This is a genomic window from Corallococcus sp. CA049B, from assembly GCF_003611685.1.
In the GTDB taxonomy this organism is placed as follows: domain Bacteria; phylum Myxococcota; class Myxococcia; order Myxococcales; family Myxococcaceae; genus Corallococcus; species Corallococcus coralloides.
In genome coordinates this window covers 1-54483 of the sequence record NZ_RAWC01000039.1, presented here as the reverse complement: position 1 = coordinate 54483, position 54483 = coordinate 1, and the positions used below count along the sequence as shown (strand labels likewise).

Below are 54483 nucleotides of genomic sequence, written 5' to 3'. Positions count from 1 at the left end.
GGAACGGGGCGCTGGACATGTACGGCCACAGCAGCCGCTGGGCGAGAAACGCCACCAGGACGCCCGCCGCCGCCAGCCCGTAGCTCAGCAGCGCGGAGCCCCCGTTCTTCTGGGACGGCTCCGGCGCGCGCGGAGACGGGGAGGAGGGGGGCACCGGCGGATGCGGCGGGCGGGACGGAGCGGGCGCGGTCATGGATGCGCGGGGCGGACGGGCCTGGGGCCCGCCGTCAGCGTGTCTCCTTCCGGGTGTCGGTCTGGAGGAACCCCTGCATGGTGGTGGGGTAGCGCTCGCCCGCGGCCACGCCCGGCGGCGCGATGGACTCGATGGCCGCCAGGTCCTCCTTCGTGAGCTTCACGTCCACGGCACCCAGGTTGTCGTCCAGGTACTTGCGGCGCTTGGTGCCGGGGATGGGGACCACGTCCTGCCCACGCGACAGCACCCAGGCGAGCGCCAGCTGCGCGGGCGTGCACTGCTTCTGGCTCGCGAGCCGGTCGATGTGCTCCACCAGCTTGAGGTTGCGCTGGAAGTTCTCCCCCTGGAAGCGGGGCGAGTGGCGGCGGTAGTCGTCCTCCGGCAGGTCCTCGAAGCGCTTGAACTGGCCGGTGAGGAAGCCGCGGCCCAGCGGGCTGTAGGGGACGAAGCCCACGCCCAACTCGCGGCACGTCTGGAGGACACCGTCCTCCGGGTCCCGGCTCCACAGCGAGTACTCCGACTGGAGCGCGGTGATGGGGTGCACGGCGCACGCGCGGCGCAGCGTCTCCGAGTTCACCTCCGACAGCCCCAGGAAGCGCACCTTGCCGGCCTTCACCAGCTCCGCCATCGCGCCCACGGTGTCCTCGATGGGCGTCTTCGGGTCCACGCGGTGCAGGTAGTAGAGGTCGATGACGTCCATTCCCAGGCGCTTCAGGCTCGCGTCGCACGCCTGCTTCACGTAGTCCGGCCGGCCGTTGACGCCGCGCGACTGGGGATTCGCCGGGTCACGCACCAGGCCGAACTTCGTGGCCAGGATGACTCTCTGGCGGTGGGGGCCCAGCACGCGGCCCACCAGCTCCTCGTTGCGGCCAGGGCCGTAGGCGTCCGCCGTGTCGAAGAAGGTGATGCCCCGGTCCAGCGCGTGGAGCAGCGTGGCCTCCGACTCCGCGTCGTCACGGCCCGCGTAGAAGTCCGACATGCCCATGCAGCCCAGGCCCAGCGCCGAAACCGTGAGGCCCTGCCTGCCCAGCTTCCGAGTCTCCATGTGTCCTCCGTGCGGGTGTACCCTCCCTGGGAGGATCTTCACGCGAGGCGCGGGAATCCAGGGCAAACGACCGGGCGAAGGCCTGGCTCATCCAGGGAGCGGCAGCTCGCAACGGAAGGGGAGCGGCTTGGCGGCCGGCGTCAACCCCTCTGCCCCGCGCGCCTCCACGACCGGAGACGTCCAGCCCAGGTTGCGCAGCGCCGCGGTGAGCCGCTCGCACAGCGCCGCCACGCTGTCCGCGGGCGCGCCCGAGAGCTCCAGCGTGAAGCGCTCCAGCGCCACCTGCGTCAGCCGGAACGCGCGCAGCGGGTGGTGCTTGAACACCCACGCCAGCGACCACGCGTCCACCGCGCGACCCGAAGGCGTGTGGAACGCGCAGGCCCCGCGTCCGCCGAAGCCCGTCAGCGTCCAGCCGTGGAAGCCGCAGGCGCAGGCGTCGCGCCGCGCGGTGCCGGTGTCTCCGGGCCGGTAGCGCAACAGCGGCAGCACGCTGGGGCGCAGCCGCGTCACCACCACCTCGTCCCCGTCCGGCTCCAGCCAGACATCCGGCGTGAGCACGTGGAAGCGGCCCCGGTTCGCGTCCTCCAGGCACTCCCACGCGAGCGGCCCCGTCTCCGTGGCGGCGTAGTAGTTGAGGACCGGCACGCCGCGCTCCTCTGTCCAGGCGTCGCGCAGCGCGTGCGGCAGGTGCTGCGCGGAGGTGAGCACCAGGCGGGGGGACGGCACCTCCGGATGGGCCAGCAGCCAGCGCAGCCCCTCCGGGTCGGAGAAGACGACGGAGGCCTTCACCCGTCGCAGCCGCGCCACCGCGTCGTCGCGCAGCACGGAGACGCGGTGCAGGGCGCCGTCGTGGAACAGCGGCAGGCGCACCGAGTACTCCAGTCCGCCCGGCAGCGCATCCAGCAGCACCACGCGCGGACGCGGCGGGGGCACGGTGCGGGTGCGCTCGGTGAAGAAGCGCAGCACGGCCCACATGAGCAGGCAGTCGCGCCGGTCGCGCAGCACGTTCACCGGGTCGCCCGTGGTGCCGGAGCTCTTCACCACCACGCACTCGTCGGACGCGGCGGGCAGCGTGGGCACGTCCTCCCAGTGCCGCGCGAGCGTGGCGCGGTCCAGGGCGGGGAAGTGCCGCAGGTCCTCCAGACGGCGCAGGTCGCCCGGGTGCAGGCCCGACTCGCGCAGCACGCGCACGTAGTAGGGCGAGCCCAGGAGCGCGTCACGCAAGGCCGGCAGGCGCGCTTCCAGCTCCGCGCGGGCGGCGGCTTCGTCCACGGTGGCCGTGCTTCGTGCGAGGCCCGCGGCCACGTCCAGCGCCCACGGCAGGTGCGGGCGCTGCGTGTGGCTGTCGCGGCGGATGCGGGCCCTGGGCGCGACCCCGAGCGTCACTCGCGCCAGCCCCGGGCCTCGGCTTCCTTGCGCTGGGCCTCCTGGAGCATCTCCTGGCGCCGGTCCGCCTCCTTCCTGCGCGCCTCCTCCACCTTGCGCAGGTCCGTCACCGCCTGCCGGTAGTCCAGGTCCTTGAGGCGCCGCTTGGACTCGGCCTCCGTTTCACCCTCCACGTCCGCTCCCACGGCCGCCAGCCACTTGCGCAGGAACTCCTCCTGGCGGAAGGCGTTGGAGCGGATCATCTCCGCGGTGAGGGGGTGCACCTCCTCGAAGAACTGCTGGAGCCGCGCCTGCGGGGTGCGGTCCGCGGTGAGGTAGAGCACCGTCTTCTTGCGCAGGTCGGACGACACCAGCACGTGCGCGAGCATGCCCACCTGCTCCTGGAACAGCGGGTTCTTCAGGCGCTGCTCCAGCTTCGCCCACTCTGCCTGGGACGGGGGCCGCTGGCTGGCCAGACGGAAGGTGTCGCAGACGATGGCCACCGCCAGGTCGTGCGGATACGGAGACACGATGGGCGTGGCCGCCAGCTGCTCACGGAGGTGGGGAATCGAGACCGCCATCATTTCTCCAACAGGGCATCGGCCAGTGCCGCGGCGGCACGGCCAAAGTCAGACATCCATTGCACGGTCGCCAGCCGGAAGCGCGGGCTGCCCAGCACCGGCGCCAGCACCTGCCGCGCGGACGCGTCGTCCGGCAGCGCGAGGAAGGCCACCACCCGGCGCGACCGGTTCATCCCGCGCGCGAACCGCGGCAGCGCGCCCTCCTGCCGCATGTTGTAGAGGAAGTCGCTGTCGGAGATGACGACGCGCAGCGCGTCCGGCCGCTCCTCGGACAGCTGCTCCATGACTTCCACCGGGAACCACGTCCCCCCGCCGATGTAGTGCAGGAAGAAGTCGCGCGCCGCCTCCTCGTCGTACATCCACGGGGACACGACGGGGTTGTCCGCGGAGTAGATGATGCCGCGCACCGTGGCGCCCTTGCGCAGCGCGGAGGCGGACAGCACCTGCGCGGCCAGCGTCATCGCGTTGAGGTCCTGCTGCGGGTTGGGCATGGAGCCGCTGGTGTCCAGGTAGATTTCCAGCGCGGGCACGCCCAGGTCCGAAGGCGGCGGCAGGTCCGCCTCCAGCTCGCGGCGCAGCGGGCTCACGGCGGCCAGGTGCCCCTGTGAAATCACCGTGAGCGTCCAGTCGATGGTGGTCGGGTCGTCGCCGTACTCCCACGCCTCCGGAGTCGTGCGCAGGTAGGGCTCTGGCTTCGAGGGCGAGGTGGGCAGCTTGAGGATGTGCTGATCCACGAGCCGCCGGTAGTAGCGGCCCACCAGCGCCCGCCGCAGCCTGCCGCCGTCGTCGCCGGGACGGTGCGCGGTCGCGCGGCGGATGGTCTCCAGCGGATCCGACTCCTTCGTGTCGTGCGAGTCGTCCAGCCAGCCGTTGGCGCGGGCCTCGTCCAGCGCGTCCTGCCACCGGCCGCCCGCCTGCACCGCCGCGTCCAGGTCGCCTTCGTCCGGAGCGCCGACGTCGCCAGCGAGCGGGATGCAGAAGCCCACTTCGGAGGGCATGTCGATGAAGCGGATGAACGCGGCGCAGAAGTAGAGGAACTGCAGGCGCGGGTCGGGCAGCGCGTAGAACGTCTGCACGAACATGCGCGCCTGCGCGCGGAAGCCCGGGTAGGCCTCCTCCAGCTTCGGCAGCAGGGCCTCGGGCACCAGGTGTCCGGGCTCGCGGCGCCAGAGCTCCTCGTAGATGGCCAGGTAGAAGCAGAACAGCGGGGACGGCCCGCTCGCGCCCGCGTCGCCGTCCTTCTTCTTCTTGTTCTTCTTGCGCCCGTCCGGCGTGCGCAGGAAGCCCCGGTACACCTGGCACAGCGCTTCCGCGTGGGTGCGCCCCACGAACTCGTTCACCTGGAGGTCGAAGAACAGGTTGGTGAGCGACTGGCCCAGGCCCGGGATGAGGCGCTGCTCCAGCACGCGCAGCTCCGCGTCCCACCCCAGCGTGTGCGGGAAGCGCACGTGGTGGCCGATTTCATGGGCCAGCACGGCGGTGAGGCTGCCCTTCGCGCCCATGCGGACCAGCAGGTCGAAGTGGACGAACACCTGCCGGCGCCCCAGGTCGATGTACGCGAGCGGTTCATCCGGCGCGGCCTCGCCGGGCCGGAAGGGCTGGTGCGGTTCGGGAGGGCTCAGCTGCACGTGCACGTCCCACAGCGCCAGCGCGTCGCGCCAGCACCGCTCCACCTCCTCCGGGGTGAAGGCCGCGCCCGCGCTCATGCCGGCAGGATGACCGCCAGCCACTGGGACGTGTGCATCGTGGCCACCGCGCGCCATTCGTTGTGCTGGGTGCTGTACCAGTCCCCCGCGCGCGGGTCGCGCTGCGCCAGCGAGGTGAGCGCCTTGGAGGGCTTGCCCGTCGCGGGCTCCAGCCGCTCGTTGCAGCCCATGGGCCCCAGCAGCACGGGCTTCTTCACCAGCCACACGCCCTGCGTGGCGGCGTCGCGTCCACCGGCGGCGGTGGCGCGGTGCCGGTCGTGCACGCAGACGACGGCGGGCGCCAGGAAGTGCATCTCCCCGGGCATGAAGCGCGCGTCCTCCTGGGACAGGTCCACCCACTGCGCGGTGGATGTGTCGCCCAGCGCCTTGTCCGGCGGCTCCATCGCCTCGTTGGCGATGGTGTGCAGGTGGCCCTCCAGGTCCTCCAGCGAGGACAGGTTCGCGCCCAGGCGGCAGAACAGCCGCTGCACCCACGGCGGCGCGGACTCCAGGTTCTCGCTGAGGTTCCACACGCGCGCGAGCGCCGCGGCCCGCTCCTCCTGGCGCAGGTCCGGCAACAGGCCGGGCAGCAGGTCCCGCCACGCGAGCGTGAAGAAGTTCTCCCGCCCGGCGGACGCCGGATACATGTAGCCCAGCCCGATACCCTCCGCGCCCAGGCGCAGGTAGTCGCGCAGGAGCTCCTCTCCCGCTGCTGCGTCGCCGCTCGCGAGCCCCCGGCCCATGCGGACCACCGGGCCGTTGAGGAACGCGCTCCACAGCGCGCGGTCCCAGCGCACGAACCGGCCGCGGGCTTCCTTCTCCAGGTCGTCGACGAACTCGCTCATGGCTGCTTCCCCTGACCGCCCGGGTTCTCCTTCAGCCACGTCGCGTAGTTGCGGTAGCGGCTGTAGAGGGACTTCAAGTGGATGAGGTCCTCGTACACCGGGCCGGACAATTCTTGACGGGTCATCAGGTCATTCATCAGCACGGTGACGGCGGACAGGCGCTTCTCCGTGGTGCGCAGGTCCACGCCGGACAGGCCCAGGTCCAGCTCCGCGCGCAGGGCGGCGACCTTCTGGCGCACGGGCGCGTGCGTGCCGTAGCGGGCCATGGCCATGTCGAACATGTTGCGGATCCACGCCACGCGGTCCTGGAGCAGCAGCTTGTTGCCCTTCGCCTCGAAGAAGGGGCTGCGCGCGTTGGGGGTGAGCTTCTCGTGCAGCACCCAGGGGATGATCTGCCGGAAGTCCTCCAGCTCCGTCACGCGGTGGCCGCGGAAGAACGCGAGCGCCTTCGCGAAGTGGAGGATGGTCTGGTACGCGCGCACGCTGGTGCCGTTCTCCGTCTGCGTGCAGAGGTGCACCTTCTTGTCCAGAGGGCACTGCTCGTTGCACACGGCGGACACGGTCTGGCCCGCGAGCTTCAGCGTGTCCTTGTGCTTGAACTCGAAGCGCGGGGACGCCATGCGGCAGAAGTCCAGCTGGCCCAGGAAGAAGGCCACGCGCTCCAGCACGCCCTTGGGCACCTCCACGGCGAGGATGGAGGTGTAGGCCTTCTCCAGCTCGCCGGGCGTGAAGACGATGTCCTTGGGGAGCAGCTCCTCCGGGGACTTGTCGGACTCGATGCGCTGGAGGAGCGTGTCCACGAAGCCGGAGTTGAAGGGCACGGCGCGCACGACGACGTCCAGGCGGTCCTTGAGCGCCTCGATGACCTGGAACGTGCCGCCGCCCTGGTCGTCGTTGGCGGTGAGGAACCAGGACGAGCGGCCGGTGTAGACGTACTGGTCCATCATCTCCGCGTAGCCCTCGCCCAGCAGCGACAGCAAGGCGGACTGGGTCTTCGTGGGGATGCGGTTGTACTCGTCGATGATCTTCACGCGCTGGCCAATCCACTTGCGCCAGCTGACCTTCACGGCGGACAGGTCCTCCGCCTTGAGCATGTCGGACGGCAGGGGCGCGCCGAGCAGGTCCGCGATGGACAGCTGCGGGTGGCCGCGCTGGATGCCCCGGTGGACGTCCTCGCGGCCCATGCCGGAGAGCAGGGCCATGAGGATGGCGGAGGTGGTTTTTCCTCGGCCCGGTCCGCCCACGAGCAGGGCGCGGCGGCAGGTGAAGAGGGTGAGCAGCGGGATGAGGACGAAGGAGCTGTAGCTCATGTCCTCCGGGAGGTGGACCTCGTCCCCGGCGGTGTTCTTGAGGGCGGCGGTGCCGCCGAACTCGATGTCGTAGTAGGGGCAGATGACGGCGTTGTTGGTGATCCACCAATACGCCTGCCGCATCTTGTCGTGGAGGCTGCCGCCGTCGCGCTCGGAGAGGTGGACGCTGAGGCCCTTGTCCGCCGACGCACGCCCGGTGAGCAGGCGCGAGACCCAATCCTGGTTGGCCATGGAGGCTGAAGAGTGTAGCAGCGTGGAGGGTGGGGCAGGTGTGCGCTGGATGGATGTTCCCCCTCCATCCAGGCTTCTGGAAGTGGGCGGTGCGGACGGGATGCGCTAAGTGTCGGCGCATGCTCCGAGAACTTCACCTTCAGGGGGTCGGCCCCGCGCCTCGCCTGGACGTCGAGTTCGCACCCCGGTTGAACGTCCTGACGGGCGACAACGGGTTGGGAAAGAGCTTCCTGCTCGACGTGGCGTGGTGGAGCCTGACCGGGACCTGGCCGGGTCTCCCCGCGTGGCCTCATCGCGGCGCGCGGCGGCGCCGGATTGACTGGACGCTGACGGGCAAGGCGCGGCGGGCATCGAACAAGACGAGCGACTTCGACCCGGAACGGCAGCTGTGGCCCTGGCCAGAAGGGCGCCCGAGCATGCCGGGCCTGACAGTCTATGCGCGCGTCGATGGAAGCTTCTCCGTCTGGGACCCCGCACGGAACTACTGGCACAAGACGTCGCGCGCGGATCCGGATGCGCCTCGCAGGCCGGACGCCTTCCACTTCTCGCCCCAGGACCTCTGGGATGGCCTGAAGTACGAGGGGACGACGGTCTGTAACGGGCTCGTCCGGGACTGGTTGACCTGGCAGCTGCAGGACGATGGTTCCGCGCAGTCACCCTTCCAGATGTTGAAGCGGGCACTGGAGCAGCTGTCCCCTCGCGACGAGCCCATCCGCCCAGGGCGGCCCATGCGGTTGGCCATCGAGGACGTCCAGAACTATCCGACCCTCGACATGCCGTACGGCACCATTCCGGTGGTGCATGCCTCCGCGGGAATGCGCCGCATCCTGGGCCTGGCCTACCTCGTCGTCTGGGCGTGGCATGAGCACCTCCAGGCCTCGGAGTTCCTCGGGCAGGCGCCGGATCCCCGATTCATCCTGCTGGTGGATGAGGTGGAGACCCACCTCCATCCGCTGTGGCAGCGCCGCATCGTCGGTTCGCTCATCCAGGTCATCGACGGCCTCGCGAGCGAGACGTCCGTCCAGACGTTCCTGACGACCCACTCCCCGTTGGTGCTGGCCTCCCTGGAGCCGTTCTTCGACGAGGCGCAGGACGCGCTCTTCCTCTTCCAGCTCGAAAAGGAGCAGGTGCGCCTGCGGCATCTCCCCTGGGCGAAACAGGGGGATGCGAATGACTGGCTGACGTCGCCTGTCATGGGGCTGGCCCAGGCGCGTGCCTGGGAGGCTGAACGCGCGGTGGAAGCCGCCGAGGCCTACATGCGAGGCGAGCGCGAGGGTTTGGGCACGCTGAAGGAAATCGACGCCGAACTGCGACGCCTGCTCCCGGAGCAGGATCCGTTCTGGCCCCGGTGGGTCGTCGCTCGCGATGGAGGAGGCGGCCGTGATCCGGTGCGTTCCAGGAAGCGAGCCTGAGGACTTCGACTCGAGGGTGAGAACGCCCGGGCGCGGGTGGCTGCGCCGCAATCCGGAGTCCCCCAGCCGGCCGCCTGCGTACTGGCGGCGTTGCAATGCTCAACTCGCGGAGGCCTTCTTCGAGCGCTGTGCCTACACCGCGATGTATCTGGGCGCGCCAGGGACCGTCGATCACTTCGTCTCCATCGATGAAGATCGGCGGCTCGCCTACGAATGGACCAATTTCCGGTACTCCGCCGGATGGCTCAACAGCCGCAAGCAGGCGCTTGTCTCCGCGCGCCTGATGGATCCATTCGAAATCGAGGATGGTTGGTTCGCGCTCCTACTCCCATCGCTTCAACTCCAGGTCACGGAACGCTGCCCGCCGCAACTGCGAGAGCGGGCGGTTGAGACGTTGCGCCTCCTGGGGCTGGACCACGATGAGCGGGTGGTCCGGTATCGGAGGCAGTGGCTGGAGCAGTACGAGCGGCGGCGTGTGACGCTGGACTATCTGGAGGACAAGGCTCCGCTCGTGGCCCGCGCGGTGCGTGAGTGGGAGTCGCGCGAAGGCCGGCAGTGGTCCGCGGGCAGCAGCCAGATGGACCTGGCTCGTGCGGAAGCGTCGCCTGCCCCGAGAAAGCGGGCGTCTCGGTCCGGGGTCAGAAAGAAGAAGTCATGATGCTGCCTCACCTGGAAGTGATTCACGGCACTGTCGAGGGGATTGACCCTGGCGTGTCGAACACGCCGACGATCCAGCTTGCCCCGCGGGAGGGCGCGACTCTCGCGGTGACCGCCACGGCGGAGCAGGTGGAGCAGGCCGCTCACCTGCGAGAGGTCTCCGCGATGGTCGTCATGGGACCCACCCCTCGGCTCGTCTGGATTCGCGAGCAGGGCGCCGACGTGCCGGTTCCAAGCGCGGAGGAGCGTGACGCGCACGCCCTGCGGAAGTGGAGTGAACTGCTGCGGAGGCTGGCCCAATGAGCGACGCGCAGCCGTATGACCGGTTCTGCGGCCTGACCCGGCTCCAGGAACTGCAAGCCAAGGGCATCGCCGCGCATGGCGGCAGGGTAGGGGTCCGTGATGCCCTGGGCCCTGGCGCGACCCTGGGGGCGGCCTGGACCGCGGAGGAGTACGGCGCTCCGCCGGAGGCGGTCCCGGGGCTGATGTTCGCCGTCTACCTGCTCTTCTACATCGCGACGAAGCAGGTCTTCGTGGACGGGAACAAGCGCATCTCCTGGCTCGCCATGTGCGAGGCCCTGGCGTGCATGGGCCTGGAGGTGGACGCCACGATGGATGAGGCGGAGGCGCTGGTGATGGCCATCTCCGACAACCGCATCAAGGACGTCGAGCCGGTGTTCCTCTGGGTCGTCGAACATCTGCGCGAGCTTCGCGTCGGCGCTTGAGGTCGGCATAGGCTGTGGGGCATGGCATCCCTTCGTGGCTGTTGCTCCCTGCTGGTCCTGGGCCTGCTCCTCACCAGCACGGCCTGCCGGCGTTCCGCGGAGGAACAGGAGGCCATCCAGAAGCGAATCGACGCGCGGGTCCATGTGGCAGCGAACCAGGTCTGGGAGGGACAGCGGGCCCAGGCCCAGACGGAGCTCGCCGCCATCCTGAAGGAGGCGCCCCAGCATCCCGGAGCGCTGATGGTCCAGACCTGTCTGCAGTTGGAGCAGGGCGCCGAGGATGAAGCGGCCCGGACCGCGATCCGCCTCCGTGAGATGGCCCCCGACAAAGCGGACGCCATCATGCTCATGGCGCTCGTCGAGCAGCGGCGCCGGACGCCCAAGCCCGGGTGGACCGAGGCGTTGATCGAAGCGTGGAAGAGCGCGGGCCGCCCCTCTCTCCGGGACACCAGCCGGTATCCGGAGGTCGCCATCGATGCGAAGAATGCCGTCTCCGACGTGTGGAAGCGGACTGAGTCCGTGGAGTCGCGCCTCGTCGCCGTCCTGGCGGACCACAAGGCCTCGGAGGTCCAGCAGCGGTGGCTCGTGGAGCACCTCTCCGAGCTGGAGGACCCGCACCTGCTGCTCTCCGCCCACGAGTACTTCAGTTACGCTGACGGCCTGTCCGCGGACCTGCGGCGGCAAGCGCGCGAGACAGTGCGGCTCAAGCTCGAGGCGCACGGCGCTGGGGCGAACGAGTCCCGCATCCCGCTGCTCTTGTTGATGGGGGAGGCCTCTGAGGAGACGCCGCTCACCCACGAAGACATCGTGGCGCTGGATCGCATCGCCAGCTTGAAGCACTACCGGAACGCCCCGCTGTCCCAGCGGTATGTGGATGCGGAGCGGCGCCTGGAGGCCGCGGGCGCTTCTTCGCGATTCGACAAGGCCTTCATGGTGGCGGTCGCGAACCTGGTCCTGGGCCCCGCGTCGGTGCTCACGAAACGGGCCGCGGCGACGAAGGACCGGCTCGCCCCGGAGGACCAGGACCGGCTGGGGAAGGCGTTGCTCACGTTGGGAGCGCGCATCCAGCCGGGGAACACGTTGGTGGAGCGCAGCGTGGGATTGCGCATGATGGAGCAGGGCGCGGTCCTGGTGGGGAACGAGGTGATGCGCGCCCAGGTGGCCGAGGGCTATGAGTCGATTCGTCAGGTCATTCAATCCTCCCGGCAGGTGCAGATTGAGAACTGGCCCCTGCCCACGCTCCAGCGCGAGTGGGCAAGGGCCCTGGTCCAGGACGAATGGGCCTTCTTGAGCAACCTCGTCGCACCCTGAGCGATTAGAGCGTCACCAGCCCCATCCGCGCCGCGCGCACCACGGCCTCCGTGCGGCGCTGCACGCCCAGCTTGGCCAGCACCGCGTTCACGTGGAACTTGGCGGTGTGCTCGCTGATGGCGAGCCGGTCCGCGATGGCCTTGTTCGACAGGCCCTCCGCCAGGAGCCCCAGCACCTCGCGCTCGCGCGGCGTCAGCGTGTCCGGGCCCGGGGCTCCCGTGGGCGACGTGCTCCTGGGCGCGGCGCGCACGTGGGACAGGCCCGGCTCGAACACCGTGAGGCCTCGGGCGACCGCGTGCAGCCCAGCCCCCAGCATCCCCGGCGCCACGTCGCGGAACAGCAGGCCCTTTGCCCCTGCGCCCAGCGCCAGCTCCCCCGCTGCCTCGTCCGCCACCAGCGCCAGCACCGGCGCGCCCAGGTCCGGCGCCGCGCCTTCCTCCAGCCGCAGGCCCGTGTCCCAGAGCACCACGTCGGGCGGCTCGCCCCGCGCAGCCTCCAGCTCCTCCTGTGTGCCCGCCGCCACCACCGTCCAGGTCTCCGCCTGGTCGCTCAGCGCCCGTGCGAGCGCACCCCGGGCCAGGGGGTCCTCCGACACGAGCGCGAGCCTGGGCGATGACGAGGGCGCATCCAACATGAGCCCCTCATCCCTAACCGCGCCCGCCGCGTTCGCCACACCGCACGGCGCCAGGACGCCTTTGCTTCCCTCTGGGCCGCGCCCCTGTGAAGAATCGTGAAGTCCTCCCGCCTCCCAGGTGAAGGGCTGAAGCCTTCAGCGCAGCGTGACGCCGTGCCCCAGCGCGTCCGGGTCCAGGGTCAGCCGCCCGCCCGCGTACTGACCGCCGCCCTGGAACGGGTGGTTCGCGATGAACAGCGGCGTGTCCAGGTCCGCGTAGGTGAAGCCGCCCAGGCCCGCCGCCAGGTGCGCGGACGCGGTCATCGCGAGCACGCTCTCCACCATCCCGCCCACCATCAGCTCCAGCCCCGCCGCGCGGGCCAGGCTCCACATCGTCACCGCGTCCACCATCCCGCACTTCATCGTCTTGATGTTGATGCCGTGGCACGCGTTCTCACGGATGAGCCGCAGCACGTCCTTCACCGAGCGCGCCGACTCGTCCGCGCACACCGAGACCCGCGAGCGGTGCGTCACCTCCGCGAGCCCCGCGACGTCGGCCACCGGCTGCTCGAACAGCGACAGCGGCACCCCCGCGCGCTCCAGCTCCTTGAGGAACGCCAGCGCCTCCGCCACGTCATAGCCCCCGTTCGCGTCCGCGATGAGCCGCGCCTTCGGGGCCTCCTGGTGGATGGCCACGAGCCGCGCCGCGTCCGCGTCCGGGTCCAGCGCGCCAACCTTCACCTTCACCGTGTCGATGCCCCGCCCCAGGATGGCCCGCGTCGACGCCACCGCGTGCGTCACGTCTCCGGCGGTGACCGTCATGTCGATGTCCAGCGACGTCCCCGCCCCGCCGAAGAAGGCGTACATCGGGATGCGGTGGTGCCGCGTGAGCGCGTCCAGGAGCGCGATCTCCACGCCGCACCGCGCGGCCGGCGCCAGCGTCAGCGCATCCCCCAGCGCCTCCGACGCCGGCCGCCACTCCTGGGCGTCCCGGCCCACGAGCAGCTCGCGCACCGGCTCCAGCGAAGCCAGCGTGCTGACCTGCGTCTCTCCGCTCACCGCCGTGAAGGGCGCCGCCTCGCCCAACCCCACGGTGCCGTCCGCGAGCGTCACGCGCACGAGCACGTTCTCCGCCGCCAGCTGCGCGCCGGTGGCGATGGCGAAGGGCTCCGTCAGGGACAGGTGCAGCGGTTCGAACGCGACGTGCGTGATGAGGGTAGGGCGCATGGGCAGGCACGAGTGTGGCCGACGTTCCGGTCCGGAGGGGAGTCTTTCCTCTCCTTCCGGCTTTCACTCTCATGCGTCTGTAATTCGAGAAGGTTAAGAAAGATACGAAGACTGGGGCTGGCTTGAGCCGCCGTGCGATTCGTGGCGACATGCGGGCTTCCCGGGGGTTGGGCGGTGCCTGGGCCGCGAGGAGCCGGATGTCCGCGACCGACATGACCGTGGCCCTGCCGCTCCCGGATGCGTTCCTGGCCGCGTTGGAGGAGGCCGAGCGCGAACACCCCGAGGCGTGCATGGTGCTGCGCGCCGTGCGCTCGCCGGGCGGGGCCATCCTGGACTTCGAGTGGCTGTGGGCGAACCCCGCCGCGGCGCGCGCGCTGGGCCGGGGGCCGGAGTACCTGCGGGGCCGGCGCCTGGGAGAGATGGCCTCGAAGGGGGGCATCGCCGGCCGCCTGGACCTCCTGCGCCAGGTGGTGGAGTCCGGCCGGCCGCACGCGGACCACTTCACCGAAGGGGAGGTTCTGCTGCAGGGCACGGCGGTGCCGCTGCGGGACGGGGTGCTGTTGCGCCTCCGTGACATCACCAGCGCCCAGCGGGTGGAGGAGGGGCTGCGCGAGACGCTGGACTGGGTGCGCGACGTGCTGGAGAGCATGCCGGACGCCTTCTTCACCGTGGACACGGACTGGCGCCTCACCTACGTGAACCGCAACGCCGCCGCGCTCACCGGCCGCCCTCAAGAGGAGCTCTTCCGCCGCGTGCTGTGGGAGGCGTGCCCGGAGCTGTGCGGCACCCCGTTCGAGCGCACGATGCGCGAGGTGGCCGCCGAGGAGAGCTACCGCCTCTTCGAGCTGCGCACCGGCAGGGACCGCTGGCACGAGGTGCACGCCTGGTCCAGCGGCCGCAACATCTCCACCTACGCGCGCGACATCACGGACAAGAAGCGCGTGCAGGCGGAGCGCGACGCGCTGCTCGCCCGCGAGCACTCCGGCCGCCTGGAGGCGGAGGCCCTGGCCCAGCGCCGCACGCACGAGCTGATGGCCGCGCGCGAGCGGCTGGTGCAGTCGGAGAAGCTGGCCATGGCGGGCCAGCTGGCCGCGGGCGTGGGCCACGAAATCAACAACCCCCTGTCCTACGTCGCCGGCAACCTCCAGTTCGCGGTGGAGCAGCTCACGCCGCTCGTCCGCCGCCCGGGGCTCCAGGACGCGGTGGGCGAGGCGCTGGAGGCGCTGCGCGAGGCGAAGGAGGGCGCGGAGCGCATCCGCGTCATCGTGCGCGACCTGCAGACCTTCGCCCGCGCGGACGAGCTGCGCCTGGGGCCCGTGGACGTGCACGCGGCGCTGGAGTTCGGCATCTCCATGGCGATGACCCACCTGCGCAGCCGCGCCCAGGTGGAGCGCCACTTCGGCCAGGTGCCGCCCGCGCTGGCGCACGAGGCGCGCCTGGGGCAGGTGTTCCTCCACCTGCTCATCAACGCCGCGCACGCCATCCCCTCCGGCGCCTTCGACCGGCACCGCGTGACGCTCACCACCCGCCGCGAGGGCGCGTGGGTGCTGGCGGAGGTGTCCGACACCGGCCTGGGCATGACGCCGGAGGTGCTCCAGCGCGCCTTCGAGCCGTTCTTCACCACGCGCCCCGTGGGGGAGGGCAGCGGCCTGGGGCTGTCCATCTGCCTGGGGCTCGTGCGCAGCATGCACGGCGAGCTGACGGCCACCAGCATCCCCGGCCTGGGCAGCACCTTCCAGGTGCGGCTGCCCGTCTCGGAGCCCGTCGTGTACCCGGGCCTCCCCGCGGGGCGCGCGGACGAGGGGCCTTGCCGCAAGCGCGTGCTGGTGGTGGACGACGAGCCGCAGCTCACCTCGGTGCTCCGGCGCATCCTCGGCCGGCAGCATGACGTGGTGGTGGCGCACAGCGGCCGGGAGGCGCTGGCGCTCCTGGAGCAGGACGACGCCTTCGACCGCGTCTTCTGCGACCTGATGATGGCGGACCTCACCGGCATGGACGTGCACGCGGAGCTGTCGCGGCGCCGGCCGGAGCTCCTGTCGCGCTTCGTGTTCATGACGGGCGGCAGCTTCACGGAGCGCGCCCGCGCCTTCCTCCAGGCCGTGCCGCTGCCGCGCATCGAGAAGCCCTTCGAGCCGGGCCTCCTGCACTCGCTGGTGGAGTCCTCGCCGCCGCGCACCTTCTAGCGCGGCGGCGGGAGTGGGGGCGCTACAGCTTCACCTCGTCGCGCTCCGGGCGCGTGATGTACGCGGTGGCGGGGTTCGCGGGGTCGGCCAGCCGCTTCAGCAGGCTGTCCATGCCGTTGGAGCGCGCGAAGGCCATCTCGTTCTTCGTCACGCCCACCAGCGTGAGCAGCTCCACCTGGCCGCTGGGCAGGGTGAAGTGGCTGGGGCGGTTGGCGTCCTTCACGAACACGAAGCCCGCGAGCTTCGTCTCACCGCCGGTGAGCGTGCCGTCCACCGGGTAGCGGTGCCCCATGGCGAACAGCCGCGCGCACACGAGGTTGTAGGCCATCATGTCCAGGAGGCGCAGCACCGGCCAGCGCTCCTCCTCGGGCGTGTGGATGACCATCTCGTAGCCCAGGCCGCTCCTGGCGTCGTCCGCCAGGTCCTCGCCGGGGGCCACCGTGAAGGGGTTGGACAGGCCGCTCGTGACGTAGGTCCAGTACGGGTGCTCCGGGCTGGGAGGCGCCACGCGCACGCCCATGGGCAGCCAGTTCGGATCCATCTCCGTTCCCTGGGCCAGCTCGCTCTCCAGCCACCCCTCCAGCACGCCGGTGCCCTCCAGGAGGTCTACCTCCTCACGGATGGCGCCGAACAGCTTGGGGTACTCCACCTCGTCGCGGTCCGCCCAGCAGTCTTCGTACCACTGGATGAAGTCTTCCTCTGTCTCCGGGACTTTCATGGGGGCGGACTCTAGAGGTTCACCCCGATTTCACAACTTGAACCGAGCGCGGATGCCCACCGGCCGGTGGGCTGGCGGACAGACGTTCAGGTTTTCAGGTGCCGGTGGACCCGCTGGCTCCGGTTGACCCAGGGGGGCCCCACGGCTTGAGGCCGCAGATGCGCTCCGCCTCCTCCACGGCGGGTGCCAGCCGCGCGTGCTCCATGCGCAGGAAGCTCCGCACGGCCTTGTCCAGGCGCTTGTCGAAAATCAGGTGGGCGCTGTGCACGGCGGTGGGCTCGAAGCCGCGAGACACCTTGTGCTCGCCGCCCGCGCCGGGCTCGAAGACCTTGCGCCCTGAGCGGATGCAGTCGTCCACGGAGTGATACAGGCAGACGTTGAAGTGCAGGAAGGGGTGCTCCTCCGTGCAGCCCCAGTAGCGGCCGTAGAGCCGCTCCGGCGTGGCCAGGTTGAAGGCCCCGGCGATGACCTGCCCGTCCTTCACCGCCTCCACCATCTCCACCGCGTCGGGCAGGTCGCGGAAGACGCGCTCGAAGAAGCCCGGGGTGAGCTGCACCTGGCCCCAGGCGTGGCGCTCGCAGGTGGACGTGTAGAAGGTGTACGCGCGCTGGGCGTGCTCCGGCGTCAGGTCCGCGCCGCGCACGGTGCGCAGCTGGATGCCCTGCGTGGCCGCGGCGGCGCGCTCGCGCTTGAGCTGGTTGCGGCGCTTGGAGTCGAAGCGGGCCAGGTAGTCGTCGTAGCGCTGGTAGCCCGGGTTCTTCCAATGGAACTGGAGGGTAATCCGGCGCGCGAGCCCGGCCTCCTCCAGGAAGTCCGCCTCTTCATCCGTGGGGTAGAGCACGTGCACGCCGGAGCAGTCCTGGGCCTGGGCGGTCTCCACGGCGGCCTGGAGGAGCGCGCGGCGCAAGAGCGCGGCGTCTTCTCCGGGGGCGGTGAGGAAGCGCGGCACGGTGGCGGGGGACAGGGGGCCGCCCACGAGCAGCTTCGGGTAGTACTCCACGCCCAGCTGGGCGGCGGCGTTGGCCCAGCCGAAGTCGTAGATGTACTCGCCCATGCTGTGGAACTTGAGATAGGCGGGCGCGGCGGCGACCAGCTTCTTGCCCCGCCACAGCGTCAGGTGGTGCGGGGCCCAGCCGGTGTCCTCGGTGGCGCTGCCGCTCTCCTCCATGGCGGACAACCACGCGTGGCGCACGAAGGGGGGCGCGCCGTCGGCGACCAGGGCATCCCATTGGGTGGCCGGGACATCGCGGATGGCATCGAGAATGCGGACCTTGAGCGGGGTGTCGGCGGGCACGGGAGCAGTCTTAACGCGGGCCTGTCCCCTTCGCTCCCGTTCGTCCCGCTGGAGGGCACCCGGGCGAGCGGGCCCGGGGCCGCTCAGGAGGCCTTCTTGCGGACCGGGGCCCTGGTGCGGGCGGACATCACGCGGGCCACGTTGTCCTCGATCCAGGTGGTCAGCGCCTCCACGTGGACGGCCACCTCCTCGCCCAGGGGCGTGAGGCTGTAGTCCACATGGGGGGGAATCACGGGGTGGGCCTCCCGGTGCACGAAGCCGTCCTGCTCCAGGGCCTGGAGTGTCTGGGCGAGCATCTTCTCGCTGACCCCGCCCACCTTGCGGCGCAGCTCGCTGAAGCGGTGGGTGCCCTCCTCCTTGAGCGCGACGAGCACCAGCACGCCCCACTGGCTGGTGACGTGCTCCAGGACGCCGCGCGAGGGACACGCCGCCGCGTACAGGTCCCCGCGCTGCTTCACCTTCTCCAGCAATGGACTGCCCTTGCCTGCCTTCATGATGGGACACTTACCACGAGGTGCGTACTTACGAAAAGTGAGTACCCCCGTTACGGTAAGCCCCAGTTCGATTTCGCGCCTGGAGCGCGGGAAGGAAAGGGCGAAGCCATGTTCGTGGTCACGGGAGCCTCGGGGAAGCTGGGCCAGTTCGTCGTGGAGGGGTTGCTGAAGAAGGTGCCGGCGGACCAGGTGGCGGTGGCGGTGCGCAACCCGGACAAGGCGAAGGCCTGGGCCGCGCGCGGCGTGCAGGTGCGCCAGGTGGACTACGACCGCCCGGAGACGCTGAGCGGGGCGTTCGGGAAGGGAGACACGGTGCTGCTCATCTCCGCGAACGAGGTGGGGAAGCGCTTCCCGCAGCACTCGGCGGTGATTGAGGCGGCGAAGAGGGCGGGCGTGAAGCTGCTGGCCTACACGAGCATCCTGTTCGCGGACAGGAGCGGCCTGTCGCTGGCGGGGGAGCACAAGGCGACGGAGGAGGCCATCCGCGCGTCAGGCCTCCCGTACGTGTTCCTGCGCAACGGCTGGTACGTGGAGAACTACACGGAGCACGTGGGGCCGGCGCTCCAGTACGGCGTGGTGCAGGGCAGCGCGAAGGAGGGCCGGGTGGCCACGGCGACGCGTCAGGAGTACGCGGACGCGGCGGTGGCGGTGCTGACGGGCACGGGCCACGAGAACCAGGTGTACGAGCTGGCGGGGGACGCGAGCTTCACGCTGCCGGAGTACGTGGCGGAGCTGTCGCGCCAGTCTGGCAAGCCGGTGAAGTACGTGGACCTGCCGGTGGCGGAGTTCTCCGCGGCGCTCCAGCAGGTGGGCGTGCCCAAGCCCTTCGCGGACACGCTGGCGGACGCGGACGCGGGCCTGTCGCGCGGGGAGCTGAATGACACGAGCCGCACGCTGAGCCGGCTGATTGGCCGGCCCACGGCGCCGTTTGGGAGCGCGATTGGCGCGGCGCTGAAGCAGGGCTGAGTTCCGGGTGGCGCCTCCTGGCCCACGAGGTCACCTCGCGGGTCAGGCTTCTTCGTCAGGGAGGAGCGTGCGGAGAAGTTCGTCGTCAGGTCCGAGCGGTTGCCAGCCGGGCGGTGGCGGATTGGCACGGAGTGAAGCTCTCGCCTGCCTTACACGCGCCTCATGCGTTTCGGGGGTGTAGCTACTCCAACGGGCGAGCACTTGGGCAACACCGAATCGGTTTGTGTCGTCCAGCACGGATGGCCATCCATTTGGAAGATGCTGGAACAATTCGCGCACGAACTGCCCTCGAACCAGGCGTGTCACCTGCTTGCGCTGCTCCGCCTCCGCCACCAACCCGCTGAACACCTGCACCCCGGCGACATCGTCCGCACCAAGCTCCTCGGCCAAAGCCACCAGTGAGGCGGTAGGACGTGCTTCGGCAAAGGCTGTCAGCGAGTCGTAGCCGCGTTCGCGGACGCGCTCGTATAGGCGAACCTTCCAGTTCCCCTGCCACGAACGTCCGTCGGTCATCGCCTCCTCCCGGAGATGAAGTTCATCGGGATGTCGTACTCCTTCAGATATCCCGCGACGAGTTTCAAGATCTCGCTCCGTGTCAGCCTCTGGCCATTTTCGGCCTCCGTGTCGCGTAGTACCTTCATGAGCATCCGGTTCCATTCTCCGGGCCATGTTCGCCCCAGTCGCCAGTTGCCACCTCCGTGGATGGCCTCGTGGTGGGCCTGCTCCAGTCGGACGCAGAAGTGGTCGATGTCCATGTCGCCCTTGAAGCCGCGCTGCTCGAACCACTCGCGGTGCTCTTGCGGAAGCACGTGGTGCTTGGGCGCATCCGACATGCCCGCCCCTGCCCTGCCCGTCACCTGCATGCCGCGAACCTCGGGACTGTTTCCCAATGCCTCACGCACGCCCTTGGGCAGGCCCTGGTGCGCCTGGGCCATCGTGACCTGTCCGCCTTGAATCAGGACAGCCGCGCCGACGGCGGGAACGGAGATGACGCCCGCCTGCACGAGCCTTCGCATCATCTCCACCCACTCGGCGGAGACCACCATCCGCGAGCCCGTCATGACTCCACCCGAACTCATCACGAGTCCCACGCCCAGCGTCACAGGGGCCGAGGGCGGCACGCGTGGCATGGCCATCTTCATCGTGGAGATCATCGTGACCATCTCCACCGCCTGCATCGCCGCCATGACCTGCCCGCCAAACTTCAGGGTCTCGCGGGTTTCTCGCTGGAGCGTGTCGAACTCGCGCGTCAGCTTTCCCATCAACTCGGGCATCGCGGTCGTCGCCGCCTCCACCCGCTCCGGGTCCAGTGAGGAGAGGTCCTTGAGCGTGGGCTCCATCAACCCCTGCACGCGATGCAGGTCCACGAAGAGCTTCTCGGCGCTGCACATGGGGCAGTTTCGAAGTACGGCGTCTCCGAGGTGCAGGAAGTCCACCCAGGCGGCCAGCAGGAGCGTTCCGAACTGCGCCGCCTGGAGCTTCGGCCCCGTCATGCGCAAGAGTCCCAACTCCATGTCCGTGTCGCCGACTTCCGAGGCCGCGGTCGTCAACGCAGTGGCGCTCCCCAGCGCACCATGAAGCCACTTCACCTGCTTGGAGCCCTGGTCGAGGAAACGCGTGAAGATGTCGCCAGTCAGGCCCCATCCCCCGAGGTCAGGAGGACGGGCCGCCAGTTTGGAGAACGCGGCTTCGATACCCTTCAGAGTTCCCTTCACCTCGTCCGTGGCGCCGCGAACTGCCTGACGCGTCGATGCTGCGCTCCGGGCCTCGCCCCCTGCGACTGCCTCCCTGCTGCTGTCTCCCACGGCTGTCACGTCGTCACGCGGCTGCTGGCGGCGCAGGAGCCGTTGCTCGGATCCGGAGAAGGCGCGCGGGAGAAAGTCCCGAGCGTGCGGGGGCTCATCGCTTGGAGTTTCCACCCGTGCGGGTGAAGAAGCCTCACGCGGCGCGTAGCTCAAGCTTCGACCGCGCCCAGGCGCTTGCGACACGGAGACGCATCCCGTGGTCAGCAGCACCAGCGACAGCAGCAGGGTGTCAGCGCGCATGGTCCACTCCCAGGCCCACCGAGGCGAACGCACCCGGGCGCAGCGTTCCTTCCGGCGTGGGGAACAGCAGCGTGCGGCCATCGTTACCTGTGAGTACGGATGTATAGACAGCAAGGGGGCGACTTTGAGCGGTCGTCGTTCGCATTCCGTGACGATGATCGTGAGTCTGGGTTCCCGTTGAAGGAGCGCAGCTTTATGCGCGGCACTACTCATTCTAATGATAAAGCGATATCCACAATCCGCAGCAATGTCTCGCTCTTGCCGAATCTTCGGGCGTTGGACGATCTGGGATGCGGCTGTCCAGCCCGTGTTCTCGAGCCATGCAGGTCTCGATACAAGTAAGTTTGCTCGGACTCTTGCGACTCTTGTTAGTGGCGCATTCTCCGTGGCATTCTATTCGTTGCGAGCTGACTTCTGGCTTATGTATCCTCTTTCGTACTTGTCGAGTCGTTCGTTTAGGATCTTTTGCACGGCGTCCTCGCGCTTCTCCTCACCTGCTCTCATTTTCCGGATCGCGCGCTGCAGTAGGATCGCCGGAATGAGCAGAATCATCTTCTGATGAAGATCCCAGCCTTCTTTGATTAGTGCGCGCTCTTTATTTGAAATCTGCTTGTCCTGGCTGGAGCGCGTCACCATTATGAGAAGACGCCCATACGGTCCGCTGAGATAGCCCCAAGCTTGACGGAACTCTGTGCCACTCATTTCTTCGAAATTTTTGCATTCGAAGATAATCTGACTCACGCCGTAGAAGCGAGCGACCCGTCCCCAGAAGCCTTTTTCAGTCGTGATAGAGCCGACTACGTCACGTCGCTGAACGGTCTCTTTGTTTGGGTGGAGTTCAATGTTTCCGAGATCCTTCGCGAATAAATACTGAGCAGTCTTGTGGACCCATTTCTCAAACGAGTGGGCACCCTCGTTGCCGAGAGGAATTCGCACAAGCTCATCTGCAATCTGCCCGAGCCGTCGAAGCCGATCTTCCTGCATCGCCACGATTGCTGGTTTGCCTTTTGCGACATCGTCCTCGTCGTCGAGGCGGATGAGGACTTCTTCCTGTGGTAGGTCGGCTGTCAGATTCAAAGCTCGCCAGAAGCAGGGGTGAATAACCGCCACTTGTGTATCGGAAACCCCTTGTACGTCCATGTTTGAGCCGTCATGGCAAAACGTGACTGTGTCTCCGGGTTCGTCTTGAATGCCAAGAAAACCGACGCTGTAGAGTGCATTTAGTGCATCTGCGCCTGTTGCCAGGAGCGCAAAATCTCTGGCGATGACTCCTGTGCTTACTCCGGTGTCGACGACATCTTGGAGTGTCTTTTTGACGGCGGAGAAGGTCTGCTTTGCGAGCCCGCCTCTGAAGCTTTCGGCAAACATGCGCATGCCGGGAAGAACGTCTTGGTATTCTTTGTACAGGTCGTGAAGGCGTTGCTCGGAAATTGCCGTCGCGGCTTTCTGGATGTCGTCGTCGATGATGGAGTCTCGCTCGGCCAAGACCGCTGCTTGGTGAGCTGAGTTTAGGAGGCTGATGAGGTCACGCGGGCGGTAGAGTGTTAGTTTTAGGCAGCGACGAAAGCCATCCATGCCTTCTAATTCGCCCTTTGCGAACTGGCTCCAGATGCGAGTGTCGTTTTCTTGGCTCCATTTGAATGCAGTCCGCAGACGCAATGTTACACAGCTCAGGAGTGAACGCTCTTCCCAGTGAAGGCGCAGGGTGCTTCCTTCGATATTTCGACTGAAATCCGGATCTAGCTGGACCAAAGCCCTTAACATGTTGTCCCGGATAAATAGCAGACAGTGTAGTCCGTGAGCATCCTCTCGAAATTCGGCTGCTGCTCGGGCGAGTCCGCCGAGTATGCCCGTTGCCAATGGATTGGGCAGCCAGCCTTCATCTAGGCCGTCATATAGAAAAACAAGCCGTTTGCTGAGTGCGTTTTGGATGCCATCGATGATTGCGTCGGTGAGCCGCTTGAGTTTGAAGTGGTCGGAAATCTTCTCAAGTAGGGCGCGAGCGCTGACTCCCGGATTGGCGCGTTTGACGAGCCGGAGTGCTTCGAGGCTTCTTGCTAGGCCTTCGTGTTCGAATAGGGTTGGGTGTTTGTTTTTAAAGTCTACCAGTATGGTTCGGGTGTCGCCAAGTTTGTCGGCTTTGTAGTGCTTGAGGATGTGCTCAAGTGCGCTACTGAAAATTTGTACTTTCCAGGTGAGTCGCGTGATTGATCTGGCATCTTCATATTTGTCGGAAAGTTCTTTTAGTTCTTCTTGGAGGGCGGCGGTTTTCTCTTCGCTTGGTTTTTCTGTGATAAGAATGGCTTCGCCTGTTGCCTTCAGCGCTTCGGTGACCTTGTGAAAGAGAGCACTTTTTCCAGAGCCACGTCGGCCAACGACAAAGCGAAAGTCGGAGCCATGGATTAGCTCGAGGTAGTTTCGGGACTGGTAGAAGGCATTCTCAAGCATGTATTTGTCTGCTTCAGCGGTTGCTTCTCCGAGAACATTGCCTTTAGACGTCTTCGACACCTGAGCCACCTCCATAGTGAGGGAGGCGATATTAGCTCGCGTCTGGGGCTTTGTAGTCGTACCCCTCGCATGGGGTTTATGGAGAGTTGTCAAGTTCGGAAACCTTGGAAGATGAGGCATTATGGGTTGGTGTCGGTGGTGACCCGGGTGATAGAGACTTATTGCTCGTGGGAGCTGGCCAACCTGGTTCTCGGAGAAACCGGCTTTAGTGGGCTCTATGGAGCGCTCTATGAGCTGCCGCCGGTTAATGAAGGGCCAGTGCTCTTGGGGTCACAGGGAAAACAAGTTCCTGAGTCTTTGCTCCGCGACGGTAGTTGGGGATCGTTTCGAAGTGCGTGCTCTGCCTCTCGATGCTCGACTCACTACCGCTAGGAGCGTCCGTGCTTTGAGACTTCAGTCCAATGCCCGCCGCTTCTTCGAGGCCTTTGGCTCTGCTTGTCCCTGGCACAGTGCAGCTGTGACCCTTGCCTTCCTTGTTCATGCTCGTGTGTGAAGGCATGAAGTATGCCGCCAGCTCGTTGCGGTGCCTCTGCTGCCCTTACATGGAACTCTCTGTTGCAGTGACGGCTATCTAAGGTCCACGAAGTTGATCGAGGGAGGCTAGGCCTCATTGCGAGCTGTGGTGATTCGGTCGCTGCCAACTGGAGGAATGAGAGGAACTCCAATGATCGTCGTCACGGGAGCCACGGGCCGGTTGGGCCGTTTCGTCATCGAGGGCCTGTTGAAGAAGGTCCCCGCGAACCGGGTCGCGGTCGCGGTTCGCAATCCAGACAAGGCCGCAGAGTGGGCCTCGCGCGGCGTGCAGGTTCGCAAGGCGGACTACAGCCACCCGGAGACGTGGGACGGCGTGTTCTCCAGCGGAGACACGGTGCTGTTCATCTCCTCCAGCGAGGTGGGCCAGCGGCGCAAGCAACACCAGACCGTGGTGGACGCGGCGAAGAAGGCCGGCGTGAAGCTGCTGGCCTACACGAGCATCCTGCACGCGGACACGTCGCGGATGATTCTGGCCGGCGAGCACCTGTACACGGAGGAAGCGATCCGTGCGTCAGGGCTTCCGTTCGTGTTCCTGCGCCACAGCTGGTACCTGGAGAACTACACGGAGGCCGCGAAGCGGACGCTGGAGCAGGGCGTGCTTCGGGGCTGCGCGAAGGACGGCCGCGTCGCCCCCGCCACCCGCCAGGACTACGCGGACGCCGCCGTCGCGGTGCTCACCGGCACGGGCCACGAGAACCAGGTGTACGAACTCGCGGGAGACACCGGCTTCACGCTGGCGGAGTACGCGGCGGAGCTGTCACGCCAGTCCGGCAGGACGGTGACGTACCAGGACCTGCCACCGGCCGACTTCGCCGCCGCGCTCCAGCAGGCGGGCCTGCCCAAGGGCTACGCCGACGTGCTGGCGAACTCGGACGAGGGCATCTCCCGGGGTGACCTGAACGACACGAGCCGCACGCTGAGCCGCCTCATCGGCCACCCCACCACGGCCTTGGCCGAAGCACTCAAGCAGGGCTGAGAAACACCACGGGGGAGCAGTCCCTGACGGACGGCTCCCCCGCGTGACTTCAAGTCTGGGCCAAAACTCAGGCCGCCTGCGCTCCGGCGCCGCCCTGGCGGGCCACTTCACGCGGCTCCGGGTACACGGCGCGCTGGGGCGTGGTGATGCGGATGACGCCCAGCTTCGACAGCGCGCGCATCACCTGCCACGTGGGGTCGATTTCGAAGGCGCGCGCCGCGAAGTTCGGGCTGCTGCCGTACTTGTGGTGGTTGTTCTGGAACAGCTCACCCATGCACAGCACGTCCACCGGCAGCGTGTTGCGCGACTTGTCCGCGCCCTTGAAGTTCCGGTAGCCGTACTTGTGCCCGCACCAGTTCACGATGGCGCCGTGCACCGGCCCCATCACGAAGTGCACCGGCAACAGCAGGAACATCCAGGGCGACGTCGCGAACGTCGCGTAGAACGCCGTGTACAGCGCCACCCAGCCCAGCACCGCGAACCAGGACTGGCCCAGCGTCTCGTCCACGAGCTTCCACTCCGGATAGCCACCCTCGAAGCGCGGCTCTGGCTGGATCTTCCGCGTCAGGATGCCCGTGTAGCGCTCCTTCGTGTGCCACATCATCCGCATCACGTCCTTGAAGTAGTGCGGCGAGTGCGGGTCGTTCTCCGTGTCCGAGTACGCGTGGTGCTCGCGGTGCAGGATGGCGTAGGCGCGCGGTGACAGGTACGACGAGCCCTGCACCAGGTAGGTGAGCAGGTGCATCACCTTCTCCGTGCGCGGCCCCATGCTGTACATGCGGTGCGCCGCGTAACGGTGCTGGAAGAAGCTCTGGAAGAAGACGCAGAGCAGCCAGTGACTGATGAAGAAGATGATGATGGCCATGACTCTCCCGTGATGACAGACCCAGGGCTAACACCCCCCCTGTCACGGCAATGTCAGCGCTCCACACGTCACCGGCACCGGCCCGTCCCCACCGTCCCGTCCCGGACGCACGCCACTGAGCGTCCCATTCCTCCGCCTGTCCGCTGGTGGATAAGGCCCGGTGCGGCCACCCATTCGTCCCCGTCCCTCGTGTCGCACCGCGACGTTGCGGGCCGTCCCCGGGGAGGGCAGAAGGGCACGCGGCGCGTCACCCCGGGCTTCACTCCCCCTTCGCGCCCAGGAGCCTCCACCGTGGATCGGGCAACCCTCGTCGGACTGGACAAGCAGCACGTCTGGCACCCCTACACCGCCATGGAGCAGTACATCGCCAAGACGGACCCCCTGGTCATCGTCCGAGCGGAGGGCGTCTGGTTCCATGACGCGGACGGACGGCGCTACCTGGACGCCAACGGCTCGTGGTGGGTGTCCACCCTGGGACACCGCCACCCGCGCCTCGTGCACGCACTCACCGAACAGCTGGGCAGCCTGGCCCACGTCTCGCTCGCGGGCATCACGCACGGCCCCGCGGCCCGATTGGGAGCCGAGCTGACCGCGCTGGCCCCGGGCGCGGACCGGGCGGACGTGCCCTCGGAAGAGAAGCTGTCGCGCGTCTTCTATTCGGACAACGGCAGCACCGCGGTGGAGGTGGCCATCAAGATGGCCGCGCAGTACTGGGCGCAGAACGGCCGCCCCCGCCGCACCCGCTTCATCACGCTGACGGGCGCCTTCCACGGCGAGACGATTGGCTCCACCAGCGTGGGCGGCGTGCACGAGTTCCGGGACGTGTTCGGCCCGCTCCTCTTCGACGTGGTGCACGTGCCGTCCCCCGCCGAACCCGGCGGCCACGCGCGCGCCCTGGCACAGGTGAAGGCCGCGCTCGCGGCGGACCCGGACGGCATCGCCGGCGTCATCCTGGAGCCCGTCATCCAGGGCGCGGCGGGCATGTGGATGTCGTCGCCGGACTTCGTGCGCGAGGTGCGCGAGGCCACCCGCGCGGTGGACACCTTCCTCATCGCCGACGAGGTCTTCACCGGCATGGGCCGCACCGGCGCCCGCTTCGCGGTGGACCTGGCCGGCGTGGTGCCGGACCTGCTGTGCCTGGCCAAGGCGCTCAGCGGGGGCCTGCTGCCCTTCGCCGCCACGCTCGCGTCGGAGCGCATCTTCCAGGGGTTCCTGGGGGCGAAGGACCGGGCGCTGTATTACGGGCACTCGTACTGCGGCAACCCGCTGGGCGCGTGCGTGGCGCGCGAGGTGCTGGCCGTGTACCGCGACGAGGACGTGCTGGGGCAGGTGCAGCGCAAGGCGCCGCGCGTGAAGGCCGCCTTCGAGCGCATGGCCGCCACCCTCCCCGGGCTCGTGCGCCCGCGCGCGGTGGGCATGGTGGGCGCGGTGGACCTGGGCGGCGGAGGCTACTTCGCGGACAGCGGCTGGCGCGTCTACGAGGCCGCCCGCCGCCGCGGCCTGTACCTGCGCCCCATGGGCAACACCGTCTACATCGCGCCCGCGCTCAACATCCCGGACGCGGACCTGGACCTGCTGCTTCAGGGCGTGGAGGACAGCCTGCGCGAGGTGGCGGCGGGCTGAGCCGTCCCTCGCCACCGGCGCGTGCCGGGCAGCCCCCTCCCGCCCTCCGGTCCTGCGAGGCCGTCACCGTGCGCATCCGTTGAGTCAGGCGCCGTGCCGGTGCCGGCTCTTGAGGAGGGATCCGCCGTGACACTCGAAACCCACCGTCCGCAGACAGGCCCCGGCCTGCCCGCCGGGCTGACGCCGGACAGCGTGGAGCTGTTCCGGGCGCAGCTGCGCGGCGCGCTCATCCAGCCGGGCGACGCCGACTACGCGGAGGCGTGCCAGCTGTACAACGCGATGATCCACAAGCGCCCGGCCATGGTGGCCCGGTGCGCGGACGTGGCGGACGTCATCGCCGCGGTGGCCCTGGCCCGCGAGCGCAAGCTCCCCCTGGCCGTGCGCGGCGGCGGCCACAACGGCGGCGGATTGGGGCTGGTGGATGACGGACTGGTCATCGACCTGTCGCGCATGCGCGGCGTGCGCGTGGACCCCGAAGCCCGCACGGTGCGCGTCTCCGGCGGCGCCGTCTGGGGGGACGTGGACCACGCCACCCACGCCTTCGGGCTCGCGGTGCCCTCCGGCATCATCTCCACCACGGGCGTGGCCGGGCTCACGCTGGGCGGCGGCCTGGGGTACCTCACGCGCCGCTTCGGGCTCACCATCGACAACCTGCTCGCCGTGGACATGGTGCTCGCGGACGGCCGCTTCGTCACCGCGAACGCGGAGAAGCACCCGGACCTGTTCTGGGCGGTGCGCGGCGGAGGCGGCAACTTCGGCGTGGTGACGTCGTTCCTCTTCCGCGCCAACCCCGTGGACACCATCCTCGGCGGCCCCACGCTCTGGCCGCTGGACCGCGCGGCGGAGGTGATGCGCTGGTACCGCGAGTTCCTCCCCGCCGCGCCGGAGGACCTCAGCGGCTTCTTCGCCTTCCTCACCGTGCCGCCCGCGCCGCCCTTCCCGGAGGAGCTCCACCTCCAGAAGATGTGCGGTGTCGTGTGGTGCTACACGGGCGACCCCGCGCGCGCGGACGAGCTGTTCGCGCCCGTGCAGGCGCTCAAGCCCGCGCTGCACGGCGTGATGCCCATGCCCTTCCCCATGTTGCAGAGCGCCTTCGACGCGCTCTATCCACCGGGCCACCAGTGGTACTGGCGCGCGGACTTCGTGCGCGAGCTTCCGGACGCCGCCATCGAGCGACACGTGTCCTTCGCGGAGCGCCTGCCGTCCATGCAGTCCACCATGCACCTGTACCCCATCGACGGGGCGGCGCACCGGGTGGGCCCGCATGACACGGCCTTCCGTTTCCGCGACGCGCGCTGGTCGGAGGTCATCGTCGGGGTGGACCCGTCACCGGAGCGGGCGGCGGACATCTCCACCTGGGCGAAGGAGTACTGGAGCGCGCTGCACCCGTACTCGGCGGGCGGCGCCTACGTGAACTTCATGATGGAGGAGGGCCAGGAGCGCGTGCAGGCCACCTACGGCGACAACTACCCGCGCCTGGTGGCGGTGAAGCGGACCTACGACCCGGAGAACCTCTTCCACGTGAACCAGAACATCCTGCCCGGCCCGGTGAAGCCCCCGGGCGTCGCGCACTGAAGGCGCGCGCTTCAGGCCTGGATCCGCGGAGGCAGCGGCAGGTCGATGATGAAGGCGGCGCCCTGGCCGGGGGCGCTCTTCAGGACCAGCTTGCCCTGGTGGCCCTCGACGATCTGCCTGGCGATGAAGAGGCCCAGCCCCAGGCCGTGCACGGAGCGGGGCGGGCCGCCGCGCTCGAAGCGCTCGAAGACGCGGTCCTGGTGTTCGGGCGGGATGCCCGGGCCGCCGTCCGACACGTAGAGGATGAGCCGGTCGCCGTGCTTCCTGATGCCGATGCCGAGCGCCGTGCCCGGCGCGTACTTGATGGCGTTGGACACCAGGTTCGTCAGCACCTGCTGCATGCGCGAGCGGTCCCACCACACGCGCAGGTCCAGCTCCGCCCGCAGCTGCAGGATGCAGTGGGCCTGCTCCATCTGCTCGCGGAAGATGTCGAGGACCTCGTGCACCAGCTCCATCGGGTCGCTCTCCTCCATGTGGAGGTCGAGCTTTCCCGCGCGGATGCGTGAGACGTCCAGCAGCTCGTCCACCAGCCGCGACAGCCGCTCCACCTGCCGCAGCGCGGACTCCACCGCCAACCGGAGCTTCTCCGGCGTGGGGGGATCGCTGCGCGTGGGGGACAGGCGCCGGCGTGTCATCTCCAGGTGCAGCAGCAGCGCGGTGACGGGCGTCTTCAGCTCGTGGGACGCCACGCCCAGGAAGGTGTCGCGCGAGGTGAGCGCGTGCTGGAGGTCTCGCGTGAGGGCCTCCAGTTGCTGGCGCGCGTGGGAGCGCTCGCTGACCTCCTGCACGGCGACGAGCAGCCCCTGGATGTGGCCCTCGCCGTCGCGCTGGGCGTGGATGTCCACGTCCAGGATGAGCTCCCTGAGGCCGCCCTGGCCGTCCGGCTGGCGGGCCGGGACCTCGCGGCCCACGAAGGGCTCGCCGGTGCGGTAGACGCGCTCCAGGTGCTGGAGCAGCACGCCGTGGCCCCCGACGGGCTGCGCGTCGCGCGCGGGCCGGCCCAGCATGTCCCGGCCCATCAGGTTCGCGAACAGGGGGTTGATGACCGTGAAGAGGAGGTCCGGGCCTGACATCACGCACATGGCCGCGGGGGCCTGCATGAAGAAGTCGGACAGCTGCCGCCGGGCCCGCCCCAGCTGGAGCTGGCTGTCCACGCGCGCCAGCAGCTCGCGCGCGGAGAAGGGCTTCACCAGGTAGTCGTCCGCGCCGGCCTGGAGCCCCTCGATGCGGGCCTCCTCGCCCGCGCGCGCCGACAGCATGATGAAGGGGATGCCGTGCGTGCGCGCGTCGCCGCGCAGCTTGTGGAGCAGCCCGAAGCCGTCCAGCCGGGGCATCATCACGTCGCTGAGGAGGAGGTCCGGCTTCGCTTCGAGCGCCGCCTCGAAGGCCGCCTCGCCGTCCGCCACCGTGCGCACGTCCCAATGGGCAGACAGCAGGCCGCTCACGTACCCGCGCATGTCCGCGTTGTCGTCCGCGACGAGGATGCGCCCGCGCCTCGTGGACAGCGCGAACCCCGCGCCCGTGTTGCCCAGCACGGTGGTTTCGACGGGAGCCCGCATCGGCTCGGCACCCGGTGGCGGGAGGGGCTCCGGCGCATCCGGCAGCCAGCGCAGGGCCTCCTCGCTGAAGGCGGACCCCAGCTTGCCCGCGTGCGGGAGCCCTCCATCCTCCTGGACCTGTTCAGCGGGCAGGTGCGCGCGGCCCAGCGGCAGCTCCACGAAGAAGGTGCTGCCCTCGCCCTCCACGCTGTGGACGCTCAACGCGCCGCCGTGCAGCTTCACCAGCTCCTGGATGAGCGCCAGGCCAATGCCGGTGCCCTCATGCGTGCGCCCGCGCGAGGACTCCACGCGGTGGAAGCGCTCGAACACGCGCGGCAGCTCCGCCTCCGGGATGCCGGTGCCGGTGTCCCGCACGGTGAGCCGCACCCGCGTCCCCTCGCGCTGAAGCCGCACGGTGACGCCGCCGTGGAGCGTGAACTTGAACGCGTTGGAGAGCAGGTTGAGGACAACCTTCTCCCACATGTCCCGGTCCACGTAGACGGGCTCGCCCACGTCCTGCGCGTCCACGGTGTACTGGAGCCCCGCCTTCTCCATGGCGGAGCGGAAGACGCTGGCCAGGTCCTCGGTGAGCCGCGCCAGGTCCGTGGGGTGGAAGCTCGCCTTCACCCGGCCCGCCTCGATGCGCGAGAAGTCCAGCAGCGAGTTGACCAGCTTCAGCAGGCGCAGCGCGTTGCGGTGGGTGAGCTCCTGGCGCGCGCGCTGCGCTGGCGGCAGGGGCTCTGACGTGTCCGCGAGCGACTCCTCCAGCGGGCCCAGGATGAGCGTGAGCGGCGTGCGGAACTCATGCGACACGTTGGAGAAGAACGCCGTCTTCGCCCGGTCGATGGCCGCCAGCGCCTCCGCGCGCTGCGCCTCCGCCTCGTAGGTGCGCACGCTGACGACGGCGTTGGTGACCGTGGCCTGGAGCTGCTCGTAGAAGTTGCGGTAGGCGTCATCCATCGCGCGGCGGGGGCTCACGCCGGCCACCAGGTAGCCGAAGGGCTCCGCCATGCCGGCCGGGTGGATGGGCAGCACGCGCGCGTGCGCGGGCGGCTCCTCGTACGGCCCCAGCGTCAGGCCCGCGTCCAGCGGCGCGCGCGGCACGTCCACCGAGCCCACCGGGCCCACCGAGTCCACCGAGCCCGCGGCGGCGAAGGGCCAGGGCCCGTCCAGCCCCGCCTCCACCGGGCTCCACGCGGTGCCCGGGGGCAGGCCCATGCCGCCCACCCACTGGACGCGGGGAGCCGCTTCGTCGCGGCGGTAGAAGAGGAGGAAGGGCACGTCGAGCGCGGCGTCCGGCTGCAACCGCGGCAGCGCGGCGCCGATGTCCTCCAACGTCTTCACCTTGCCCAGCAGGGCGGACAGCTCGCGCAGCGTCTGCGTGCGCCGCGCGCTGAGCATCTTGTCCGTCACCTCCGTGATGGGGTGGAAGAGGCCGCCCACGCCCCCGGATTCGTCGCGGATGGGGCTGAAGGAGAAGGTCATGAAGGCCTCCTCCAGGTAGCCGTACCGGTCCAGGAACATGCGCTGGTTCTCGATGTAGGAGCCCGTGCCCGTGCCCGCCTTCTCGAACACGCCGCCCACCACCGGCAGCGCCGTGGCCCAGCAGTCGCGGAAGCGCTGGCCCATGGACTCCGGGTGCTTCGCGCCGCAGATGGGCCGGTAGCTGTCGTTGTAGAGCTGCACGCGCTCCGGCCCCCACGCGATGAGGATGGGGAAGGTGGAGGACAGGCACAGGCTGACCGTCGTACGCAGGCTCTGCGGCCAGGTCTCCACCGGCCCGAGCGGCGTCTTCGACCAGTCCATGGAGCGGATCAACCGGCCCATCTCCCCGCCGCCGGACAGCCAGTCCATGCCTCCTTCCGCGGACGACACCGCAGTGGAACCGGCCTGGGAGGGACTGGGGGGAGTCATGAAGTCTCGGATGTTCGTCCAGGGAAACCGTTGGGTTGATAGCGGATTCGCGCGGCGCGCGCCGGGACATCCAGAGCAAGTGTGAGCTTGCTTGCTTCAGCCTCGGGTGGAGTGGCGGGGACCGCCGTCCCCGGACTTCAGGGGGACGGGCGGGGCTGCCGCTTCTCGCGGGCATGCCGCACGGCGAGTACGACGAGCAACGCGGCCACGCCGGCCAGCGTGACGAAGTGCTCCACGCGGCCCACGCCCTTCGCCACGCGGTCCACGCTCGCGGAGCCCAGGTAGCCCAGCGTCACCACCAGGGGCGAGCTCACGCACAGCGCCAGCCCGTCCCAGAGGAGGAAGCGGCGAAAGGGCATGCCCTCCGCGGCGGCCATGGCGAACACGGGCACGCGCAGCACGGACATGAACCGGCCCACGAAGACGACCCGGGAGCCGTGCTTCGCGTACAGCCCCTGGATGCGCTCGCGGCGCTCGGGGGGGAACAGGCGGCGGGTGCGCGGGTGCGTGTAGAGCGCCTGCCCCAGCCGGCGCGCCGTGAGGAAGAGCACGGTGTCCCCGCACAGAACGCCCGCGAAGCACAGCGCGATGGCCACGGGCAGCGGCATCGCGCCCCGGTGCGAGAGCACGCCCGCCGCCAGCTGCACCAGGTCCTCCGGGAACGGCAGCCCCAACCCTCCCGCCACGAGCACGGCGAAGAGCAGCGGGCCCGAGCCGTGCGTCAACAGGAGCTGGAGCGGCGAGTCGGTCATCGGGGCCTGGCCCGTCAGGGCTCTGGGAGCACGGCCCCGGCGCGGCGCTCCTGACGGAAGAGGAGGACCTCCCGGACGATGATCTGCACGGTGGCCGCCACGGGCACGGCCACCACCGCGCCCACGATGCCCGCCAGCTCCACGCAGAAGAGGACCGCGAGCAGGGTGACGAGCGGGTTGACGTGCACGGTGCGCTTGAACACGAGCGGCGCCATCACGTTGCCCTCCAGCTGGCCGTAGAGGAGGAAGTAGATGAACACCGCCAGCGCCTTCCACAGGCCGCCGGTCGCCAGCGTGAGCAGCGTGATGATGCCGCCCGCGATGATGGGCCCCGCGTAGGGCACCAGGCTGGAGAAGCCGCTGGCCACGCCCAGCGGCAGGTAGAAGGGCATGCCCAGCACCGCCAGCATGGTGGTGGTGAGCGTGGCGTTGATGGCGCAGATGAGGGTGATGCCGGACAGGTAGCCGCCCGTCGCGGTGTACACGTTGCGCAGCACGCGCACGTAGCGCAGCCGGTGGTCGGGGCGGGCCAGGTCCAGCAGGCGCTTGAGCACGCCGCCGCCGAACACCAGCATGAACACCACCAGGAAGAAGACGGTGATGACGCCGCCCAGCAGGCCCACCACGCCGCCAATGGCGCTCATCAGGAGTTCGGGCAGCGGCCCGGCGAGCGCGGGCGTGGCCTCCTCCAGCCGTTCGTTCCAGCCCAGGCTGTGCAGCCGCTGGTTGAGCGCGCGCAGGATGCCGGTGCCGCGCATCTGCTTCCACAGGTGCGGCCACTGCGTCACCAGCGCGTCCACCTGCTCCACCAGGTCCGGAATCACCAGCAGGCCCAGCGCGACGACAGCCACGAACAGCCCGAACAGCACCACGGCAATGGCCAGCCACCGCTTGAAGCCGCGCTTCTCCAGCCGCGACACGCCGTGCTCCAGCGACAGCGCGATGAGCGCCGCCATGCCGGTGAGCGTGAGCGCCACGCGCGTCTTGGCGATGAGCACCACCAGGGCCATCACGCCCAGCACCGCGAAGCACACGGTGAACACCGTGCGGGGCGACACCTGGGACTTCGTCTGCGGCGGGACGACGGGCTCGGACACCGGTGGGGCTCCCCAGGGCGGGCCACCGGCTTCGGGCCCCATGTCCTGCGGATGCGTCATCCCGCGCCCGGCGGCAACCACTGTTGGCAGCCAATTGCGCGCCCCGGGGCCGGGCCTCGCCCAAGCGTCATGCGGGTGACACCCGGCGTTCGCGAAGAGGCTCTGCCGGACGCAATCACCGGCCGCGTGGTTCGTCACCCCGGCAGCCCCGGAATGGCCGGGCTGGCCGCCAGGCCGTCCGTCCCCCCGAGCACGGTTGCGCGTCCGCCACGCGACGGCGCCGCGCTCGGGCGTCCTGCACCTGACGCGCCGGGACGTCGCGGAAAAAGGGGACAGCACGGTTTGCCGGGCCCGAGCGTCAGACGGGGATGGGAACCTTCGTGGGAAGGGACTTTCGCGGGCCGGGAGAGGACACCATGAAAAAGATGGGTGAGCAGGAGCTGGAAGGGGTGCGGCGGGAGGCCCTGGAGACCGAGGCCCGGTGGCGCGGGCTGGCGGCGAAGCTGGCGGAGCTGGGCGGCGAGGAGATGGACGCGCAGCTCTTGGTGACGTTCCGGAGCGCGCGGGACGCGGGCGCGGTGCCGCCGGACGCGGGCTTCTTCCTGGTGGCGCACATCCTCACGGCGATGGCGGACGAGGCCATCGCGGAGGATCCGCGCGTGCGGATGCGGGCGCGCGAGCTGGACGCGATGGAGCGCGACTACGGCCTCACCGGCGAGGGCTGGCCGGAGGGGGAGCTTCCACCGGAGGACTGGGAGGCCTTGTGCGTGGAGTACGAGCGGGCCTGTGACGAGGCGCGCGCCGCGTTCTTCCGTGCGTACGGAGAGGAGGAGATGTCGCGGCTGTACCTGGATCAGCGCGTGACGTTCCACCACCGCTTCGAGAGCGGGCGGCGCTTCTTCCACGGGCTGCCCATGTTGCCCACGCAGCTGCACTGAGCGGCAGGTCCGCTAGACTCCGCCCTTTCGGGAGGCGGCGGATGCGAGCGGCAAGCCTGGCTGTGGCGGTGGGGTGTTGGGTGTGGGGCGCGCTGGCGTCCGGAGCGGCGCCCGCGCCCGCGCCCGCGCGGGTGGAGGCCAGCGCGACGTACGACGCGCTCCAGCGCCTGGTGCGCATCCGCGAGGTGTCGCTGTCGCCGGACGGCACGCGGGTGGCCTGGGCGGAGTCGGTGCCGGGGACCGCGGAGGCCGCGAGGCTCCAGGTGCGGGAGCTGGCGCATCCGGAGCGGGCGCCGGTGCGCGTCACCGCGTCGAAGGACGGCGCGCCGTGCGCGGAGGGCTCGCTGTCGTGGAGCCCGGACGGCCGTCAGCTCGCGTTCCTCTCCACCGCGGGCGAGGGCCGGGCGAAGCAGCTCTACGTGGCGGACGCGTCCGGGACGGGCGGGCCCGCGCGGCGGCTCACCACGGTGAAGGGCGTGCTGGCGGCGCCGAAGTGGTCGCCGGACGGGAGGTCCGTGGGGCTGCTCGTCATCGAGGGCGCGGAGGACGCGCTGGGGCCCCGGGGGCCCGCGGCGCGGGAGACGGGCGTGGTGCAGACGTCCCCACCGGTGAAGCGCTTCGCGGTGGTGACGGTGGAGGACGCGCGGCTGCGGCCGGTGTCGCCCGCGGCCCTGTTCATCCACGAGTACGCGTGGAGTCCGGACGGCGCCCGGGTGGCGGTGACGGCCTCGAAGCCGCCAGGGGATGCGAACTGGTGGAGCGCGCGGGTGTACGCGGTGGAGGCGGGGACGGGGGAGACGTCGCTCTTGCACACGCCCCGGTGGCAGGTGGCGGAGCCCGCGTGGAGTCCGGACGGCCGGCAGCTCGCGTTCATCGAGGGGCTGATGAGCGACGAGGGCAACACGGGCGGGGACGTGCTCGTGGTGTCGGTGCCGGAGCGGCTGGCGGCGAAGGTGCGGTTCGGGGAGAAGGCGGAGCTGCCCGCGAAGGTGCCGCCCGCGCGGAACGTGACGGAGGGGCTGAAGGCGACGGCCACGGACCTCTTCTGGCCCACGGCGGAGCGGCTGGTGTTCGTGGCGCAGGCGCAGGGCGAGGCCGCGCTGATGGCGGTGGCGCCGCGCGGTGGAGGGGTGACGACGCTGTGGAGGGGCCCGGAGCACGTGACGGTGTCGCTGGGGAAGGACGGCGTGACGAGCGCGGTGGTGCGCGACTCCATCACCCAGGCGCCGGAGCTGTGGACGGGGCGGGTGGGGGCGTGGAAGCAGGTGACGCGCCTCAACGCGGACGTGCGCGTGACGGTGGGCGACGTGCGCAGCGTGACGTGGGCGCGCGACGGGCAGCCGGTGCAGGGCTGGCTGGTGTTGCCGGTGCCGGACGCGTCCGGGCGCAAGGCGCCCATGGTGACGGTGGTGCACGGAGGGCCGGCGGCGGGAGTGCTGGCGGGGTTCAGTCCGCAGACGGTCTTGTTCACGGCGAGGGGCTACGCGGTGTTCATGCCGAACCCGCGAGGCAGCTACGGCCAGGGTGCGGCGTTCGTGCAGGCGAACCGCCGCGACTTCGGCTTCGGGGACTTCAACGACGTGCTGGCGGGGCTGGACGCGGTGCTGGCGTCAGCGCCGGTGGACCCGGCGCGGCAGGGCATCACGGGGTGGAGCTACGGCGGCTTCCTGACGATGTGGGCGGTGACGCGGACACAGCGCTTCCAGGCGGCGGTGGCGGGCGCGGGCATCGCGAACTGGCAGAGCTACTACGGCACGAACCACATCGACTCATGGATGCTGCCGTACTTCGGAGCGTCGGTGTACGACGAGCCGGAGGTGTACACGCGCTCCTCGCCCATCAACGGCGTGAAGCAGGTGAAGGCGCCCACGCTGGTGCTGCACGGTGAAAGGGACCTGGAGGTGCCCGCGTCGCAGGGCTACGAGTTCCACAAGGCGCTGAAGACGCTGGGCGTGAAGACCCAGCTGGTCATCTACGCGGACGAGGGCCACAGCCTGCGCAAGCCCGAGCACCAGAAGGACCGGCTGCTCCGGACACTGGACTGGTTCGACGCGAACCTGCCGGCGGGGACCGAGTCGAAGCCGAAGGTGCGGGCACCGGCGCGGTGAGTCTTCGGACACGAAGGCCGTCCCACTGGATGAGAAGGTAAGGACCCAGAGGAGCCACCCTGTCAGCGCGAATCACGAAAACCTGTCCGACAGTCGGACAGGTTCGGAGCGCCACGGCAGGGGGCCGCAGTTCCGCCCGAGCAGCACGAACCTGTCCGACAGTCGGACAGGTTGGAAGGACCGTGGCTGGGAGGGGCCCTGTTCCACCTGGACATCGGAAACCTGTCCGACAGTCGGACAGGTTTTGACTCAGCATCAGGCGGGAGGTGGGTAGGGGGGGAGTTCGGGGAACAGGTCAGGGACTGTGGAGGCCGGATTCGGCGGGGGCCACGAGTGAGGTGCGCACGTGGTTGCGCCACTGACCGTTGATCAATTTTGTCGATATTGACGGTTAAGCCTCGAATGGGCGGCTCTTTTGAGCCCCATATCTCCAATATCGACAAAATTGGTGGAGGGTCAGGGGCCGCCGCGGAGGCCGGGCTCGGCGGGGGCCACGAGCGAATTGAGCACCTGGTCGCGCCACTGGCCGTTGATGAGGAGGAAGTCGCGGGCGTAGCCCTCGGGGATGAAGCCCAGGCGGCGGAGGACGGCGGCGCTGCGCAGGTTCTCTGGCAGGTGGCTGGCCTGGAGCCGGTGCAGGCCCATGGCGCTGAAGGCGAAGTCGCAGAAGGCGCGGAGGGCCTCGGTCATCAGGCCCTTGCCCTCGTGGCGATGATCCAGGCCATAGCCCAGGTCCGCGGCCTGGAGCGGCCCCCGGCGGATGTGGGCGAGCGTGGCGTTGCCGATGACGGGCGCGAGCGCGAGGGGCTGGCCCTTGGGGAGGAGGAAGACGCGAAGGGATATGTCGTGGCGGAAGTCCTCGCGGTCCTGGGCCAGCCGCGTGCGCCAGTAGGCCATGGAGAAGAAGGTCGCCGGGCGCGCCGGGGACACCGGGCCCAGGTGGTCCTTGTTGGCCACGTGGTACGCCAGCACTCGCTCCGCCGCGTCGGGCGGCAGCAGCATCAGGTGAAGGCGCTCAGTGGTGAGCAGGACGGGCGACTTGTCGATCATGGCGGAGGCTGACTTCAAGGGTAACGCGCTCTCACGGGACGTGCGCGCCTGAAGCGCGGATGAAGAAAAAGGTCCTCACTCGCACGGAGTGAGGACCTTCATGCTCAAGAAGCACAGGCGTGCGTTACTGCCCGTGGTCCATGGGCTGCTGGGGCACCTGCTCCTTCGCGGCACCGTTACCCGTGCCCTGCTCGGGCTGCGGGCTCTGGTGGTCCACTCCCGCGCCGTGCGGCTTCGCATCCGTGCCGCTGCCTCCCGTGCCTCCCGGCTGCGCGTTCTGGCCCTGTTCCTCGTTGCCCTGGACCGGCGGCTGCGCTCCGCTGCCTCCCACGCCGCCGCTTCGCGACGGCTGCGCTCCGGCCACGTTGCGCTCCACCACGATCTCCACGCGGCGGTTGTTCGCGCGCCCCTCCGCCGTGCCGTTCGACGCCACCGGCCGGTTCTCACCCATGCCTCGGACCTGGATGCGGTCCTGCGGGACGCCCTGGTTCACCAGGAAGTTCCGCACGCTCTCCGCCCGGCGCTCCGACAGCTGGTCGTTGTAGTCCTCCGTGCCTCGCGAGTCCGTGTGGCCTTCGATGAGCAACGGGTTCTTCGACTCCTTCAGCGCCGTCGCCACCTCCGACAGCCGGTCGCGCGCCGCGGGCAACAGCTCCGTCGCGTTCGTCGCGAACAGCACGCTGCCCGACAACGTCACCACCGTGCCGCGCGCCTCCTCCCGCACCTTCACGTTCTCATCCTGAAGCCGCGTCAGCGCCTGCGACGCGCGCTGCTCCGCCTGGAGCCGCGCCTGCCGCTCCTGCTCCAACTCCTGCGTGCGCTGCTGGAGCTGCTGGTTCAGCTCGGCCAGCCGCTGCGCCTCCGCCTGCTGCTGCTCCATGCGCCGCTGCATCTCCGCTTCCATCTGCTGACGCTGCTGCGCATCCGCCGCGCGCAGGCGATCCGCCTCCGCCTGGCGCTGGGCGTCCAGCTGCTGCCGCTGCGCTTCGAACTGCTGGCGCTGCTGCTCATACTGCTGACGCTGGGCTTCGTACCTCGCGCGCTCCTCCTCCTGCTGGCGCGTGAGGTGCTGCGCGCGCGCTTCCTGCTGCTCACGCAGGGACGCCTCCGCCTGCGCCCGCTGCTGCGCGGCCAGGTCCGCCTCGCCGCGCGCCGAGGCGATCTCCGCCTTGCGCAGGGCTACGTACGCCAGCGAGCGCGTCTTCACCGAACTCTCGCTCTCCGCGTACTCGCTCTCCGCCTCCTGCAGGGCCGCCCGGGCCGCCGCCACGTCCGCGGGGCGCTCGCGGCCCTCGGGGCTCGTGGACACGTCTCGGTACGCCTGGCGCGCCGCGGTCAACTCACTGGGCGGTGGACCGTGCGCACACCCCACCGAGAGCGCCGTGACTCCCGCGACCGCCAACCATCCAAGTTTCCAACGCTGCATGACTCGCTCCTCACAAGGCTAGAGGTGGGGGACTCATTGACGGCTGCGGAGGGACTCGGCCTGCTCGGAAGCCCGCCGCGCCTCGTTCTTCAGGGGCACCGCGCGCGCCAACGCCGACGCCAGGTCCGCGTCCGCGGCCGCCTGACGGAACCGCAGCTCCGCGGCCTCCTGCTCACCCTCCTGGATCAGCCGCTCACCGTCGGCGATCTGCTGACGCGCGAACTGCAGATGCCGGGCGGCCTCGGGCACGTTCGGCGCCTGCGAGTTCTCCGCCGAGCGGAGCGCCGCTTCCGCCTGGACGCGCTGCTGATGGGTGGACGTAGCAATCACCTGCTTGCCTGCACAGCCAAGGGCCGCGACGCAGAGCAGGGCGGCGGCGAACAGCTTCGGGCGCATGGATCACCTCATGCCGGTGGAATGCTGGGACGCTCCGGCGCGGCCCAGAGGGAGTTGGTTTGGAAAATGGGCGGTGCCCGGCCAGTCGGCATCGGCGACCTGTCCCCACCAGACACGCTGGCCAAGGGGGTTGACAGGCGTCGTGTAGGGAACGAGGCGCACAGGCCACGGCACGCACGGGCTGCTGGCCGTGCGGCGGGAGGGACGCTAGAGGGGGAACATGCGCCTGCACCTCGTGGACGGCACGTATGAGCTGTACCGGGCCCACTTCTCGCCCCGGCCGGGCACCACCGCGCCGGACGGACGGGACGTGAAGGCCACTGCCGGTGTGATGGACTCCCTGCTCGCCCTCCTGCACGACGAGCAGGAGGCCGTGACGCACGTCGCGGTCGCGTTCGACAATCCCATCCGCTCGTTCCGCAACGCGCTGTTCGCTGGTTACAAGGGAGACGAGGGCGTGCCGCCGGAGCTGCGCGCGCAGTTCGACCTGGTGGAGGAGGCCGTCTCAGCGCTGGGCGTGCGCGTCTGGTCCATGAAGGACCAGGAGGCGGACGACGCGCTGGCCACCGGGGCGGCGCGCTGGGCGGGCGAGGTGGAGCAGGTGCGGCTGCTCACGCCGGACAAGGACCTGGGCCAGTGCGTGCGCGGCCAGCGCGTGGTGCAGGTGGACCGGCGGCAGCAGAAGGTCGTGGACGCGGACGGGGTGAAGGCGAAGCTGGGCGTGGCGCCACAGAGCGTCCCGGACCTGCTGGCGCTGATGGGCGACGACGCGGACGGCATCCCGGGGCTGCCGGGCTTCGGGGCGAAGGGCGCGGCGGCGGTGCTCCAGGCCTATGGGAAGCTGGAGTCCATCCCGGACAACGCGGCGGAGTGGACGGTGAAGGTGCGGGGCGCGGACAAGCTGGCGGCGACGCTGAAGGCGCACCGCGAGGACGCGCGGCTGTACCGCACGCTGGCCACGTTGGTGGAGGACGCGCCGCTGCCGGGCACCGCGTCGCTCGCGGACCTGGAGTGGAAGGGCGTGCCGGAAGCGCGCTTCAAGGCGTTCTGTGAAGGATTGGGATTGAAGAGCCTCCAGCGCCGGCCAAGGCGCTGGGCGGCATGAGGAAGCCATGAGCATGGAATTGAAGCCCCCGCCGTCGGACGGCTGGGTCCCCACGCTGGACGACACCCCCTTCACCCGCATGGGCGGCGAGGAGCCCGTCCACGCGCTGGCGGAGGCCTTCTACGACGTGATGGACGCGGAGGAGCCCGCGCTCGCCGCCATCCACGAGCTGGACGCCGAGGGCAAGGTGAACCGGGGCACGCGCCAGCGCTTCGGCATGTTCCTGGTGGGCTGGCTGGGCGGCCCGCAGCACTACAGCGCGACGCACGGCCACCCCCGGCTGCGCATGCGCCACGGACATCTGCCGGTGGACACGGCGATGCGGGACGCGTGGCTGCGGTGCATGCAGAAGGCCATGGACAGGCGGGGCATCACCGGCGGCCTGCGAAGCTTCCTGGATGACCGCTTCGCCCAGGTGGCGGACTTCCTCCGCAACACGGAAGGATGAGGTTCACGCGGGTGTCCCCGGCGCGGCATAGACTCGCCGTATGAGCACGCAGCTCCAGCCGTCCCCCGTCACTCCGCACGTCGATGAGCTGGTGCCCCTGTTCGAGGAGGCCTTGAGGACGGAGGGCTCCTCGCGTGCCCTCAAGGCCGGATACCTCAACGCCATCATCGCCCGGTGGGGCCAGACGGAGGACCCGGCGACGCTCGCGCCCGCGTTGCACGCGCTGCTGGCGAAGGAGGGCGTGAAGCAGCTGGTGGACGAGCAGGGGACGCCCGTCAGCGCCGCCGCGACGCAGGCGCTGCTGGCCATGTCCTATCCGCATCCGCTGGAGGTCTCCCCGGAGCACCTGGAGGCGCTGCGCAAGCACTCCGAGCCGTCCGTGCCGCCCGCGCCCAAGGGCTGGATCCTCACGGTGCTGGTCGTGGCGACCCTGATTCAAGCCGTCTACTTCTTCCTGGCGGATGACATGCGGCACCTGTTCGGGGGCACCGCTGAGCAACTGGCGGGAGAATCCGGCCTGGCACTCCCAGGAGGCGGGGCCGGCTTCTTCGACAGGCTGGAGAAGGTGGCATGGCGGCCCGTGCGGCCCCTGGTGCCCTGGGTGCAGGTCGTTGGAGCCGCGGTCCTCTATTTCTTCTCCACCACCCTGGCGACGAAGGCATGGGAGCGCACCCTGGCCCGGCGCGGCTTCATCGGGCTGGGCGTGCTGGGCCTCGGGGTGGGCGTGCTCCCCATGCACGTGGATGAGAACTGCGGAACACTGGTGGCCGCGCTGGGCGCGCTGCTCGCGGGCTGGATGTTGCGCTCGCCCAAGCCGTCCACGCCGCCGGCCGCCTGAGTGCCCGCTCGCCAGACCGTGGCCGGACGGACGCCGCGCCCCCACCCTCCAGTTTTCACCACCTGGCTGGGGGTTGGGAACCATGCGAACGAACAATGAAATCTGGACCGCCGCGGGCTTCGGCGTCCTCGCCGGGATGCGCAGCATGTCCGCGCCCGCGTTCCTCTCGCGCGAGCTGTCGCGCAAGCCGACGCGCGCGTTGAAGCGGGCCCTGCCGGGCCTCACGTCGAAGAAGGTGTCCCAGCGCCTGGGCCTCATGGCGCTCGGTGAGCTGGTGGGGGACAAGAACCCCAGGACGCCCGCGCGCACCGCCTTGCCGGTCCTGACGGGCCGCATCCTCTCCGGGGCCATCACCGGCGCCGCGGTGTCACGCAAGCGCAAGGGAGCGCGGATTGGCTTCGCCCTCGTCGGCGCCGCCGCCGCCTTCGCCTCCAGCTATGTCTTCTATGGCTTCCGCCGCCTCCTGACGCAGAAGCTGCGCGTGCCGAACGTGGCCGCGGGCCTGGTCGAGGACGGCCTCGCGCTGGCCCTGGGCTCCCGCCTCACCCAGGCGCTGCGTTAGGCGTTGCCCCGTGGCTCACCCCAGCGCCTTGCCGGGGGTGAGCCGCGCCTCCAGCCGCGCCAGCACCGCATGCTCCGCCCGAGCCCGCTCCGCCAGGGGCGCGAAGAGCAGCCGCGAGCGCAGGCCCATGCCTTCCGTCAACTCGAACTGGCGCAGGTCCTCCGGCAGCGCGAGCAGCACCTCGCCCAACGGCCGCACCCGGTGCAGCTGGTACGAACCCGCCGCCTCCAGCGCGCGCACCACGTCCGCCACGGGCTCCGCGCGGGCCATGGCCTTGCGTGACTGCTCCTCGTACCGCAGGCCCGCCTCCACCCGCTCCTCCAGGTCCGCGAGCACCGCCGCCGACGTGCGCTGCGCCTCCTTCACCAGCCGCAGCGGATCCAACGCCCGCTCCACGCGCCTTCGCACCGCCGGAGACAGCGCCCGGGCCCGGCCCTCCACGCGCGACAGCACCGCGTCGCGGTAGCTCGCCGCGAAGCAGACCACGAACAGCGCCTCCTCCAGCGGCGCACGCTCCCGCCCGGCCAGCCCCTCCGCCAGCGAGCACAATCCCTCTCCCGTGAGCACGTACCGGCGCCCCCGGGGCAGCCCCTTCACGGGCGCGCTGGTGCTCGACTCCGCGTGGCCCCCGCGCACCAGCCGCTCCAGCGTCCGCCGCACCTGCGTCAGGTCGATGTCCTGCGAGGGCCGGGTGACGTCGTGCTCGACCCAGTTGGTGAACAGCAGGAAGTAGAAGCGCACGTCCGACACGCGGAAGCCGCCCGCGCGAGCCCCGGCCCCGTGCGCCGCCAGCAGCGCCGCCTGCACGAAGGTGGCCTGCGTGTCGATGTAACCCAACCGCGCCGTCAGGGTGCTGTTCCGAGCCATGGCCAGCAGGATGCCAGCCCCCGTTCCTCCCGTCCCATTCCTCCCAGGTGACAATGTCCGCTGGAACGAAAGACATCTCCGGGGACATCATTCGTATGAGGGGCAGCCCGAAATCACGGAAGGATTTCCATGCTGCCCTGGCTCGTCCTCATCGCCGGTCTCTGCTTTCTCATGGAGCAGCTGTCCCTGGGGTGGAAGCTGCCCCGCGTGCGCGGTTGGCACCTGCGGGTGGTGCTCATCAACCTGGCGCAGGTGGGCGTGGTGGTGCTGGGCGGCTACACCTGGGACCGGTGGTTCTCCGCGCACTCGGTCTTCCACCTGTCCCGGCACGTGAACCCGGTGGTGGGCGGGGTGCTGGCCTATCTCATCGCCACGTTCGTCTTCTACTGGTGGCACCGCGCCCGGCACGAGAGCGACGTGCTCTGGCGGTTCTTCCACCAGATTCACCACAGCCCGCAGCGGCTGGAGGTCATCACCAGCTTCTACAAGCACCCGCTGGAGATGACGGCCAACAGCCTCATTGGCGGGCTGCTCGTCTACACGGTGCTGGGGTTGAGCCCGGCGGCGGGCGCCATCTACACGGCCTGCTGCGCGCTGGGCGAATACTTCTACCACACCAACATCCGCACCCCGCGCTGGGTGGGCTGGTTCTTCCAGCGGCCGGAGATGCACCGCATCCACCACGAGTACGGCAAGCACAAGAACAACTACGGCGACCTGCCCATCTGGGACATGTTGTTCGGCACCTACGAGAACCCCGCCACCTGGGGCGCCGCGTGTGGCTTCGACGACGCGAAGGAGCAGCGGCTGGGGGACATGCTCGCCTTCCGCGACGTGCACCGCTCGTAGGCGGTGGCACACTGGCGCCCCCTTCGCTTCATCCGTGAGGTCGCGCCATGAGCAGCTCGCGTCGGCAGTTCCTGACCCACACCGTGATTGGACTCGCGAGCACCGCCGTCTCCGCGGCGCCGGACGCGGGCACGTCCGCCCCGCCCGCGGGTGCGCCGCCCACCTTCGGCGCGGGCCCCACGGTGGGGCCGGAGGTGAGCCCCACCACCTTCGCGGAGGCCGAAAAGCTGATGCAAGTGCAGCTCACGCCCGCCGAGCGCACCCAGGCCGCCGGCAACTGGCGCGTGTCCCTGGCCCCGCTGCACGAGCGCCGCACCGGCCCGCGCAAACTCGCGCTGGAGCCCACGCTGTCACCCGCCTCGCAGTGGAACCCGTCGCTGCCGGGGCTCAAACCCACCGCGCCCGCGAAGGAGCGATTCGTGCGCAGCCGCGACGCGAAGGTGCCGCTGCCCGCGAAGGAGGAGGACATCGCCTTCGCGCCGCTCACGCAGCTGTCGCGCTGGGTGCGGTCGCGCGCCATCACGTCCGAGCGGCTCACGCAGCTCTATCTCTCCCGGCTGAAGCGCCATGACCCCAGGCTCCAGTGCGTCATCACGCTGACGGAGGAATTGGCGCTCCAGCAGGCCCGGCAGGCGGACAAGGACCTCGCCGCGGGCCGCTACAAGGGTCCGCTGCACGGCATCCCCTGGGGAGCGAAGGACCTGGTGGACACCGCGGGCATCCGCACCACCTACGGCGCCGAGCCGTTCCGCGACCGGGTCCCCACCACGGACGCCGCCGCGGTGGAGCGGCTGCACCGCGCGGGCGCCGTGCTGGTGGCGAAGCTCAGCCTGGGCGCGCTCGCGCTCAACGACATCTGGTTCGGCGGCGAGACGAAGAACCCGTGGCTGTTGGAAGAAGGCTCCTCGGGCAGCAGCGCGGGGCCGGGCGCGGCGACGGCCGCGGGGCTCGTGGGCTTCTCCCTGGGCAGCGAGACGGGCGGCAGCATCGTGTCGCCGTCCATGCGCTGCGGCATCACCGGCCTGCGCCCCACCTATGGCCGCGTGCCGCGCACGGGCGCGATGACGCTGTGCTGGTCGCTGGACAAGCTGGGGCCCATGACGCGTGGGGTGGAGGACTCGCTGCTGGTGCTCGCCGCGCTCCACGGCGCGGACGCGGGCGACGTGGCGAGCGTGTCCGCGAAGCTGGACTTCGACGCGAACGCGCCCGTGAAGGGCCTGCGCGTGGGCTACGTGCCCGCGTGGATGAAGGAGAGCCCCGCCACGGACGTGGACCGCGCGGCGCTGGAGACGCTCCAGGGGCTGGGCCTGACGCCGGTGGAGGTGCAGTTCCCGGACTGGCCGTACTCCGCCCTCAACGTCATCCTCTTCGCGGAGGCCGCCGCCGCCTTCGAGGAGCTCACGCTCAGCCACGGCGTGGACGCGCTGAAGATGCAGACGCCCGACGCGTGGCCCAACCTCTTCCGCCAGTCCCGCTTCCTGTCCGCGGTGGACTTCGTCCAGGCGGACCGGCTGCGCCGCAAGGTGGCCCAGGAGATGGCGCGCATCATGTCGCGGGTGGACGTGCTGCTCGTGCCTTCGCTGCGCGACGAAGCCCTCACCATCACCAACCACACGGGCCACCCGTCGCTCACGCTGCGCACCGGCTTCGTGGAGGTGTCCAAGGCCCGCAGCGACTGGGCCCCGGACCCCAGGCGCCCCATGCCCACCTTCGCCACCCCGCGCCGCGTCCCGCACGGCGTGACGCTCATCGGCCAGCTCTTCGACGAAGGAACCCTGGGCCGCGTGGGCATCGCCCTGGAGCGGGCCTCCGGCGTCGCCGGGGAGCGCCCCCCCGGCTTCTAGCCACCCCAAGCCCCTGGGTCGGATAGGGCACAGCCCGTCCCTTCAGCGAGGCCGGGGGGACGGCCAGCCTGCGTCCTCGCGGCCACTGGTCCCCGGGGTGGCACACCGACACCTTCCTCGCCGGTCATGTGCAGGGGAGGGTGTATGGGATTGAAAAAGCCGGGAGTGAAGTTGTGGTGGATGATGGCGTTGCTGGTGGCGCCGGTGGCGAATGCCTTCACGGATGCGGACGCGGTGCGCGTGTTCACGTTCGCCAGGGCGCAGCTCGCGGACACGGTCCTGGAGATGCCCAACGTGAACCGCTCACCCAAGGCATCCCTGTCCAACGGGACGTGGACCACGGTGGCCAACACGGACCACATCGCTTGGACGCAGGGCTTCTTCCCCGGGAGCATGTGGTACATGTTCCAGGTCGCCAACGAGCCCTACTGGCGCGACCGCGCGGACCTGTGGACGCGCCCCCTGGAGGGCCAGAAGACCAACACGGAGACGCACGACCTGGGCTTCAAGATGTACAACAGCTACGGCAATGCCTGGCGGCTCACCGGCAATCCCTACTACCGGGACGTGCTGCTCACCTCCGCCGCGTCGCTGGCCACGCGCTACAACAGCACCGTGGGCATCATTGATTGTTGTGATTGGAACCCGGACTGGAACATCCCGCTCGTCACCGACACGATGATGAACATCGAGCTGCTGCTCTGGGGCGCTCAGAACGGCGGCCCCGCCGAGTGGCGCACCATGGCGGTGAACCACGCGCTCCGGACGCTCCAGGACGCGGTGCGCACCAATGGCAGCTCGTTCCACTACGTGGACTACAACAACAATGGCACCATCCGTTCGCGGGGCACCTACCAGGGCTACTCCACCACCTCCACCTGGGCGCGCGGGCAGGCGTGGCTCATCTACGGCTTCACGATGGTGTACCGCTACACGCAGGACCCGCGCTTCCTCACCGCGGCCCGCCGGGTGACGGACTACTACCTGGCGAACCTGCCCGCGGACAGCGTGCCCAACTGGGACTTCAACGCGCCCAGCCAGTCCAAGGACTCCTCCGCCGCGGCCGTCACCGCGTCCGCCCTGCTGGAGCTGAGCACCCTGGAGACGGACGCCACCCGGCGCACCACCTACCGCAACGCCGCGCTGGCCATGCTCGACTCGCTGGCGTCGCCCGCGTACCTGGCGCAGGGCACCAACAGCCCGGGCATCTTGCTGCACGGCGTGGGCAACTACCGGACGGGCCAGGAGGTCAACGTCAGCCTCATCTACGGCGACTACTATTTCATCGAGGCGCTGCTGCGCTTCAACCCGCGCCCCAACTACCCCTGGTACTCGAAGCGGACGCTGCCGCGCGGTCAGCACCTGCTGGGCACCACCAACACGGGCACCCGCATCGTGGAGTTCGACCTCACCCCGTTGGCGGACAACCTGGGCGGCGGCGTGGTGGGCTGGACGGACAGCTCCACGGAGGTGACAGCCTTCAACCGGCTGAACATGGCGCTGCGCATGAGCGAGGACGGCATCTTCCAGGTGCGCAACGGCGCGGGCTACTCGTGGATCCGCCGGGTGCCGTACGTGCGCGGCCAGACGTACCACTTCCGCATGAACGTGGACCTGCTCGCCAAGCGCTACTCCGTCTGGGTGACGCCACCGGGGGCCGCGGAGGTGCAGCTCGTGGACCGGGCCGCGTTCCGGGCGGATGGGCCGCCCATCGACGACCTGGGCCGCGTCGCGGTCATCTCCACCGTGACGGACAGCGACTTCCGCGTGAACAACCACCGCGTCTACGCGCCCACCGCGAGCGTGGCGGCCGCGATGGAGAAGCGGGCCCCGCTGCCTGACGCGCTGTTGAAGCAGCTGGACGCGCCGGCCCCCGTCACCACGGGCCCCGCGGTTCCGTCCGAACGCTGACAGCAGGCCCCTGCCCGGTGGCCCGCCCGACGTCAGGGTGGGCCACCGCGGGTGCATGGGAGACGGAACGCGGTTACACACGCCGGGTGACGAACCTGGACCTCTTCCGCCCGGAACCCACCCCGCGCCCGGCCACCGTCCCGGCGGGCCCCGGCCCGCTCGACCGGCTGCTGAAGGTGTCGCGCATCTACCTGGAGCCCGCCGTGCGGGAGCATGCGCGCGGCCGGGAGATCCTCGCCAGGTATCCGGACGCGGAGCGGGTGGAGGTGGCCTCGCACCAGCACATCCCCGGCCTCTTCGGCAACGAAGGCAACGTGGAGGCCTGGAACCGCATCAAGGGCAGCACCCTGGTGCTGGGCGTGAAGAAGACGCTGTCCTTCATCGCCAACGACCGCAGCTCGGACTTCATCGCGCCCTCCACGGCGAACGGCTGCGTGATGGCGTGCGCGTACTGCTACGTGCCGCGCAACAAGGGCTACGCAAACCCTGTCACGGTGTTCGTGAACATCGACCGCCTCCAGGAGGCCCTCCGCAAGCACGCGCACAAGCGCGGGCCCAAGCTGGAGCCCAACACGGTGGACCCCCACGCGTGGGTCTATGACATTGGCTGCAACAGCGACTGCTCCGCGGACGCGGCCATCAGCGACAACGTGCGGGACCTGGTGCGGCTGTTCACCACGCTGCCCAACGCCAAGGCCAGCTTCGCCACCAAGCTGGTCAACCGCGAGCTGCTCACCTACGCGCCGCAGGGCAGGACGCGCATCCGCTTCAGCCTGATGCCGCACGCGCTGGCGAAGCTGCTGGACGTGCGCACCAGCCCCATCGCGGAGCGCATCGCCGCCATCGACGACTTCGTGGCCGCCGGCTACGAGGTGCACCTCAACTTCTCCCCCGTCATCCTCCACGAGGGCTGGCAGGACGCCTACGTGGAGCTGTTCCAGCAGGTGGACGCCGGCATCGGCGAGCGGGCGAAGGCGCAGCTGGCGTGTGAGATCATCTTCCTCACGCACAACGCGGGCCTGCACGAGGTGAACCTGGGCTGGCACCCGAAGGCGGAGGAGCTGCTGTGGCGGCCCGAAATCCAGGAGACGAAGGTGTCCCAGGGCGGCGGCGTCAACGTGCGCTACCGCACCGGCTTCAAGGGCCGCCACGTGGCGGAGTTCCAGGCCCTGCTCGCCAGGCACCTGCCGTACTGCCGTGTGCGCTACGCCTTCTAGGGTTGGCGCTGCGGCTGCAATATCCAGGAGCAGGTGGTGTCCGAGTCGACGTACTGCCCGGACCTCTCTCCCGTGGACAACACCACCGGCTTGGCCGCCCCCGCATCGGCAGTCGGGGCCACCGCTGACGTTGAGGTGCACGAGGGTCGGGTCCGCGAGCGCCGCCGTGTAGGCGCGCGAGGGATGTGACAGCCAGTCCTCCGTGTCGGGGTCCGGTGACGTCAATTCGTTGAAGGGGTTCGGGCGGCTCACAGGTCCTGGAACCAGGCGGCGTAGGGCGTGTTCCGCACGAGGCGCCGGTTGAGGTCCGGCGTGCCGTCCGTCCACCACGGCGCGCCCCGCTCTCCCAGGCCCACCTTGGCGCGGTGCACGCGAGCCCTCGCCCGGCGCTCCAGGGCCGCGTCCTTCGTTCGCTTCGCCCGGCCCACGTCGGCGCGGGCCCGCATCAGCGCGGCCACCAGCAGCTCCCGCTGACGGGGCCCGAGCGCCGGATTGGAGCGGCGCCACAGCCGCCCGTCCACCACCAGGTAGCGTCCATCCGGGGTGGTGGGGGGCGGCGGCTTCGTCACTTCTTCACGGGGTACAGGAAGCGCAGGAGGTCACCGAAGCGCGCGCTCCACGCGGCCTCGTTGTGCTGGCCTCCCTCCACCTCCGTGTACTTGAGGTCGTCGTCCAGCACCCAGCCCCTGGCCACCAGCGCGTCGCGCAGCGCCTGCGCATCCGCCACCGTCTCCGCCTCTTCGCCGTCGCCTTCCTGGGTGCCGATGTCCTCCCAGATGCGCAGCGCGGGCTTCGCGGTGAGCGCGTTCACCTGCGAGACAATCTCCCGGTCCGCCCACCACACCGACGGCGACACCACACCCAGCCGGGTGAAGACGTCCGGGTGCTTGAGCCCCAGCGACATGGACACGAGCCCGCCCAGCGACGAGCCCGCGAGCCCCGTGAACTCCGCCTCCGGCTTCGTGCGGAACTCCGCGTCGATGCGCGGCTTCAGCTCCTGGATGAGGAACTGACCGTACGCGTCCGCGCGGCCCGCGTCCGGGTACCGCGGCGGGAAGGGCACGGGCGTGTACTCCGCGATGCGGTCGCTCGTGTTGTAGACGCCCACGATGATGAGCGGCTCCACCGCACCGGACTCCACCAGCGCCTGCGCCGTCTCGTCCACGTTCCACTCCCCGGCGAACGCGGTGCTGACGTCCATCAGGTTCTGGCCGTCGTGCATGTAGAGCACCGGGTAGCGGCGCGTGGGGTCCGCCTCATAGCCGGGCGGCAGCCAGATGATGACGTCGCGCGGCTTGAGCGTGGCGTCCTGGGGCACGACGTTGCGCAGGTAGCGCACGTCGCCGGTGAGCGGCGGGGGCGGCGGCGGCGTGGTCAGGTCCGCCCAGCCCTTCACCGCCACGGGCACGCGCTCGAAGCCGCCGCCGGTGGTGAAGGTGTGGTTGGCCACCTCCGCGCCCGTTTCGCTCTTCTCCACCGTCTCCCACGAGCCGCGCGTCACCTTGAACTCCAGACCCGTGCCGGCCGCGAACGCGACGGCGCCGGCGTAGGCGTTGTCCACGGCCGGGTAGAGCTCCACCTCCGCGCCATTCCAGTTCCCCAGTTCCGGCTGGTTTCCGGACAGCCACACCCTGGCCCCGGCCGGTGTGATGTCCGGGACCTGGACGATGAACACGGTCCTCGCGCCTGTCTGCCCCCCCTCGGCGCCGAAGCGCTCCACCGTGAGGGCGACACGCTCCTCGTTCTCACGGGCAGTGACGGTGTGGTCCGCCTCCGGTGCCCCCTGGGCATCCAGCGCCACCTGGGGCGTGGGCGCCGTCATCCGCACCGCGTAGGTGAAGGCGGTGCCCTTGGGCAGCCGGGCCTTCAGGCTGAACTGACGGCCGCCCTGGTAGACCAGCTCCAGGCCCCGCCCGTCCGTGCCGCTGAACGTGGCGGTGGGGCCCTGGAGGAAGAGCTCCGCGTCCACCGGCGTCTCCGGCGGGACGGTGAGGTCGAACTGGACGTCGGAGTAGAGCTGCTCGGTGGGCTTCGGCTCGTCGGAGGGACAGCCCCAGAGGACCGTCAACGCCAGGGCGAGCAGCAGGGTGGGCCGTGAGGGCCGCGAGGACGACAAAGACATGGATGGGTGGGCCTCCGGGGGCGGGAACACAAGCCCCTCGTGAAGACGCACCCTAGCAGCGCGTTCCGACACCCATCACTGGGGCCCGGATGCCCCGGAGTGGACATCCCGCGGGGCTGCCCCTTGGCAGTTGGTGGACAGTGCCTACCTTGCGGCGCGCACGGGGACAGGCGGGTCGCATCCCGCCCCCCTCAAGCGAAGGAGTCACACCGAATGAAGAAGCTGACGCTGCTGGCCTTGACGCTGAGCGCCCTGTCCGTGGGCACGGGCTGCCACCGCAACACCCGTGAGTCCGCCAAGGACGACATGGAGCAGGCGGGCGACAAGGTGAAGGACACGGCCGAGGACGCCGCCGACGCCACGGGCGACGCCGCGGAGAAGGCCGGCGACAAGATCGAGGACGCGACCGACAACTAGCCGTCCGCCGCATCCGTGCGGAAGAAACAGGCACCCCGGACGCCGGCCCCTTCACGGCGCCGGCCTCCGGGGTGTTGTCATGCATCGCGGATCAGTCGTGCGCGGCTAGAAGCCTGCCGCGAAGTCCAAGATGCTCCAGATCAGGCTGAGCTGGTGGGACGTGCCCTGCGTCGTGCCGTAATCCGAGACGGTCCTGCCCGGCAGCGCGGGAATCTGGGGGCAGGTCAGCTGGCCGTGGATGGCCTGGGCGTAGCCGTTGGTGACGAGGGCGCTCGCGAAGGTGGAAGTGGAGGGAATCGTCACCTGGCCCGACGTGCTGACCGTGTTGTAGGCGCTGGTGTTCGAGAACGAGACGCCGATGGCGTCCGCGTCGAAGGCGTTGTTCCCGGTGATGACCTGGTTGATGGTCGGCGCGTTGACGTTCACGCGCCAGGTCCCTGCTTCACGCGCGGTGGCCACGCCGCTGATGGTCGTCCGGCCGGAGACGCGGCCCATGTGGTCGAAGCGGGCCTGGCACGGCGAGGTGCAGGGAATGCTGACAGGGAAGGGGAAGCGTACCGGGAACACCCCGCCCGGCCGGTGGATGATGAAGTCCCACCAGTAGAAGTAGATGCGGCGCGAGCACCGCAGTCCCAGCGACAGCTGGCTGGAGCCGGTGACCGTCCGGTTGAGGGTCGGGCCCATGGGGATGGCGTTGGCGCTCAGCGTGTGCTTCGCGCCCGGCCCGTTCCAGCCGTAGATGCTGCGGCCGGAGGTCGACACGAGGATGGACTGGGTGGTGGTGGGCGTGCGCGTCGTCGTGGTCGTCCAGCCGCAGGCGCACGGACCGATGATGGGGTACCACCAGTACCACTGCTGGACGTAGACCATGGCCTCGCCGCGCAGGTGCGGGAAGTCCTTGGACACCTCCTTCACCAGGTCGTACTCGCCCTGGCCAAACTTCGCGTCGAGCTCCGTGAGGACGGCGTCCAGCTCGCTGCTCACGTGCACGACGTCCTTCTCCGACGTGACGCCCTTGGACACGGTGAGGCTGCACTCCTTTTCGGTCGCGCAGTCCAGGTTCACGTCATAGGGCTGGATGGCCAGCGGCTGGCCCTTCGGGTCCTCCAGCACCAGCTTCTGCGCCCAGCCCGTCTCCCAGGGCTTGTCCAGCGCGCCGAAGAGCTTCACCTGGGAGATTCCGCCCGCCTTGGGCGTCACGTCCGCGCCCGCGGTGGCGCTGTCCTTGCCGTCATAGGAGACGAGCTTCGAGGACGGGGGCAGGTCGTCCTGCCGGTCCGTCCACAGGATGCTCGCGGTCAGCTCCCCATCCACCAGCGCCACGTCGAGCACGGTGGCGATGTTCGGGCGGAGCTCCTGCGGATCCGCGGCGTGGGCCGGCGCGCCCACCAGCAGGCCTCCGAGCGCGAAGGAGGAGACGGTCAGCGAGCGCAGCCAGGACGGCACGAGGCCGGACAGGCCTCGCATGGAATGTTGGGGCATGTGGCAATCCCTTACGGGGAATGGGGGTCCGCCCTCCGGCACCAGAAGGCCGGAGGGCGGTTTCCCGTCAGAGCAGGTCCCGTGCCAGGGATGACATCATGTCTGTCATTGATGCTGGTTTCGGAGGGAATGCGTGGTTTTCCACGATGTTTCCGAAAACGTTGCTTGCGCTGGGAATGTGTCCCTTTGCGCTACGGCGGCCCCGCCGGGTGTAGCGCGGAGGGCTACAGGATGCTGAAGAAGTCCTGGACGCTCTTCTCCATGGAATCCACCTCATTCTCTGGGAGCGTATAGGTGGACTGGATGTCAAAGGCGCGGCCAATGGGACTCAGGCCTCCGCCCGGGCACACCGCGACGCCCTGCACGGCGATGGCGTAGTTGCCCTGTGCCCGGCCGTACGGCTGCCAGGTGTTGGCGTTGCCGTTGTAGGCGTGGAAGGCCTCGCCGGACGTCTGCACGTAGCCGGAGCCGCTGCCCGCGTTGTACGTGGCAATCCCCCTGTCGAATTCCTGGTCGCCGGTGGGCGCGTAGCGGGTCTCGTTCAGCAGTGGGCTCAGGCCATTGCCCAGGTGGTACTTGCTCTGCTCCATGGCCGACGCGTTGGGGATGGTGGGCGGGGGG

The 54483-nt window shown here is 69.6% G+C and carries 47 protein-coding genes and 1 pseudogene; 21 read left to right on the top strand and 27 right to left on the bottom strand.

Translation table 11 applies throughout. The features are described from left to right. Window positions 1-227: 227 nt before the first annotated feature. The 6 genes from D7W82_RS12205 to D7W82_RS12180 all read right to left on the bottom strand — a co-directional run bounded on the left by D7W82_RS12205 (window position 228) and on the right by D7W82_RS12180 (window position 7255). The gene (locus tag D7W82_RS12205) at window positions 228-1238 is read right to left on the bottom strand and encodes an aldo/keto reductase (RefSeq protein ID WP_120618507.1); all 1011 of its coding nucleotides are present in this window, start codon (window positions 1236-1238) and stop codon (window positions 228-230) included. A gap of 87 nt (window positions 1239-1325) precedes the next feature. Then, window positions 1326-2624, bottom strand: a complete 1299-nt coding sequence (locus D7W82_RS12200; RefSeq protein WP_120618506.1) for an AMP-binding protein — start codon at window positions 2622-2624, stop codon at window positions 1326-1328. Continuing rightward, window positions 2621-3187 carry a hypothetical protein gene (locus D7W82_RS12195; RefSeq protein WP_233587440.1) on the bottom strand — a complete coding sequence of 189 codons (567 nt, stop codon included), beginning with the start codon at window positions 3185-3187 and terminating at the stop codon, window positions 2621-2623. Before D7W82_RS12195 ends, D7W82_RS12200 begins: the two co-directional genes overlap by 4 nt. Next, window positions 3184-4890, bottom strand: coding sequence for a VWA domain-containing protein (locus D7W82_RS12190; RefSeq protein WP_120618504.1), 1707 nt, complete (start codon window positions 4888-4890; stop codon window positions 3184-3186). Before D7W82_RS12190 ends, D7W82_RS12195 begins: the two co-directional genes overlap by 4 nt. Then, entirely contained in the window at window positions 4887-5714 is an 828-nt protein-coding gene (locus D7W82_RS12185) for a hypothetical protein (protein WP_120618503.1), read from the bottom strand. Before D7W82_RS12185 ends, D7W82_RS12190 begins: the two co-directional genes overlap by 4 nt. Further along, window positions 5711-7255, bottom strand: a complete 1545-nt coding sequence (locus D7W82_RS12180) for a MoxR family ATPase (protein WP_120618502.1) — start codon at window positions 7253-7255, stop codon at window positions 5711-5713. The genes D7W82_RS12185 and D7W82_RS12180 overlap by 4 nt, the downstream gene beginning before the upstream one ends. Window positions 7256-7374: 119 nt before the next feature. On the opposite strand from D7W82_RS12180, the gene D7W82_RS12175 reads away from it, so the two are divergent. From D7W82_RS12175 to D7W82_RS12155, 5 genes are read left to right on the top strand one after another with little or no spacing between them, the layout of a single operon-like run. After that, window positions 7375-8667 carry an AAA family ATPase gene (locus D7W82_RS12175; RefSeq protein WP_120618501.1) on the top strand — a complete coding sequence of 431 codons (1293 nt, stop codon included), beginning with the start codon at window positions 7375-7377 and terminating at the stop codon, window positions 8665-8667. 16 nt (window positions 8668-8683) lie between these two features. Continuing rightward, window positions 8684-9325: a hypothetical protein gene (locus D7W82_RS12170; RefSeq protein ID WP_199727730.1), complete on the top strand. Its 642-nt coding sequence runs from the start codon at window positions 8684-8686 to the stop codon at window positions 9323-9325. Beyond that, window positions 9322-9627 (top strand): hypothetical protein, encoded by a 306-nt coding sequence (locus D7W82_RS12165; RefSeq protein ID WP_120565323.1) that lies wholly within the window; start codon window positions 9322-9324, stop codon window positions 9625-9627. The genes D7W82_RS12170 and D7W82_RS12165 overlap by 4 nt, the downstream gene beginning before the upstream one ends. Next, a complete protein-coding gene (locus D7W82_RS12160; RefSeq protein ID WP_120618500.1) occupies window positions 9624-10049 on the top strand; it encodes a type II toxin-antitoxin system death-on-curing family toxin in 426 nt (141 codons plus the stop codon). The genes D7W82_RS12165 and D7W82_RS12160 overlap by 4 nt, the downstream gene beginning before the upstream one ends. 21 nt (window positions 10050-10070) lie before the next feature. Continuing rightward, window positions 10071-11360, top strand: a complete 1290-nt coding sequence (locus D7W82_RS12155; protein ID WP_120618499.1) for a hypothetical protein — start codon at window positions 10071-10073, stop codon at window positions 11358-11360. Window positions 11361-11364: 4 nt separating this feature from the next. On the opposite strand, the gene D7W82_RS12150 is transcribed toward D7W82_RS12155, so the two are convergent. Both D7W82_RS12150 and D7W82_RS12145 read right to left on the bottom strand, forming a co-directional pair. Beyond that, on the bottom strand, window positions 11365-11994 hold the full coding sequence (locus D7W82_RS12150; RefSeq protein WP_120618498.1) for a LuxR C-terminal-related transcriptional regulator: 630 nt from the start codon (window positions 11992-11994) through the stop codon (window positions 11365-11367). A 135-nt stretch (window positions 11995-12129) separates the two neighbouring features. Next, window positions 12130-13200, bottom strand: coding sequence for a dipeptide epimerase (locus D7W82_RS12145; protein ID WP_120618497.1), 1071 nt, complete (start codon window positions 13198-13200; stop codon window positions 12130-12132). Between the two features lie 197 nt (window positions 13201-13397). Here D7W82_RS12145 and D7W82_RS12140 point away from each other — a divergent pair, with 197 nt between their 5' ends. Further along, entirely contained in the window at window positions 13398-15383 is a 1986-nt protein-coding gene (locus D7W82_RS12140; RefSeq protein ID WP_120618496.1) for a PAS domain-containing protein, read from the top strand. A 22-nt stretch (window positions 15384-15405) separates the two neighbouring features. Here D7W82_RS12140 and D7W82_RS12135 read toward each other — a convergent pair whose 3' ends face one another. The 3 genes from D7W82_RS12135 to D7W82_RS12125 form a co-directional block, all read right to left on the bottom strand. Next, on the bottom strand, window positions 15406-16101 hold the full coding sequence (locus D7W82_RS12135) for a suppressor of fused domain protein (protein WP_120618495.1): 696 nt from the start codon (window positions 16099-16101) through the stop codon (window positions 15406-15408). Between the two features lie 94 nt (window positions 16102-16195). Continuing rightward, a complete protein-coding gene (locus D7W82_RS12130) occupies window positions 16196-17395 on the bottom strand; it encodes a GNAT family N-acetyltransferase (protein WP_120618494.1) in 1200 nt (399 codons plus the stop codon). An 83-nt stretch (window positions 17396-17478) separates the two neighbouring features. Further along, window positions 17479-17889, bottom strand: coding sequence for a helix-turn-helix domain-containing protein (locus D7W82_RS12125; RefSeq protein WP_120618493.1), 411 nt, complete (start codon window positions 17887-17889; stop codon window positions 17479-17481). A gap of 108 nt (window positions 17890-17997) precedes the next feature. On the opposite strand from D7W82_RS12125, the gene D7W82_RS12120 reads away from it, so the two are divergent. Beyond that, the gene (locus D7W82_RS12120; protein ID WP_120618492.1) at window positions 17998-18855 is read left to right on the top strand and encodes an SDR family oxidoreductase; all 858 of its coding nucleotides are present in this window, start codon (window positions 17998-18000) and stop codon (window positions 18853-18855) included. Window positions 18856-18897: 42 nt separating this feature from the next. Here D7W82_RS12120 and D7W82_RS12115 read toward each other — a convergent pair whose 3' ends face one another. From D7W82_RS12115 to D7W82_RS40045, 4 genes and pseudogenes are all read right to left on the bottom strand, one after another. Further along, window positions 18898-19368 carry an NUDIX hydrolase gene (locus D7W82_RS12115; RefSeq protein ID WP_120618491.1) on the bottom strand — a complete coding sequence of 157 codons (471 nt, stop codon included), beginning with the start codon at window positions 19366-19368 and terminating at the stop codon, window positions 18898-18900. Further along, window positions 19365-20405 (bottom strand): DUF2380 domain-containing protein, encoded by a 1041-nt coding sequence (locus D7W82_RS12110; protein ID WP_233587439.1) that lies wholly within the window; start codon window positions 20403-20405, stop codon window positions 19365-19367. Before D7W82_RS12110 ends, D7W82_RS12115 begins: the two co-directional genes overlap by 4 nt. Window positions 20406-21053: 648 nt before the next feature. After that, a pseudogene (locus D7W82_RS42170) lies at window positions 21054-21167 on the bottom strand (DUF6310 domain-containing protein); the annotation flags it as partial. A 126-nt stretch (window positions 21168-21293) separates the two neighbouring features. Further along, on the bottom strand, window positions 21294-23408 hold the full coding sequence (locus D7W82_RS40045; protein ID WP_147439299.1) for a P-loop ATPase, Sll1717 family: 2115 nt from the start codon (window positions 23406-23408) through the stop codon (window positions 21294-21296). A 664-nt stretch (window positions 23409-24072) separates the two neighbouring features. On the opposite strand from D7W82_RS40045, the gene D7W82_RS12105 reads away from it, so the two are divergent. Next, window positions 24073-24918, top strand: a complete 846-nt coding sequence (locus D7W82_RS12105; protein WP_120618489.1) for an SDR family oxidoreductase — start codon at window positions 24073-24075, stop codon at window positions 24916-24918. Window positions 24919-24985: 67 nt separating this feature from the next. Here the strand turns inward: D7W82_RS12105 and D7W82_RS12100 are convergent, their stop codons facing one another. Beyond that, window positions 24986-25783 carry an acyl-CoA desaturase gene (locus D7W82_RS12100; protein WP_120618488.1) on the bottom strand — a complete coding sequence of 266 codons (798 nt, stop codon included), beginning with the start codon at window positions 25781-25783 and terminating at the stop codon, window positions 24986-24988. A 291-nt stretch (window positions 25784-26074) separates the two neighbouring features. Between D7W82_RS12100 and bioA the strand changes: the two genes are divergently transcribed. Together bioA and D7W82_RS12090 are read left to right on the top strand one after the other, a co-directional pair. Further along, entirely contained in the window at window positions 26075-27406 is a 1332-nt protein-coding gene (bioA, locus tag D7W82_RS12095) for an adenosylmethionine--8-amino-7-oxononanoate transaminase (protein WP_120618487.1), read from the top strand. A gap of 126 nt (window positions 27407-27532) precedes the next feature. Further along, the gene (locus D7W82_RS12090) at window positions 27533-28981 is read left to right on the top strand and encodes an FAD-binding oxidoreductase (protein WP_120618486.1); all 1449 of its coding nucleotides are present in this window, start codon (window positions 27533-27535) and stop codon (window positions 28979-28981) included. 11 nt (window positions 28982-28992) lie between these two features. On the opposite strand, the gene D7W82_RS12085 is transcribed toward D7W82_RS12090, so the two are convergent. The 3 genes from D7W82_RS12085 to D7W82_RS12075 all read right to left on the bottom strand — a co-directional run bounded on the left by D7W82_RS12085 (window position 28993) and on the right by D7W82_RS12075 (window position 34282). Next, window positions 28993-32373, bottom strand: a complete 3381-nt coding sequence (locus D7W82_RS12085) for an ATP-binding protein (RefSeq protein WP_233587438.1) — start codon at window positions 32371-32373, stop codon at window positions 28993-28995. Window positions 32374-32570: 197 nt separating this feature from the next. Continuing rightward, on the bottom strand, window positions 32571-33185 hold the full coding sequence (locus tag D7W82_RS12080) for a DedA family protein (RefSeq protein ID WP_120618484.1): 615 nt from the start codon (window positions 33183-33185) through the stop codon (window positions 32571-32573). A 14-nt stretch (window positions 33186-33199) separates the two neighbouring features. Continuing rightward, the gene (locus D7W82_RS12075) at window positions 33200-34282 is read right to left on the bottom strand and encodes an AI-2E family transporter (protein WP_120618483.1); all 1083 of its coding nucleotides are present in this window, start codon (window positions 34280-34282) and stop codon (window positions 33200-33202) included. A 416-nt stretch (window positions 34283-34698) separates the two neighbouring features. Between D7W82_RS12075 and D7W82_RS12070 the strand changes: the two genes are divergently transcribed. Beyond that, the gene (locus D7W82_RS12070; RefSeq protein WP_120618482.1) at window positions 34699-35220 is read left to right on the top strand and encodes a hypothetical protein; all 522 of its coding nucleotides are present in this window, start codon (window positions 34699-34701) and stop codon (window positions 35218-35220) included. A gap of 41 nt (window positions 35221-35261) precedes the next feature. Further along, the gene (locus D7W82_RS12065) at window positions 35262-37328 is read left to right on the top strand and encodes a S9 family peptidase (RefSeq protein WP_120618481.1); all 2067 of its coding nucleotides are present in this window, start codon (window positions 35262-35264) and stop codon (window positions 37326-37328) included. Between the two features lie 456 nt (window positions 37329-37784). Here the strand turns inward: D7W82_RS12065 and D7W82_RS12060 are convergent, their stop codons facing one another. The 3 genes from D7W82_RS12060 to D7W82_RS12050 all read right to left on the bottom strand — a co-directional run bounded on the left by D7W82_RS12060 (window position 37785) and on the right by D7W82_RS12050 (window position 40200). Next, window positions 37785-38378: a GNAT family N-acetyltransferase gene (locus D7W82_RS12060; RefSeq protein ID WP_120618480.1), complete on the bottom strand. Its 594-nt coding sequence runs from the start codon at window positions 38376-38378 to the stop codon at window positions 37785-37787. 124 nt (window positions 38379-38502) lie between these two features. Next, window positions 38503-39804 carry an OmpA family protein gene (locus tag D7W82_RS12055; protein ID WP_120618479.1) on the bottom strand — a complete coding sequence of 434 codons (1302 nt, stop codon included), beginning with the start codon at window positions 39802-39804 and terminating at the stop codon, window positions 38503-38505. 33 nt (window positions 39805-39837) lie between these two features. Continuing rightward, on the bottom strand, window positions 39838-40200 hold the full coding sequence (locus D7W82_RS12050; protein ID WP_120618478.1) for a DUF4398 domain-containing protein: 363 nt from the start codon (window positions 40198-40200) through the stop codon (window positions 39838-39840). A gap of 220 nt (window positions 40201-40420) precedes the next feature. Between D7W82_RS12050 and D7W82_RS12045 the strand changes: the two genes are divergently transcribed. From D7W82_RS12045 to D7W82_RS12030, 4 genes are all read left to right on the top strand, one after another. Further along, the gene (locus D7W82_RS12045; protein WP_120618477.1) at window positions 40421-41305 is read left to right on the top strand and encodes a 5'-3' exonuclease H3TH domain-containing protein; all 885 of its coding nucleotides are present in this window, start codon (window positions 40421-40423) and stop codon (window positions 41303-41305) included. Between the two features lie 7 nt (window positions 41306-41312). After that, entirely contained in the window at window positions 41313-41753 is a 441-nt protein-coding gene (locus D7W82_RS12040; RefSeq protein WP_120618476.1) for a group II truncated hemoglobin, read from the top strand. A 40-nt stretch (window positions 41754-41793) separates the two neighbouring features. Next, on the top strand, window positions 41794-42591 hold the full coding sequence (locus D7W82_RS12035; protein ID WP_120618475.1) for a hypothetical protein: 798 nt from the start codon (window positions 41794-41796) through the stop codon (window positions 42589-42591). Between the two features lie 82 nt (window positions 42592-42673). After that, a complete protein-coding gene (locus tag D7W82_RS12030; RefSeq protein ID WP_120618474.1) occupies window positions 42674-43153 on the top strand; it encodes a DUF4126 family protein in 480 nt (159 codons plus the stop codon). A gap of 15 nt (window positions 43154-43168) precedes the next feature. Here the strand turns inward: D7W82_RS12030 and D7W82_RS12025 are convergent, their stop codons facing one another. Further along, window positions 43169-44020, bottom strand: a complete 852-nt coding sequence (locus tag D7W82_RS12025) for a hypothetical protein (protein WP_120618473.1) — start codon at window positions 44018-44020, stop codon at window positions 43169-43171. A 129-nt stretch (window positions 44021-44149) separates the two neighbouring features. On the opposite strand from D7W82_RS12025, the gene D7W82_RS12020 reads away from it, so the two are divergent. The 4 genes from D7W82_RS12020 to D7W82_RS12005 all read left to right on the top strand — a co-directional run bounded on the left by D7W82_RS12020 (window position 44150) and on the right by D7W82_RS12005 (window position 49841). Further along, the gene (locus D7W82_RS12020) at window positions 44150-44869 is read left to right on the top strand and encodes a sterol desaturase family protein (RefSeq protein ID WP_120618472.1); all 720 of its coding nucleotides are present in this window, start codon (window positions 44150-44152) and stop codon (window positions 44867-44869) included. Between the two features lie 47 nt (window positions 44870-44916). Further along, the gene (locus D7W82_RS12015) at window positions 44917-46713 is read left to right on the top strand and encodes an amidase (protein ID WP_120618471.1); all 1797 of its coding nucleotides are present in this window, start codon (window positions 44917-44919) and stop codon (window positions 46711-46713) included. A 144-nt stretch (window positions 46714-46857) separates the two neighbouring features. Next, complete coding sequence (locus D7W82_RS12010) at window positions 46858-48624, top strand: glycoside hydrolase family 88 protein (RefSeq protein WP_120618470.1); 1767 nt, start codon at window positions 46858-46860, stop codon at window positions 48622-48624. A gap of 86 nt (window positions 48625-48710) precedes the next feature. Continuing rightward, entirely contained in the window at window positions 48711-49841 is a 1131-nt protein-coding gene (locus D7W82_RS12005; RefSeq protein ID WP_199727729.1) for a spore photoproduct lyase family protein, read from the top strand. 248 nt (window positions 49842-50089) lie between these two features. Here the strand turns inward: D7W82_RS12005 and D7W82_RS12000 are convergent, their stop codons facing one another. Beyond that, window positions 50090-50410, bottom strand: a complete 321-nt coding sequence (locus tag D7W82_RS12000; RefSeq protein ID WP_120618469.1) for a hypothetical protein — start codon at window positions 50408-50410, stop codon at window positions 50090-50092. Further along, window positions 50407-51963, bottom strand: a complete 1557-nt coding sequence (locus D7W82_RS11995; protein ID WP_233587437.1) for an alpha/beta hydrolase-fold protein — start codon at window positions 51961-51963, stop codon at window positions 50407-50409. Before D7W82_RS11995 ends, D7W82_RS12000 begins: the two co-directional genes overlap by 4 nt. 213 nt (window positions 51964-52176) lie before the next feature. Here D7W82_RS11995 and D7W82_RS11990 point away from each other — a divergent pair, with 213 nt between their 5' ends. Next, on the top strand, window positions 52177-52380 hold the full coding sequence (locus D7W82_RS11990) for a hypothetical protein (protein WP_014400460.1): 204 nt from the start codon (window positions 52177-52179) through the stop codon (window positions 52378-52380). Window positions 52381-52485: 105 nt separating this feature from the next. On the opposite strand, the gene D7W82_RS11985 is transcribed toward D7W82_RS11990, so the two are convergent. Both D7W82_RS11985 and D7W82_RS40500 read right to left on the bottom strand, forming a co-directional pair. Further along, entirely contained in the window at window positions 52486-53862 is a 1377-nt protein-coding gene (locus tag D7W82_RS11985) for a hypothetical protein (RefSeq protein ID WP_120618467.1), read from the bottom strand. Window positions 53863-54086: 224 nt separating this feature from the next. Continuing rightward, the coding region (locus D7W82_RS40500; protein ID WP_158617638.1) for a hypothetical protein at window positions 54087-54483 on the bottom strand (397 nt) is incomplete at its 5' end.

Coding starts and splice junctions, on each gene's coding strand:
- D7W82_RS12205 (WP_120618507.1), bottom strand. CDS start 1,238: ATGGAGACTCGGAAGCTGGGCAGGCAGGGCCTCACGGTTTCGGCGCTG.
- D7W82_RS12195 (WP_233587440.1), bottom strand. CDS start 3,187: ATGATGGCGGTCTCGATTCCCCACCTCCGTGAGCAGCTGGCGGCCACG.
- D7W82_RS12190 (WP_120618504.1), bottom strand. CDS start 4,890: ATGAGCGCGGGCGCGGCCTTCACCCCGGAGGAGGTGGAGCGGTGCTGG.
- D7W82_RS12185 (WP_120618503.1), bottom strand. CDS start 5,714: ATGAGCGAGTTCGTCGACGACCTGGAGAAGGAAGCCCGCGGCCGGTTC.
- D7W82_RS12180 (WP_120618502.1), bottom strand. CDS start 7,255: ATGGCCAACCAGGATTGGGTCTCGCGCCTGCTCACCGGGCGTGCGTCG.
- D7W82_RS12175 (WP_120618501.1), top strand. CDS start 7,375: ATGCTCCGAGAACTTCACCTTCAGGGGGTCGGCCCCGCGCCTCGCCTG.
- D7W82_RS12165 (WP_120565323.1), top strand. CDS start 9,322: ATGATGCTGCCTCACCTGGAAGTGATTCACGGCACTGTCGAGGGGATT.
- D7W82_RS12160 (WP_120618500.1), top strand. CDS start 9,624: ATGAGCGACGCGCAGCCGTATGACCGGTTCTGCGGCCTGACCCGGCTC.
- D7W82_RS12155 (WP_120618499.1), top strand. CDS start 10,071: ATGGCATCCCTTCGTGGCTGTTGCTCCCTGCTGGTCCTGGGCCTGCTC.
- D7W82_RS12150 (WP_120618498.1), bottom strand. CDS start 11,994: ATGTTGGATGCGCCCTCGTCATCGCCCAGGCTCGCGCTCGTGTCGGAG.
- D7W82_RS12145 (WP_120618497.1), bottom strand. CDS start 13,200: ATGCGCCCTACCCTCATCACGCACGTCGCGTTCGAACCGCTGCACCTG.
- D7W82_RS12140 (WP_120618496.1), top strand. CDS start 13,398: ATGTCCGCGACCGACATGACCGTGGCCCTGCCGCTCCCGGATGCGTTC.
- D7W82_RS12135 (WP_120618495.1), bottom strand. CDS start 16,101: ATGAAAGTCCCGGAGACAGAGGAAGACTTCATCCAGTGGTACGAAGAC.
- D7W82_RS12125 (WP_120618493.1), bottom strand. CDS start 17,889: ATGAAGGCAGGCAAGGGCAGTCCATTGCTGGAGAAGGTGAAGCAGCGC.
- D7W82_RS12120 (WP_120618492.1), top strand. CDS start 17,998: ATGTTCGTGGTCACGGGAGCCTCGGGGAAGCTGGGCCAGTTCGTCGTG.
- D7W82_RS12115 (WP_120618491.1), bottom strand. CDS start 19,368: ATGACCGACGGACGTTCGTGGCAGGGGAACTGGAAGGTTCGCCTATAC.
- D7W82_RS12105 (WP_120618489.1), top strand. CDS start 24,073: ATGATCGTCGTCACGGGAGCCACGGGCCGGTTGGGCCGTTTCGTCATC.
- D7W82_RS12100 (WP_120618488.1), bottom strand. CDS start 25,783: ATGGCCATCATCATCTTCTTCATCAGTCACTGGCTGCTCTGCGTCTTC.
- D7W82_RS12085 (WP_233587438.1), bottom strand. CDS start 32,373: ATGGACTGGCTGTCCGGCGGCGGGGAGATGGGCCGGTTGATCCGCTCC.
- D7W82_RS12080 (WP_120618484.1), bottom strand. CDS start 33,185: ATGACCGACTCGCCGCTCCAGCTCCTGTTGACGCACGGCTCGGGCCCG.
- D7W82_RS12070 (WP_120618482.1), top strand. CDS start 34,699: ATGAAAAAGATGGGTGAGCAGGAGCTGGAAGGGGTGCGGCGGGAGGCC.
- D7W82_RS12065 (WP_120618481.1), top strand. CDS start 35,262: ATGCGAGCGGCAAGCCTGGCTGTGGCGGTGGGGTGTTGGGTGTGGGGC.
- D7W82_RS12060 (WP_120618480.1), bottom strand. CDS start 38,378: ATGATCGACAAGTCGCCCGTCCTGCTCACCACTGAGCGCCTTCACCTG.
- D7W82_RS12055 (WP_120618479.1), bottom strand. CDS start 39,804: ATGCAGCGTTGGAAACTTGGATGGTTGGCGGTCGCGGGAGTCACGGCG.
- D7W82_RS12050 (WP_120618478.1), bottom strand. CDS start 40,200: ATGCGCCCGAAGCTGTTCGCCGCCGCCCTGCTCTGCGTCGCGGCCCTT.
- D7W82_RS12045 (WP_120618477.1), top strand. CDS start 40,421: ATGCGCCTGCACCTCGTGGACGGCACGTATGAGCTGTACCGGGCCCAC.
- D7W82_RS12040 (WP_120618476.1), top strand. CDS start 41,313: ATGAGCATGGAATTGAAGCCCCCGCCGTCGGACGGCTGGGTCCCCACG.
- D7W82_RS12035 (WP_120618475.1), top strand. CDS start 41,794: ATGAGCACGCAGCTCCAGCCGTCCCCCGTCACTCCGCACGTCGATGAG.
- D7W82_RS12030 (WP_120618474.1), top strand. CDS start 42,674: ATGCGAACGAACAATGAAATCTGGACCGCCGCGGGCTTCGGCGTCCTC.
- D7W82_RS12025 (WP_120618473.1), bottom strand. CDS start 44,020: ATGGCTCGGAACAGCACCCTGACGGCGCGGTTGGGTTACATCGACACG.
- D7W82_RS12020 (WP_120618472.1), top strand. CDS start 44,150: ATGCTGCCCTGGCTCGTCCTCATCGCCGGTCTCTGCTTTCTCATGGAG.
- D7W82_RS12015 (WP_120618471.1), top strand. CDS start 44,917: ATGAGCAGCTCGCGTCGGCAGTTCCTGACCCACACCGTGATTGGACTC.
- D7W82_RS12010 (WP_120618470.1), top strand. CDS start 46,858: ATGGGATTGAAAAAGCCGGGAGTGAAGTTGTGGTGGATGATGGCGTTG.
- D7W82_RS11995 (WP_233587437.1), bottom strand. CDS start 51,963: ATGTCTTTGTCGTCCTCGCGGCCCTCACGGCCCACCCTGCTGCTCGCC.
- D7W82_RS11990 (WP_014400460.1), top strand. CDS start 52,177: ATGAAGAAGCTGACGCTGCTGGCCTTGACGCTGAGCGCCCTGTCCGTG.
- D7W82_RS11985 (WP_120618467.1), bottom strand. CDS start 53,862: ATGCCCCAACATTCCATGCGAGGCCTGTCCGGCCTCGTGCCGTCCTGG.